Origin of the sequence: Escherichia marmotae (genome assembly GCF_002900365.1) — a bacterium.
Lineage (GTDB): Bacteria > Pseudomonadota > Gammaproteobacteria > Enterobacterales > Enterobacteriaceae > Escherichia > Escherichia marmotae.
Genome location: NZ_CP025979.1, coordinates 2353088 through 2410758, shown reverse-complemented (window position 1 = coordinate 2410758; position 57671 = coordinate 2353088). Strand labels below are relative to the sequence as shown.

45 protein-coding genes and 3 pseudogenes (2 of these 48 running past the window's edge) are annotated in these 57671 nt (G+C 51.0%); 20 read left to right on the top strand and 28 right to left on the bottom strand.

Going from position 1 to position 57671, the window contains the following annotated elements; all coding sequences use genetic code 11:
- From hofC to nadC, 4 genes are all read right to left on the bottom strand, one after another.
- A protein-coding gene (gene hofC / locus C1192_RS12455) for a protein transport protein HofC (RefSeq protein WP_000157279.1) crosses the window boundary here: on the bottom strand, positions 1 to 1144 show its 5' portion. Its footprint begins 59 nt before the window's first position; the window shows 1144 of its 1203 coding nt (coding positions 1-1144); it begins with the start codon at positions 1142 to 1144; its stop codon lies beyond the left edge, outside the window.
- Entirely contained in the window at positions 1134 to 2519 is a 1386-nt protein-coding gene (gene gspE / locus C1192_RS12450) for a type II secretion system protein GspE (protein WP_001027409.1), read from the bottom strand. The genes hofC and gspE overlap by 11 nt, the downstream gene beginning before the upstream one ends.
- A gap of 9 nt (positions 2520 to 2528) precedes the next feature.
- On the bottom strand, positions 2529 to 2969 hold the full coding sequence (ppdD, locus tag C1192_RS12445) for a prepilin peptidase-dependent pilin (RefSeq protein ID WP_000360899.1): 441 nt from the start codon (positions 2967 to 2969) through the stop codon (positions 2529 to 2531).
- 203 nt (positions 2970 to 3172) lie between these two features.
- Positions 3173 to 4066: a carboxylating nicotinate-nucleotide diphosphorylase gene (nadC, locus tag C1192_RS12440; RefSeq protein WP_038354957.1), complete on the bottom strand. Its 894-nt coding sequence runs from the start codon at positions 4064 to 4066 to the stop codon at positions 3173 to 3175.
- An 87-nt stretch (positions 4067 to 4153) separates the two neighbouring features.
- Here nadC and ampD point away from each other — a divergent pair, with 87 nt between their 5' ends.
- Both ampD and ampE read left to right on the top strand, forming a co-directional pair.
- Positions 4154 to 4705 (top strand): 1,6-anhydro-N-acetylmuramyl-L-alanine amidase AmpD, encoded by a 552-nt coding sequence (gene ampD / locus C1192_RS12435; protein ID WP_000923708.1) that lies wholly within the window; start codon positions 4154 to 4156, stop codon positions 4703 to 4705.
- The gene (gene ampE, locus C1192_RS12430) at positions 4702 to 5556 is read left to right on the top strand and encodes a beta-lactamase regulator AmpE (protein WP_038354958.1); all 855 of its coding nucleotides are present in this window, start codon (positions 4702 to 4704) and stop codon (positions 5554 to 5556) included. The genes ampD and ampE overlap by 4 nt, the downstream gene beginning before the upstream one ends.
- A 42-nt stretch (positions 5557 to 5598) precedes the next feature.
- On the opposite strand, the gene aroP is transcribed toward ampE, so the two are convergent.
- Positions 5599 to 6972, bottom strand: a complete 1374-nt coding sequence (gene aroP / locus C1192_RS12425) for an aromatic amino acid transporter AroP (protein ID WP_077784549.1) — start codon at positions 6970 to 6972, stop codon at positions 5599 to 5601.
- Positions 6973 to 7511: 539 nt separating this feature from the next.
- Between aroP and pdhR the strand changes: the two genes are divergently transcribed.
- From pdhR to lpdA, 4 genes are all read left to right on the top strand, one after another.
- On the top strand, positions 7512 to 8276 hold the full coding sequence (gene pdhR / locus C1192_RS12420; RefSeq protein WP_000331776.1) for a pyruvate dehydrogenase complex transcriptional repressor PdhR: 765 nt from the start codon (positions 7512 to 7514) through the stop codon (positions 8274 to 8276).
- Positions 8277 to 8436: 160 nt separating this feature from the next.
- Positions 8437 to 11100, top strand: a complete 2664-nt coding sequence (gene aceE / locus C1192_RS12410) for a pyruvate dehydrogenase (acetyl-transferring), homodimeric type (protein WP_000003835.1) — start codon at positions 8437 to 8439, stop codon at positions 11098 to 11100.
- Between the two features lie 14 nt (positions 11101 to 11114).
- Positions 11115 to 13007, top strand: coding sequence for a pyruvate dehydrogenase complex dihydrolipoyllysine-residue acetyltransferase (gene aceF / locus C1192_RS12405; RefSeq protein ID WP_038354960.1), 1893 nt, complete (start codon positions 11115 to 11117; stop codon positions 13005 to 13007).
- 207 nt (positions 13008 to 13214) lie between these two features.
- Positions 13215 to 14639: a dihydrolipoyl dehydrogenase gene (gene lpdA / locus C1192_RS12400; protein WP_000102487.1), complete on the top strand. Its 1425-nt coding sequence runs from the start codon at positions 13215 to 13217 to the stop codon at positions 14637 to 14639.
- 241 nt (positions 14640 to 14880) lie between these two features.
- On the opposite strand, the gene C1192_RS12395 is transcribed toward lpdA, so the two are convergent.
- Complete coding sequence (locus C1192_RS12395; RefSeq protein WP_038354961.1) at positions 14881 to 16638, bottom strand: DUF3300 domain-containing protein; 1758 nt, start codon at positions 16636 to 16638, stop codon at positions 14881 to 14883.
- A gap of 352 nt (positions 16639 to 16990) precedes the next feature.
- Between C1192_RS12395 and acnB the strand changes: the two genes are divergently transcribed.
- From acnB to yacL, 3 genes are all read left to right on the top strand, one after another.
- Entirely contained in the window at positions 16991 to 19588 is a 2598-nt protein-coding gene (gene acnB, locus C1192_RS12385) for a bifunctional aconitate hydratase 2/2-methylisocitrate dehydratase (RefSeq protein ID WP_052463031.1), read from the top strand.
- A gap of 506 nt (positions 19589 to 20094) precedes the next feature.
- Positions 20095 to 20427 carry a hypothetical protein gene (locus C1192_RS12375; protein WP_000708862.1) on the top strand — a complete coding sequence of 111 codons (333 nt, stop codon included), beginning with the start codon at positions 20095 to 20097 and terminating at the stop codon, positions 20425 to 20427.
- 223 nt (positions 20428 to 20650) lie between these two features.
- Positions 20651 to 21013: a protein YacL gene (gene yacL, locus C1192_RS12370; protein WP_001517750.1), complete on the top strand. Its 363-nt coding sequence runs from the start codon at positions 20651 to 20653 to the stop codon at positions 21011 to 21013.
- A gap of 37 nt (positions 21014 to 21050) precedes the next feature.
- Here the strand turns inward: yacL and speD are convergent, their stop codons facing one another.
- From speD to C1192_RS12355, 3 genes are all read right to left on the bottom strand, one after another.
- Entirely contained in the window at positions 21051 to 21845 is a 795-nt protein-coding gene (gene speD, locus C1192_RS12365; protein ID WP_000734282.1) for an adenosylmethionine decarboxylase, read from the bottom strand.
- 15 nt (positions 21846 to 21860) lie between these two features.
- On the bottom strand, positions 21861 to 22727 hold the full coding sequence (speE, locus tag C1192_RS12360; protein ID WP_000818362.1) for a polyamine aminopropyltransferase: 867 nt from the start codon (positions 22725 to 22727) through the stop codon (positions 21861 to 21863).
- A gap of 105 nt (positions 22728 to 22832) precedes the next feature.
- Positions 22833 to 23180: a YacC family pilotin-like protein gene (locus C1192_RS12355; protein WP_000846616.1), complete on the bottom strand. Its 348-nt coding sequence runs from the start codon at positions 23178 to 23180 to the stop codon at positions 22833 to 22835.
- 165 nt (positions 23181 to 23345) lie between these two features.
- Between C1192_RS12355 and cueO the strand changes: the two genes are divergently transcribed.
- Positions 23346 to 24896 (top strand): multicopper oxidase CueO, encoded by a 1551-nt coding sequence (gene cueO / locus C1192_RS12350; RefSeq protein WP_038354962.1) that lies wholly within the window; start codon positions 23346 to 23348, stop codon positions 24894 to 24896.
- Positions 24897 to 24942: 46 nt separating this feature from the next.
- On the opposite strand, the gene gcd is transcribed toward cueO, so the two are convergent.
- Complete coding sequence (gene gcd / locus C1192_RS12345) at positions 24943 to 27333, bottom strand: quinoprotein glucose dehydrogenase (protein WP_038354963.1); 2391 nt, start codon at positions 27331 to 27333, stop codon at positions 24943 to 24945.
- Positions 27334 to 27538: 205 nt separating this feature from the next.
- On the opposite strand from gcd, the gene hpt reads away from it, so the two are divergent.
- Positions 27539 to 28075 (top strand): hypoxanthine phosphoribosyltransferase, encoded by a 537-nt coding sequence (gene hpt / locus C1192_RS12340; RefSeq protein WP_000683336.1) that lies wholly within the window; start codon positions 27539 to 27541, stop codon positions 28073 to 28075.
- Between the two features lie 40 nt (positions 28076 to 28115).
- Here the strand turns inward: hpt and can are convergent, their stop codons facing one another.
- The gene (gene can / locus C1192_RS12335; protein ID WP_000651596.1) at positions 28116 to 28778 is read right to left on the bottom strand and encodes a carbonate dehydratase; all 663 of its coding nucleotides are present in this window, start codon (positions 28776 to 28778) and stop codon (positions 28116 to 28118) included.
- Positions 28779 to 28886: 108 nt separating this feature from the next.
- Between can and C1192_RS12330 the strand changes: the two genes are divergently transcribed.
- The 4 genes and pseudogenes from C1192_RS12330 to C1192_RS12315 all read left to right on the top strand — a co-directional run bounded on the left by C1192_RS12330 (position 28887) and on the right by C1192_RS12315 (position 32407).
- Entirely contained in the window at positions 28887 to 29813 is a 927-nt protein-coding gene (locus C1192_RS12330; RefSeq protein ID WP_000150640.1) for an ABC transporter ATP-binding protein, read from the top strand.
- On the top strand, positions 29810 to 30580 hold the full coding sequence (locus C1192_RS12325) for an ABC transporter permease (RefSeq protein WP_000972195.1): 771 nt from the start codon (positions 29810 to 29812) through the stop codon (positions 30578 to 30580). Before C1192_RS12330 ends, C1192_RS12325 begins: the two co-directional genes overlap by 4 nt.
- 104 nt (positions 30581 to 30684) lie before the next feature.
- A pseudogene (locus C1192_RS12320) lies at positions 30685 to 31124 on the top strand (PTS sugar transporter subunit IIA).
- A gap of 56 nt (positions 31125 to 31180) precedes the next feature.
- Positions 31181 to 32407, top strand: a complete 1227-nt coding sequence (locus C1192_RS12315) for a polysaccharide deacetylase family protein (RefSeq protein ID WP_038354965.1) — start codon at positions 31181 to 31183, stop codon at positions 32405 to 32407.
- Between the two features lie 3 nt (positions 32408 to 32410).
- Here the strand turns inward: C1192_RS12315 and panD are convergent, their stop codons facing one another.
- Positions 32411 to 32791: an aspartate 1-decarboxylase gene (gene panD, locus C1192_RS12310; protein ID WP_000621515.1), complete on the bottom strand. Its 381-nt coding sequence runs from the start codon at positions 32789 to 32791 to the stop codon at positions 32411 to 32413.
- Between the two features lie 273 nt (positions 32792 to 33064).
- Here panD and rpnC point away from each other — a divergent pair, with 273 nt between their 5' ends.
- Positions 33065 to 33961 (top strand): recombination-promoting nuclease RpnC, encoded by an 897-nt coding sequence (gene rpnC, locus C1192_RS12295; RefSeq protein ID WP_000339936.1) that lies wholly within the window; start codon positions 33065 to 33067, stop codon positions 33959 to 33961.
- 68 nt (positions 33962 to 34029) lie between these two features.
- Complete coding sequence (locus tag C1192_RS12290; protein ID WP_038354966.1) at positions 34030 to 34251, top strand: RpnC/YadD family protein; 222 nt, start codon at positions 34030 to 34032, stop codon at positions 34249 to 34251.
- A 70-nt stretch (positions 34252 to 34321) separates the two neighbouring features.
- Here C1192_RS12290 and panC read toward each other — a convergent pair whose 3' ends face one another.
- The 16 genes and pseudogenes from panC to thpR all read right to left on the bottom strand — a co-directional run bounded on the left by panC (position 34322) and on the right by thpR (position 50076).
- Complete coding sequence (gene panC / locus C1192_RS12285) at positions 34322 to 35173, bottom strand: pantoate--beta-alanine ligase (RefSeq protein WP_000905373.1); 852 nt, start codon at positions 35171 to 35173, stop codon at positions 34322 to 34324.
- An 11-nt stretch (positions 35174 to 35184) separates the two neighbouring features.
- Positions 35185 to 35979, bottom strand: a complete 795-nt coding sequence (gene panB, locus C1192_RS12280) for a 3-methyl-2-oxobutanoate hydroxymethyltransferase (protein ID WP_038354967.1) — start codon at positions 35977 to 35979, stop codon at positions 35185 to 35187.
- Positions 35980 to 36252: 273 nt separating this feature from the next.
- The gene (locus C1192_RS12275) at positions 36253 to 37476 is read right to left on the bottom strand and encodes a fimbrial-like adhesin (protein ID WP_038354968.1); all 1224 of its coding nucleotides are present in this window, start codon (positions 37474 to 37476) and stop codon (positions 36253 to 36255) included.
- 214 nt (positions 37477 to 37690) lie between these two features.
- Complete coding sequence (locus C1192_RS12270) at positions 37691 to 38983, bottom strand: fimbrial protein (RefSeq protein WP_038354969.1); 1293 nt, start codon at positions 38981 to 38983, stop codon at positions 37691 to 37693.
- 9 nt (positions 38984 to 38992) lie between these two features.
- Entirely contained in the window at positions 38993 to 39571 is a 579-nt protein-coding gene (locus tag C1192_RS12265; protein WP_038354970.1) for a fimbrial-like protein, read from the bottom strand.
- 31 nt (positions 39572 to 39602) lie between these two features.
- Positions 39603 to 40172 carry a fimbrial protein gene (locus C1192_RS12260; protein WP_038354971.1) on the bottom strand — a complete coding sequence of 190 codons (570 nt, stop codon included), beginning with the start codon at positions 40170 to 40172 and terminating at the stop codon, positions 39603 to 39605.
- 12 nt (positions 40173 to 40184) lie between these two features.
- Complete coding sequence (locus tag C1192_RS12255) at positions 40185 to 40745, bottom strand: fimbrial protein (protein WP_038354972.1); 561 nt, start codon at positions 40743 to 40745, stop codon at positions 40185 to 40187.
- Between the two features lie 23 nt (positions 40746 to 40768).
- The gene (locus tag C1192_RS12250; protein ID WP_038354973.1) at positions 40769 to 43360 is read right to left on the bottom strand and encodes an outer membrane usher protein; all 2592 of its coding nucleotides are present in this window, start codon (positions 43358 to 43360) and stop codon (positions 40769 to 40771) included.
- A gap of 86 nt (positions 43361 to 43446) precedes the next feature.
- Positions 43447 to 44178, bottom strand: a complete 732-nt coding sequence (locus C1192_RS12245) for a fimbrial chaperone (protein ID WP_052463032.1) — start codon at positions 44176 to 44178, stop codon at positions 43447 to 43449.
- An 82-nt stretch (positions 44179 to 44260) separates the two neighbouring features.
- The gene (locus tag C1192_RS12240; RefSeq protein ID WP_038354974.1) at positions 44261 to 44830 is read right to left on the bottom strand and encodes a fimbrial protein; all 570 of its coding nucleotides are present in this window, start codon (positions 44828 to 44830) and stop codon (positions 44261 to 44263) included.
- A gap of 464 nt (positions 44831 to 45294) precedes the next feature.
- Positions 45295 to 45774: a 2-amino-4-hydroxy-6-hydroxymethyldihydropteridine diphosphokinase gene (gene folK, locus C1192_RS12235; protein WP_000215161.1), complete on the bottom strand. Its 480-nt coding sequence runs from the start codon at positions 45772 to 45774 to the stop codon at positions 45295 to 45297.
- Positions 45771 to 47168: a polynucleotide adenylyltransferase PcnB gene (gene pcnB / locus C1192_RS12230; RefSeq protein ID WP_206196644.1), complete on the bottom strand. Its 1398-nt coding sequence runs from the start codon at positions 47166 to 47168 to the stop codon at positions 45771 to 45773. The genes folK and pcnB overlap by 4 nt, the downstream gene beginning before the upstream one ends.
- 59 nt (positions 47169 to 47227) lie before the next feature.
- Entirely contained in the window at positions 47228 to 48124 is an 897-nt protein-coding gene (gene gluQRS / locus C1192_RS12225; RefSeq protein ID WP_032141541.1) for a tRNA glutamyl-Q(34) synthetase GluQRS, read from the bottom strand.
- Positions 48125 to 48190: 66 nt separating this feature from the next.
- A complete protein-coding gene (gene dksA / locus C1192_RS12220) occupies positions 48191 to 48646 on the bottom strand; it encodes an RNA polymerase-binding protein DksA (protein ID WP_001155227.1) in 456 nt (151 codons plus the stop codon).
- 177 nt (positions 48647 to 48823) lie between these two features.
- Positions 48824 to 49529: pseudogene (gene sfsA, locus C1192_RS12215) on the bottom strand (DNA/RNA nuclease SfsA).
- Between the two features lie 16 nt (positions 49530 to 49545).
- Entirely contained in the window at positions 49546 to 50076 is a 531-nt protein-coding gene (gene thpR / locus C1192_RS12210; RefSeq protein WP_001294671.1) for an RNA 2',3'-cyclic phosphodiesterase, read from the bottom strand.
- Positions 50077 to 50149: 73 nt separating this feature from the next.
- On the opposite strand from thpR, the pseudogene hrpB reads away from it, so the two are divergent.
- The 3 genes and pseudogenes from hrpB to fhuA form a co-directional block, all read left to right on the top strand.
- A pseudogene (gene hrpB, locus C1192_RS12205) lies at positions 50150 to 52579 on the top strand (ATP-dependent helicase HrpB).
- Between the two features lie 148 nt (positions 52580 to 52727).
- Positions 52728 to 55238 (top strand): bifunctional glycosyl transferase/transpeptidase, encoded by a 2511-nt coding sequence (gene mrcB / locus C1192_RS12200; protein WP_016262885.1) that lies wholly within the window; start codon positions 52728 to 52730, stop codon positions 55236 to 55238.
- Positions 55239 to 55463: 225 nt separating this feature from the next.
- On the top strand, positions 55464 to 57671 hold the 5' portion of the coding sequence (gene fhuA / locus C1192_RS12195; protein WP_038354975.1) for a ferrichrome porin FhuA. The gene runs 36 nt beyond the window's last position; the window shows 2208 of its 2244 coding nt (coding positions 1-2208); its start codon is at positions 55464 to 55466; the stop codon falls past the right edge of the window.

Genomic DNA, 57671 nt, shown 5'->3' with positions numbered 1-57671 from the left:
CCAGCGTGCCGATAATTCCTCCGGTAATGACCAGTAAGGCCGGTTCCAGTAAAGCAGCAAGATTATCTGCCAGCGCCAACGTGTTATCCCGATGATGGTGGGCGAGATTCTCCAGCATGAGATCCAGCGACCCGGAGGCTTCTCCCGTTCTCACTAACTGCAAACAGAGCGGGCTAAACTCACCGGCATTTTTTAACGCCAGCCAGATGGGCTGACCGTTGCTGATATCGTGCTGGATTTGTGTCAGAAGTTGTGCCCAGTACGGGCAGCCCATTGTCTCTTTGACGCTCTCTACCCCTTGCAAAAAAGTAATACCTGCACTTTGTGTCAGCGCCAGAATCGTAAAGATCTGCGTGAGCTTTTGTCCCCGCATTAGTGAACCCATAATTGGGATGCGTAACAGCGATTTCTGCCTCACGATAAGCCAGGTCGGGCGGCGCATCAGCAACTTATTGGCTATTGCCAGCAGTAAGCCGAACAACAGCAGCAGCCAGCCCCACTCACCGCTGAAATCTGCCAGCGTCATGATCCCCTGTGTAAGTGTCGGTAGCGGGGTGTTAAAGGTTTTATAGATAGCGGCAAACTCGGGCAGAACAAAATGCAGCATTGCTACAACTACCGTTATCGCCATCGCTAAAATGATAATGGGATAACGCAATGCTGATTTCACTTTGTCGGCTAACTGGCGCTGGGCTTTTTGCTGACGAGCCAGTTCAAAGCAGCATTCATCCAGCTTACCGGTCAGTTCGCCTGTGCGGATCATCGCCTGATAAAGCGGCGGAAAAACCTCTGACCAGGGCAATAAGGCATTGGAAAAGGCAATACCCTGTTCGAGATCGTGTGCCAGCGATTGCAATAACGCCTGCCATTGCCTGCTCGGATGTTGCTCCGCCAATAGGGCTAATCCTTCCGAAAGGGTTAGTCCGGCTTTGAGTAATGTTGCCAGTTGATGAATGACTTCCGCGCTTTTGTCTGCGTGCCACTGGGCTGAATTAATAGATATCCGCTTCAGGTGCAGTGGGGTAACGGCTTGTTGCTGTAGTGCGATAAGTAGCAAAGAACGGCTCTCTGCCCACAGTACTCCATCTTGCGCATTGCCGTCGCCGGTTATGCCATGCCAGCGCCAGAGTTGCTTACTCGCCATGTGGCATCCCCAATACGCGGATTAACTCTTCAAAGGTGGTTAAACCTTGTTCCACGGCTAGGCAGCCGTTTTCAAAAAGCGTGTGCATTCCAGTTTGTCGGGCGTGCGTTTCCAGCGATTCAACGTCGGTATTAGCGGAAATGAGCTGGCGTATGACAGGTGTTATGGGCAACACTTCAAATAAGGCCGTGCGGCCATAAAAACCGTGGTAGCAATGTTTACAACCAGGTGCTTGCCAGCGGGGCAACGAAGATGACCATAAATTGCCTGGAAGGCGGATTGCTTCCCCTTGCTGCAGGCGACAATGCGGGCAAAGTTTGCGAACCAGACGTTGGGCTACCACCAGCGTGAGTGCTGATGAGAGCATCCAGCGGGCAACTCCCATTTGCTGTAAACGCACCAGTGTTTCGCAGGTAGAGTTGGTGTGTAGCGTGGACAACACCAGGTGACCCGTTTGTGCGGCTTTAATGGCAATTTCTGCCGTTTCACCATCACGGATCTCTCCGATCATGATGACATCGGGATCCTGACGTAATAACGCACGCAAAACCCCCTGAAAGGTAAGACCAGCACGCGGATGGATTTGCGTCTGGTTAAGCCCTGCGATGGGGATCTCCACCGGATCTTCGACGCTGCAAATATTAATATCGGCGGTATTCAGCGTTTGCAGAGCGCTATAAAGTGTGACCGTTTTACCGCTACCGGTAGGACCGGTAACCAACACCAGCCCTTGTGGTTGTTGTAGGGCATGAGCAAAGTCCGCCAGTTGTAACTGCTGCATTCCCAGCGTGTTGACATCCAGCGCCTGGTCCACCTGCTGTAACAGCCGCAATACCACTTTTTCACCGCCCCGACATGGCAAGGTAGCAATGCGAAATGAGACTGTGTTACCCGCCAGTTCGACAGTGAATTGCCCATCCTGCGGCAGGCGATGTTCCGCAATATCCAGGCTTCCCAGCACTTTTAATCTGGCGGTTAATGCTATTCCGGCATCCAGTGGAACATCTGGTAAAGGATGCAACACGCCGTCGATGCGTAAGCGGATGCGGTAGCTATTGTCCGCTGGTTCGATATGAATATCAGAAGCGCGTTGTTCGAGTGCAGATTGTAACGTTTGAGTCAGCAATTCTGTTTTGGGCTGATATTTTTCCGGGGCTGCTACGGGCAACCTATGTTGTGACCGGCTGGCGTGGCCTTCCATCTGCTGGCGTGTCCAGCAGGTGATCTCAATGCGTTTGGTAGTAGCGAAATGCAAAGCGTCAAGTAACTCATGTGAGGGCGCATCGACCACCGCAACATGAACCACCTCTTCGCTGGCATCCAGCAAGACGCCCTGGTAACGCAGGCACAGAGCGGTGAGCTGTGAAATATTCATTGCCGCTCCTTAGTTGGCGTCATCAAAGCGGAAGACATCTTCGCAGGCTTGCTGCAACGCGCTGTCACTTTGAATATTGCAGTTGCGCGTCCAGCCGGTGACGCCGTTGGCGTTATCCCAACCTGGTGTCATGATGACGCTTAACCCATTGAGGCTCTCTTGTCCTGTCAGCGACACCACGCCTTTTGCCACACTCATAGCAGAGACATAGCGAGTGGTGGTGGGCGAGGGGATGCCGTTACTGCCGCCGTCGCAGGTATCTAATCCGCCATGCTCCAGTGCGCATAATTCTACGGCGGTGCGGTAAGGCACAAAGGTTTGCAGCATGTCGGTGAGCGCTGCTTTGCGCAGGTAGTTCTGATAAGCGGGAATACCAATGGCGCTTAAAATGGCAATAATGCCAATAACTACCATTAGTTCGATGAGTGTAAAGCCGCGTTGTTTGTCCATCTGTTTCGCTCCTTGATTTCGTTGGCGCTACTTTGGCAAACGCCATCGGCACAGGCGAGGGGCAAAAAACGAAACGGGAAGGCGGGTTCCGAGGTTTTTTATTATGTTGCAGTGAAAGACAAGATATTTGCGAGGCGTTACGAAGAAAGTTGGAGAAGGTAAGATTCATCCGCTCGCTACGGAGCGGATGAATCTGTCAGCAATTAGCGAAAACGCATTGAAAGGTCGAGTGCCTGTACGTGTTTGGTCAGTGCGCCGACAGAGATAAAGTCCACGCCTGTTTCGGCAAATTCGCGCAGAGTTTTGTCGGTGACGTTACCCGAAACTTCCAGCAGCGCCTTACCATTGGTACGTTTGACAGCTTCGCGCATTTGTTCTGTTTCGAAGTTATCCAGCATGATGATATCGGCACCTGATTTCAGGGCTTCATCAAGTTCTTCCAGATCCTCGACTTCGACTTCTACTGGCGCATCCGGGTGCAGCCAGGACGCTTTTTCGACCGCCTGACGTACTGAGCCAGAGGCAATAATATGGTTTTCTTTAATCAGGAAGGCGTCAGAAAGTCCCAGGCGGTGATTCGCTCCGCCGCCGCAAAGTACCGCATATTTCAGAGCCGAACGCAGACCGGGCAAGGTTTTGCGAGTATCCAGCAACTGCGTGTTGGTGCCTTCCAGCAGTTTGACATAGTGGCGAACCTTACTGGCAACCCCAGAAAGGGTTTGTACAAAATTGAGCGCCGTGCGTTCACCCGTTAACAGCACGCGGGAGGGGCCTTCAAGTTCGAAAAGGAGTTGATTGGCGTTGATGACATCACCGTCATCCACATGCCAGATAATGGTGACATCGTCACCAGCCAGTTGAATAAACACCTCTTCAACCCAGCGTTTGCCGCAAAATACGCCATTCTCGCGGGTGATCACTGTTGCATGAGAGCGAGAATTTTCCGGTAAAAGTTTTGCCGTAATATCATTGTTGGCATCGACTGTTCCGCCTAAATCTTCCCGCAGCGCCTGGGCCACCGCGCTGGGTATATCGAGATTAATGCGTTCCAGCAGCTCGTCACGTCGGGTGTCAGGGTTATAGCGGCGAGGCGGCATGTTAAAACTCCAGATAGCTAACGAATCATAAGGTAGAAACATGCTACTCTGAACCAGATATTAGCACCACATATAAGGAGATCCTGCATGTTGTTAGAACAGGGGTGGCTGACCGGCGCGCGCCGCGTTCCCTCGCCTCATTACGATTGTCGCCCGGATGACGAAGTTCCCACCCTGCTGGTGGTGCACAATATTAGCCTGCCGCCAGGTGAGTTTGGCGGCCCGTGGATCGACGCATTATTCACCGGAACTATTGATCCGCAGGCGCATCCCTTCTTTGCTGAGATAGCTCATTTGCGCGTTTCCGCTCACTGTTTGATTCGCCGTGATGGTGAAATTGTCCAGTATGTTCCTTTCGATAAACGCGCCTGGCACGCGGGTGTCTCTCAGTATCAAGGTCGTGAACGCTGTAATGATTTTTCTATTGGGATTGAGCTGGAAGGCACCGATACGCTGGCTTACACCGATGCGCAGTATCAGCAACTGGCGGCGGTCACTCGGGCGCTGATTGATCGCTATCCAGCTATTGCTAATAACATGACGGGGCATTGCGATATTGCGCCGGATCGTAAAACCGATCCTGGTCCTGCATTTGATTGGGCACGGTTTCGCGCGCTGGTCAGCAAGGAGACAACATGACGCTATTCACAACCTTACTGGTGTTAATTTTTGAGCGCCTGTTTAAGTTGGGCGAGCACTGGCAGTTTGATCACCGCCTTGAAGCGTTCTTTCGGCGGGTGAAACATTTTTCACTCGGGCGCACGTTAGGTATGACCATTATTGCGATGGGGGTGACTTTTTTGCTGTTGCGCGCGTTGCATGGGCTATTGTTCAACGTTCCGACGCTGCTGGTGTGGCTGCTGATTGGTTTGCTGTGTATTGGCGCAGGTAAAGTTCGTCTTCATTATCATGCTTATCTGGCAGCCGCTTCACGTAATGATAGCCATGCCCGTTCCACAATGGCTGGCGAACTCACTATGATTCACGGCGTCCCTGCAGGCTGCGATGAACGTGAATACTTGCGGGAACTGCAAAATGCACTGCTGTGGATTAACTTTCGTTTTTACCTGGCACCGCTGTTCTGGTTGATTGTGGGGGGAAGTTGGGGGCCAGTTACGCTGATGGGGTATGCGTTTTTGCGCGCATGGCAATACTGGCTGGCGCGTTACCAGACGCCGCATCATCGTTTACAGTCGGGGATTGATGCAGTGCTTCATGTCGCGGATTGGGTGCCGGTTCGCCTTGCGGGTGTGGTTTATGCCTTGATCGGCCACGGTGAGAAAGCGTTACCTGCCTGGTTTGCTTCGCTGGCCGATTTCTATACTTCGCAATATCAGGTGTTAACGCGTCTGGCGCAGTTCTCTCTGGCGCGTGAACCGCATGTCGATAAGGTGGAGACACCGAAAGCAGCAGTTTCAATGGCGAAGAAAACCTCGTTTGTGGTCGTGGTAGTGATTGCGCTACTGACGATTTACGGGACATTGGTGTAAAGATTGTTGCCCTCACCCAGACAGGGTGAGGGCGGAGAGAGGTTAATGCGCTTTTACTGCTTTTGCGGTTTTCTCTTTAAACAGATAGCCGATGCCTAACACCACCAGCCATACCGGGATCAGGTAAACCGAAATCGCCATCCCCGGCGTCATCAGCATAATTACCAGTACCGTCGCCATAAACAGCAGGCAGATCCAGTTACCCAGCGGATAGAGCAGGGCAGGGAAGCGGGTAGCCACACCTTGTGCTTGTTTGGCACGACGGAATTTCATGTGCGCAAGACTTATCATCGCCCAGTTGATTACCAGAGCGGAAACCACCAGCGCCATTAACAGTCCGAATGCGGACTCTGGGGCAAGGTAGTTAATCAGTACGCACAATGCCGTAACCAGCGCAGATACCAGAATGGTGTTGACCGGTACGCCGCGTTTATCGACGGAAGCGAGCATTTTCGGTGCATTTCCCTGTTGTGCCAGACCAAACAGCATACGGCTGTTGCAGTAGACGCAACTGTTGTACACGGAAAGTGCCGCCGTCAACACCACGATATTCAGGGCGTTAGCCACAAAGGTGTCGCCCAGTTCATGGAAGATCAACACGAATGGACTGGTATCAGCGGTAACGCGCGTCCACGGCATCAGTGAGAGCAGGACGGCTAACGAACCAATGTAGAAAATCAGGATGCGGTAGATAACCTGATTGGTTGCTTTCGGGATGCTTTGCTCCGGGTTATCGGCTTCTGCGGCGGTGATCCCCACTAGCTCCAGACCACCAAACGAGAACATGATAATCGCCATCATCATCACCAGCCCGGTGAAGCCGTGCGGCAGGAATCCGCCCTGTTCCCAGAGGTTACGGACGGTCGCTTGCGGACCGCCGTTGCCACTGAACAGCAGCCAGCCGCCGAAGATGATCATCGCCACCACCGCGATAACTTTGATAATGGCAAACCAGAACTCCATCTCGCCAAACACTTTAACGTTGGTCAGGTTGATGGCGTTGATCACCACAAAGAACACGGCGGCAGAAGCCCAGGTTGGGATATCCGGATACCAGAACTGAATGTATTTGCCGACGGCAGTAAGCTCCGCCATGGCAACTAATACGTACAATACCCAGTAGTTCCAGCCTGAGGCGAAGCCAGCAAAGCTCCCCCAGTATTTATAAGCAAAGTGGCTGAAGGAGCCTGCTACAGGTTCTTCGACCACCATTTCACCTAGCTGACGCATGATCAGAAAGGCGATAAAACCAGCAATGGCGTAACCCAGAATGATCCCTGGCCCTGCGGACTGTATTACGGAGGCGCTTCCCAGGAATAGCCCGGTCCCTATCGCGCCACCCAGCGCGATAAGCTGAATATGGCGGTTTTTAAGGCCGCGCTTTAGCTGCTCGCCGTGCTGTTGACCTTCCATCATGAAACCTCGTGCGGTGATTGTTTTTTTGATCTACGCAGTGATGCGTGTGTAAGTTTGCAATTCCGTTTGTTGTATTAATTTGTTTACAACTTGGAAGTTTGAATTGTTACAAAAAGACTTCCGTCAGATAAAGAATAATGGTATGCGGCAGCGAATGCACCCGCTTTATGCATGGTTGAAGATGGGTTGTCTAAAAAGAAACCATTTGTAAAGACCAGTCTCAAACAATCCCACCCATAACAAAGAATATAAATTCATTTTTATTGAATTAAAAATCGAAAAATTGGTAAGTGAATCGGTTCAATTCGGATTTTTATAGTTTAATAATCGTTAAAAAAACCTTGCTCACGTAAAGCCTACATTTGTGCATAGTTACAACTTTGAAACGCTATATATGTCAAGTTGTTAAAATGTGCACAGTTTCATGATTTCAATCAAAACCTGTATAGACATAAGGTGAATACTTTGTTACTTTAGCGTCACAGACATGAAATTGGTAAGACCAATTGACTTCGGCAAGTGGCTTAAGACAGGAACTCATGGCCTACAGCAAAATCCGCCAACCAAAACTCTCCGATGTGATTGAGCAGCAACTGGAGTTTTTGATCCTCGAGGGCACCCTTCGCCCTGGTGAAAAACTCCCACCGGAACGCGAACTGGCGAAACAGTTCGACGTCTCCCGTCCCTCCTTGCGTGAGGCGATTCAACGTCTCGAAGCGAAGGGCTTGTTGCTTCGTCGCCAGGGTGGCGGCACTTTTGTCCAGAGCAGCCTCTGGCAAAGCTTCAGCGATCCGCTGGTGGAGCTGCTCTCCGACCATCCTGAATCACAATACGACTTGCTCGAAACACGACACGCCCTGGAAGGCATAGCCGCCTATTACGCCGCGTTGCGTAGTACCGATGAAGACAAGGAACGCATTCGTGAACTCCACCACGCCATAGAGCTGGCGCAGCAGTCTGGCGATCTGGACGCGGAATCAAACGCCGTACTCCAGTATCAGATTGCCGTCACCGAAGCGGCCCACAATGTGGTTTTGCTTCATCTGCTAAGGTGTATGGAGCCGATGTTGGCCCAGAATGTCCGTCAAAACTTCGAATTGCTCTATTCGCGTCGAGAGATGCTGCCGCTGGTGAGTAGTCACCGCACTCGCATATTCGAAGCAATTATGGCCGGTAAGCCAGAAGAAGCGCGCGAAGCATCGCATCGCCATCTGGCCTTTATCGAAGAAATCTTGCTCGACAGAAGCCGTGAGGAGAGCCGCCGTGAGCGTTCTCTGCGCCGTCTGGAGCAACGAAAGAATTAGTGATTTTTCTGGTGAAAATTAGCCAGAAGATGTTGTAAATCAAGCGCATATAAAAGCGCAGCAACTAAACGTAGAACCTGTCTTATTGAGCTTTCCAGCGAGAGTTCAATGGGACAGGTTCCAGAAAACTCAACGTTATTAGATAGATAAGGAATAACCCATGTCAGAACGTTTCCCAAATGACGTGGATCCGATCGAAACTCGCGACTGGCTCCAGGCGATCGAATCGGTCATCCGTGAAGAAGGTGTTGAGCGTGCTCAGTATCTGATCGACCAACTGCTTGCTGAAGCCCGCAAAGGCGGAGTCAACGTAGCCGCAGGCACCGGCGTCAGCAACTACATCAACACCATCCCCGTTGAAGAACAGCCGGAGTATCCGGGTAATCTGGAACTGGAACGCCGTATTCGTTCAGCTATCCGCTGGAACGCCATCATGACGGTTCTGCGTGCATCCAAAAAAGATCTGGAACTGGGCGGCCACATGGCGTCTTTCCAGTCTTCCGCAACCATTTATGATGTGTGTTTTAACCACTTCTTCCGTGCACGCAACGAGCAGGATGGCGGCGACCTGGTTTACTTCCAGGGGCACATCTCCCCGGGCGTTTACGCACGAGCTTTCCTGGAAGGTCGTCTGACTCAGGAGCAACTGGATAATTTCCGTCAGGAAGTCCACGGTAATGGCCTCTCTTCCTACCCGCACCCGAAACTGATGCCGGAATTCTGGCAGTTCCCGACCGTATCTATGGGGCTGGGGCCAATCGGTGCTATCTACCAGGCGAAGTTCCTGAAATATCTGGAACACCGTGGCCTGAAAGATACCTCTAAACAGACCGTTTACGCATTCCTTGGTGACGGCGAGATGGACGAACCAGAATCCAAAGGTGCGATCACCATCGCTACCCGTGAAAAACTGGATAACCTGGTCTTCGTTATCAACTGTAACCTGCAGCGTCTTGACGGCCCGGTCACCGGTAACGGCAAGATCATCAACGAACTGGAAGGCATCTTCGAAGGTGCTGGCTGGAACGTGATCAAAGTGATGTGGGGTAGCCGTTGGGATGAGCTGCTGCGTAAAGATACCAGCGGTAAACTGATCCAACTGATGAACGAAACCGTTGACGGCGACTACCAGACCTTCAAATCGAAAGATGGTGCGTACGTTCGTGAACACTTCTTCGGTAAATATCCGGAAACCGCAGCACTGGTTGCAGACTGGACTGACGAGCAGATCTGGGCATTGAACCGTGGCGGTCACGATCCGAAGAAAATCTACGCTGCATTCAAGAAAGCGCAGGAAACCAAAGGCAAAGCGACAGTAATCCTTGCTCATACCATTAAAGGTTACGGCATGGGCGATGCGGCTGAAGGTAAAAACATTGCGCACCAGGTTAAGAAAATGAACATGGACGGCGTGCGCCATATCCGCGACCGTTTCAATGTGCCGGTGTCTGATGCAGATATCGAAAAACTGCCGTACATCACCTTCCCGGAAGGTTCTGAAGAGCATACCTATCTGCACGCTCAGCGTCAGAAACTGCACGGTTATCTGCCAAGCCGCCAGCCGAACTTTACCGAGAAGCTGGAGCTGCCGAGCCTGCAAGACTTCGGTGCGCTGCTGGAAGAACAGAGCAAAGAGATCTCCACCACTATCGCTTTTGTTCGTGCCCTGAACGTGATGCTGAAGAACAAGTCGATCAAAGACCGACTTGTGCCGATCATCGCTGACGAAGCGCGTACTTTCGGTATGGAAGGTCTGTTCCGTCAGATTGGTATCTATAGCCCGAACGGTCAGCAGTACACCCCGCAGGATCGCGAGCAGGTTGCGTACTATAAAGAAGACGAGAAAGGTCAGATTCTGCAGGAAGGGATCAACGAGCTGGGCGCAGGTTGTTCCTGGCTGGCTGCGGCGACCTCTTACAGCACCAACAATCTGCCGATGATTCCGTTCTACATCTATTACTCGATGTTCGGATTCCAGCGTATTGGCGATCTGTGCTGGGCGGCTGGCGACCAGCAGGCGCGTGGCTTCCTGATCGGCGGTACTTCCGGTCGTACCACCCTGAACGGCGAAGGTCTGCAGCACGAAGATGGTCACAGCCACATTCAGTCGCTGACTATCCCGAACTGTATCTCTTACGACCCGGCTTACGCTTACGAAGTTGCTGTCATCATGCATGATGGTCTGGAGCGTATGTACGGTGAAAAACAAGAGAACGTTTACTACTACATCACCACGCTGAACGAAAACTACCACATGCCGGCAATGCCGGAAGGTGCTGAGGAAGGTATCCGTAAAGGTATCTACAAACTCGAAACCATTGAAGGTAGCAAAGGTAAAGTTCAACTGCTGGGCTCCGGTTCTATCCTGCGCCACGTCCGTGAAGCAGCACAGATCCTGGCGAAAGATTACGGCGTAGGTTCTGACGTTTATAGCGTGACCTCCTTCACCGAACTGGCGCGTGATGGTCAGGATTGTGAACGCTGGAACATGCTGCATCCGCTGGAAACTCCGCGCGTTCCGTACATCGCTCAGGTGATGAACGACGCTCCGGCAGTGGCATCTACCGACTATATGAAACTGTTCGCTGAGCAGGTCCGTACTTACGTACCGGCTGACGACTACCGCGTACTGGGTACTGATGGCTTCGGTCGTTCCGACAGCCGTGAGAACCTGCGTCACCACTTCGAAGTTGATGCTTCCTATGTTGTGGTTGCGGCGCTGGGCGAACTGGCTAAACGTGGCGAAATCGATAAGAAAGTGGTTGCTGACGCAATCGCCAAATTCAACATCGATGCAGATAAAGTTAACCCGCGTCTGGCGTAAGAGGTAAAAGAATAATGGCTATCGAAATCAAAGTACCGGACATCGGGGCTGATGAAGTTGAAATCACCGAGATCCTGGTCAAAGTGGGCGACAAAGTTGAAGCCGAACAGTCGCTGATCACCGTAGAAGGCGACAAAGCCTCTATGGAAGTTCCGTCTCCGCAGGCGGGTATCGTTAAAGAGATCAAAGTCTCTGTTGGAGATAAAACCCAGACCGGCGCACTGATTATGATTTTCGATTCCGCCGACGGTGCAGCAGACGCTGCACCTGCTCAGGCAGAAGAGAAGAAAGAAGCAGCTCCGGCAGCAGCACCAGCGGCTGCGGCGGCAAAAGACGTTAACGTTCCGGATATCGGCAGCGACGAAGTTGAAGTGACCGAAATCCTGGTGAAAGTGGGCGACAAAGTTGAAGCTGAACAGTCGCTGATCACCGTAGAAGGCGACAAGGCTTCTATGGAAGTTCCGGCTCCGTTTGCGGGCATCGTGAAAGAGATCAAAGTGAACGTTGGCGACAAAGTGTCTACCGGCTCACTGATTATGGTCTTCGAAGTTGCGGGGGCAGCCGGCGCGGCAGCTCCGGCTCCGGCGGCAAAACAGGAAGCGGCTCCGGCACCTGCGGCAGCGACTGGCGTGAAAGAAGTTAACGTTCCGGATATCGGCGGTGACGAAGTTGAAGTGACCGAAGTGATGGTGAAAGTGGGCGACAAAGTTACCGCTGAGCAGTCACTGATCACCGTAGAAGGCGACAAAGCTTCTATGGAAGTTCCGGCTCCGTTCGCGGGCGTGGTGAAAGAACTGAAAGTGAATGTTGGCGACAAAGTGAAAACTGGCTCGCTGATTATGATCTTCGAAGTTGAAGGCGCAGCGCCTGCGGCAGCTCCGGCGAAACAGGAAGCGGCAGCTCCGGCCCCGGCTGCAAAAGCTGAAGCTCCGGCAGCAGCACCGGCTGCAAAAGCGGAAGGCAAATCTGAATTTGCTGAAAACGACGCTTATGTTCACGCGACTCCGCTGATCCGCCGTCTGGCTCGCGAGTTCGGCGTTAACCTGGCGAAAGTGAAGGGCACAGGCCGTAAAGGTCGTATCCTGCGCGAAGACGTTCAGGCTTATGTGAAAGAAGCCATCAAACGTGCAGAAGCGGCTCCGGCAGCGACTGGCGGCGGTATCCCAGGCATGTTGCCGTGGCCGAAGGTGGACTTCAGCAAGTTTGGTGAAATCGAAGAAGTGGAACTGGGTCGCATTCAGAAAATCTCTGGTGCTAACCTGAGCCGTAACTGGGTGATGATCCCGCACGTTACCCACTTCGACAAGACCGATATCACCGAGCTGGAAGCGTTCCGTAAACAGCAGAACGAAGAAGCTGCGAAACGTAAGCTGGATGTGAAGATCACCCCGGTTGTCTTCATCATGAAAGCCGTTGCTGCGGCACTTGAGCAGATGCCTCGCTTCAACAGTTCGCTGTCGGAAGACGGTCAGCGTCTGACCCTGAAGAAATACATCAACATCGGTGTGGCGGTGGATACTCCGAACGGCCTGGTTGTTCCGGTATTCAAAGACGTCAACAAGAAAGGCATCATCGAGCTGTCTCGCGAGCTGATGACCATTTCCAAGAAAGCGCGTGACGGTAAGCTGACTGCGGGCGAAATGCAGGGTGGTTGCTTCACCATCTCCAGTATCGGCGGCCTGGGTACTACCCACTTCGCGCCGATTGTGAACGCACCGGAAGTGGCTATCCTCGGCGTTTCCAAGTCCGCGATGGAACCTGTGTGGAATGGTAAAGAGTTCGTGCCGCGTCTGATGCTGCCGATTTCTCTCTCCTTTGACCACCGCGTGATCGACGGTGCTGATGGTGCGCGTTTCATTACCATCATTAACAACACGCTGTCTGACATTCGCCGTCTGGTGATGTAAATAAAAGAGCCGGCCCAACGGCCGGCTTTTTTCTGGTAATCTTATGAATATATTGAGGTTATCAGGTAATAGACAAATCGGTTGCCGTTTGTTGTTTAAAAATTGTTAACAATTTTGTAAAATACCGACGGATAGAACGACCCGGTGGATAATGGGCGTCATAAAAAAAACGTCAGACCCGCCGGAGATAAATATATAGAGGTCATGATGAGTACTGAAATCAAAACTCAGGTCGTGGTACTTGGGGCAGGCCCCGCAGGTTACTCCGCTGCCTTCCGCTGCGCTGATTTAGGTCTGGAAACCGTAATCGTAGAACGCTACAACACCCTCGGCGGTGTTTGCCTGAACGTCGGCTGTATCCCTTCTAAAGCACTGCTGCACGTAGCAAAAGTTATCGAAGAAGCCAAAGCACTGGCTGAACACGGTATCGTTTTCGGTGAGCCGAAAACCGATATCGACAAGATTCGTACCTGGAAAGAGAAAGTTATCACTCAACTGACCGGCGGTCTGGCTGGTATGGCGAAAGGCCGTAAAGTGAAAGTGGTCAACGGTCTGGGTAAATTCACCGGGGCGAACACCCTGGAAGTTGAAGGTGAGAACGGTAAGACTGTGATCAACTTCGACAATGCGATCATCGCGGCGGGTTCTCGCCCGATCCAACTGCCGTTTATTCCGCATGAAGATCCGCGTATCTGGGACTCCACTGACGCTCTGGAATTGAAAGAAGTGCCAGAACGCCTGCTGGTTATGGGTGGCGGTATCATCGGTCTGGAAATGGGGACGGTATACCACGCGCTGGGTTCACAGATTGACGTGGTTGAAATGTTCGACCAGGTTATCCCGGCAGCAGATAAAGACATCGTTAAAGTCTTCACCAAGCGTATCAGCAAGAAATTCAACCTGATGCTGGAAACCAAAGTCACTGCCGTTGAAGCAAAAGAAGACGGTATCTACGTGACGATGGAAGGCAAAAAAGCACCGGCTGAACCACAGCGTTACGACGCCGTGCTGGTGGCGATTGGTCGTGTGCCGAACGGTAAAAACCTCGACGCAGGCAAAGCAGGCGTGGAAGTGGACGACCGTGGCTTCATCCGCGTTGACAAACAACTGCGTACCAACGTACCACACATCTTTGCTATCGGTGATATCGTCGGTCAGCCGATGCTGGCACACAAAGGTGTTCACGAAGGTCACGTTGCCGCTGAAGTTATCGCCGGTAAAAAACACTACTTCGATCCGAAAGTTATTCCGTCTATTGCCTATACCGAACCAGAAGTTGCATGGGTGGGTTTGACCGAGAAAGAAGCGAAAGAGAAAGGCATCAGCTACGAAACTGCCACCTTCCCGTGGGCTGCTTCTGGTCGTGCGATCGCTTCTGACTGCGCGGACGGTATGACCAAGCTGATTTTCGACAAAGAGTCTCATCGTGTGATCGGTGGTGCGATTGTCGGTACTAACGGCGGCGAGCTGTTGGGTGAAATCGGTCTGGCAATCGAAATGGGTTGCGACGCTGAAGACATCGCGCTGACCATCCACGCGCACCCGACTCTGCACGAGTCTGTGGGCCTGGCGGCAGAAGTGTTCGAAGGTAGCATTACCGACCTGCCGAACCCGAAAGCGAAGAAGAAGTAATTTTTCTTGTGCCGGGGCATCCGGTAAATTAAGAAGCGGCTATTCTGACGCTTCAGATTGTTGGCAAAGTGCTGGTTGTTTACGCCGGATGCGGCGTAAACGCCTTATCCGGCCTACAAAATCATGCAAATTCAATATATTGCAGGTTCCGTGTAGGCCCGATAAGCTTGCGCATCGGGCAATTCGATGTTTGTCATCAGTCTTAAGCGGCTAACAGCGCCGCTTTTTTTATGCCTGCAATTTACCTTTCCAGTCGTCTTGCTCCACGCTCAGACAACCGTTCGCGTACCGCTGACCGTTGTTCGTTATTCAGTCTGGCCGGACGGTTATTGTCGTTTAAACGCTGCGGGTGACTCTCCTGAATTCTCGCGCGTGCGACCTGCCGCTGTTCTGGTGATGCCGATTGAATACGCTGGCGGGCGTTATCACGCTGTTGTTGGTTCTGCGGGCGCTGCTGTACTTTTTCTTTAAATACTTGGCGCTGTTCGGGAGTAGTGGACTGAATATGCTGACGTGCCGTCTCTCTTCGCTGCTGATTCTGCGGGCTGGTTTGCATTTTCTCGCGGACTGCCTGGCGCTGCTCAGGAGAGGCCGATTGATAACGCTGGCGAGCGGTGTCCTTTTGCTGCCGGGTCAGTGGCTGGTGACGGCTGAACTCGCGGAAGTCGTCATAACTCCCATCGTGTTCCGCCTCATTAAACCGCTGTGCCGCAGCCTGACGTTGGGTGTCGCGCGTAGTGACTGGTGCAGCATGTGTTCGTTGCTGAAACTGACTTGCAGCCGCCTGGCGCTGGTTGTCGCGCGACGGTGCGGGTAGTTGTGTGGCGCTCATACCGCTTTTGATATCGGTTTGATGAAATCGCTTAGTCATATCTTGATCATGATAAGGCACACCATCGCGGTAATTCGGATTGTGCCGCCATGCCATATTCTTATCCGTAAGATGCTCACCGGTGATACGGTTGAAATTGTTGACGTCGATGTTGATGTTGTCGCCGTTGTGTTGCCAGCCGTTGCCGTCACGATGACCACCGTCGTGGTGATGATAATCATCGTTGTCGTGGTGATGGTGGTCATGATCGTCGTCATCCCAGTCGATGCTGCTGAATAACGCGTATGTGGTGGCAACGCCCATGCTGTAGCCGAATCCGCGCACGAAGCTGTCAACAAACGGTTCTCCGGCTGGTGGCGGCAGGTAAACCGGCGGATACGCGGTATTGGCCCAGTTCCCGTAAACCACGGTTGGGTTGTAGTTGGGAATATAAACTACATCCGGATTGGCTGGCTCAATGGTTATTACGGTCGGGGCAGGTTCTGCGACGACGGGGCTGGATGTTGAAACGGTATTGTATTGTGTGACAGGAGCCGTGACAGTCTGTTTTAGCGGTACGGCTTGCTTCGTGGTCGTAATAACTTTCTGTTCAGTTGATGACTTCAGTGACCCGGTTTGTTGCGCCAGTTGCCGCAAACGTTGTACCGAGTCCATCACATCCTGCGGCTGCGCCAGAAACGCATCGCCAAGATTTTGTACCCACTGCGGGTTTTCACCCATCAACGCCATCAATTGCGGAAAAGCCACCAGTGATTTGACGCTGGCATCCCACGGCTGACCGGATACTGCCTGAATAGCCGCATCGCCTTGTTTGAGCGGGTTATCGTGCGACCACTGCACGGCCTGGGCGACATTTGCCGGATAGGTCGATGCCATCAGCACTTGCGAAAGCAGTGCATCGGGGTACAGCGCGACAGGTGCGAGCCATTGATCGATTTGCGCAGTACTGAAGGCAGATTTGACGACGGCAGGCGTTACCGGGGGCATGGAAACTGTTGCAGGAAGCGTAACCGCAGCGACGTCAGGCGCAGACTGTTGTGTTGATTGCGCTACTACGGGGGCTTCCACCGTGCGACTTTTCACATACAACGTACCGGAAGCGGCACATAGCCCGGCGCTGCAAATTAGCGCCAGCACATGGGGTTTAAACGGCAAAGTAATTTTCATAGTCCTGATCTCAAGGAAATCGCAATGGTCGACGAACTGCCACCCGCAGGTGCTGTAGGCACGAGTATAAAGAGGCGGTAGTTTAAATTTTGACTCATGTTGGGATTTGTTGAGAAGGGTGATTATCACAATGCGAATTAACAGGTTTTTCGGAGGGAAACAATCTCTAGACTATCCTTAACGATTCAGCCACTTTTTTATGTTGCTTTTTTGTAAACAGATTAACACATCGTCAAAATCCTGCTATTCTGCCCGTTGCGGTACTGGGCATTTACCCTACAAACTGCTGTCTCACAGGAGCGTGAAGAGAATCGCCTGCCGCACTATGACAATGAGAGCGAGGAGAACCGTCGTGCTAGAAGAATACCGTAAGCACGTAGCTGAGCGTGCCGCTGAGGGGATTGCGCCCAAACCCCTGGATGCAAACCAAATGGCCGCGCTCGTAGAGCTGCTGAAAAACCCGCCCGCGGGCGAAGAAGAATTCCTGTTAGATCTGTTAACCAACCGTGTTCCCCCTGGCGTCGATGAAGCAGCCTATGTAAAAGCAGGCTTCCTGGCCGCCGTCGCAAAAGGTGAAGCCAAATCTCCGCTGCTGACTCCGGAAAAAGCCATTGAACTGCTGGGCACCATGCAGGGTGGTTACAACATTCATCCGCTGATCGACGCGCTGGACGATGCCAAACTGGCACCGATCGCTGCTAAAGCACTGTCCCACACGCTGCTGATGTTCGATAACTTCTATGACGTAGAAGAGAAAGTCAAAGCAGGTAACAAATACGCGAAGCAGGTTATGCAGTCCTGGGCGGATGCTGAATGGTTCCTGAATCGCCCGGCACTGGCTGAAAAACTGACCGTTACCGTCTTCAAGGTCACCGGCGAAACCAACACTGATGACCTCTCTCCGGCACCGGATGCGTGGTCACGCCCGGATATCCCGCTGCACGCGCTGGCGATGCTGAAAAACGCCCGCGAAGGAATCGAGCCAGATCAACCCGGTGTTGTTGGCCCGATCAAGCAGATCGAAGCCCTGCAACAGAAAGGTTTCCCGCTGGCTTATGTGGGTGACGTTGTGGGTACGGGGTCTTCGCGTAAATCCGCCACTAACTCTGTACTGTGGTTTATGGGCGACGATATTCCACATGTGCCGAACAAACGCGGTGGCGGTCTGTGTCTCGGCGGCAAAATTGCGCCAATCTTCTTTAACACAATGGAAGATGCCGGTGCGCTGCCAATTGAAGTGGACGTTTCCAACCTGAATATGGGCGACGTGATTGACGTTTACCCGTATAAAGGTGAAGTGCGTAACCACGAAACCGGTGAACTGCTGGCGACCTTTGAACTAAAAACCGACGTACTGATTGATGAAGTGCGGGCGGGCGGTCGTATTCCGCTGATTATCGGTCGCGGTCTGACCACCAAAGCGCGTGAAGCGCTCGGTCTGCCGCAGAGCGATGTGTTCCGTCAGGCGAAAGATGTCGCTGAAAGCGATCGTGGCTTCTCGCTGGCACAGAAAATGGTGGGTCGCGCCTGTGGCGTGAAAGGCATTCGTCCGGGCGCTTACTGCGAACCGAAAATGACGTCTGTCGGCTCTCAGGACACTACCGGCCCAATGACCCGTGATGAACTGAAAGACCTGGCGTGCCTGGGCTTCTCGGCTGACCTGGTGATGCAGTCTTTCTGTCATACAGCGGCGTATCCGAAGCCGGTTGACGTTAACACGCACCATACGCTGCCTGACTTCATTATGAACCGTGGCGGTGTGTCGCTGCGCCCAGGTGATGGCGTAATCCACTCCTGGTTGAACCGTATGCTGCTGCCGGATACCGTGGGCACCGGTGGTGACTCCCATACCCGTTTCCCGATCGGTATCTCCTTCCCGGCAGGTTCTGGTCTGGTCGCGTTTGCTGCGGCGACTGGCGTCATGCCGCTGGATATGCCGGAGTCCGTTCTGGTGCGCTTCAAAGGCAAAATGCAGCCGGGCATCACCCTGCGCGATCTGGTACACGCGATCCCGCTGTACGCAATCAAGCAAGGTCTGCTGACCGTTGAGAAGAAAGGTAAGAAAAACATCTTCTCTGGTCGCATTCTGGAAATTGAAGGCCTGCCGGATCTGAAAGTTGAGCAGGCATTTGAGTTGACCGATGCTTCCGCTGAACGTTCCGCTGCGGGCTGTACCATCAAGCTGAACAAAGAGCCGATCATCGAATACCTGAACTCCAACATTGTCCTGCTGAAGTGGATGATCGCGGAAGGTTACGGCGATCGTCGTACCCTGGAACGTCGTATTCAGGGCATGGAAAAATGGTTGGCGGATCCTGAGCTGCTGGAAGCCGATGCTGATGCCGAATACGCGGCAGTGATCGACATCGATCTGGCAGATATCAAAGAGCCAATCCTCTGTGCACCGAACGATCCGGACGACGCACGTCCGCTGTCAGCGGTTCAGGGCGAGAAGATCGACGAAGTGTTTATCGGTTCTTGCATGACCAACATCGGTCACTTCCGTGCAGCAGGTAAACTGCTGGATGCGCATAAAGGCCAGTTGCCGACCCGCCTGTGGGTAGCACCGCCAACCCGGATGGACGCCGCGCAACTGACAGAAGAAGGCTACTACAGCGTCTTCGGTAAGAGCGGCGCGCGTATCGAGATCCCGGGCTGTTCACTGTGCATGGGTAACCAGGCGCGTGTGGCGGACGGCGCGACGGTGGTTTCCACCTCTACCCGTAACTTCCCGAACCGTCTGGGTACTGGCGCGAACGTCTTCCTGGCTTCTGCGGAACTGGCAGCCGTTGCAGCGCTTCTTGGCAAACTGCCAACGCCGGAAGAGTACCAGACCTACGTTGCGCAGGTAGATAAAACAGCCGTTGATACTTACCGTTATCTGAACTTCAACCAGCTTTCTCAGTACACCGAAAAAGCGGATGGGGTGATTTTCCAGACTGCGGTTTAAGGTAGTAGCCTGTTGTGAAAAGCCACTTCTTTTGGGAAGTGGCTAAGACTGATGATAAACGCAACATTGCCTGATGCGCTGCGCTTATCAGGCCTACAACGTTTCTGCAATTTATTGAATTTGCACTATTTTGTAGGCCGGATAAGGCGTTTACGCCGCATCCGGCAAGAACAAAGCGCACTTTGTCAGCAATCTGAGCCACTTCTTTTGGGGAGTGGCTTTTTTTTGCCGGAATATCTGACGGGCAACTCAATAACGTTAATTCTCAGAACCCGCACTCTTTTCCTTAATGATAGTGTTTCCCTGCATGTAAGAGAGCGATTATCATAATAATGTCGTTATCATTTTAGTGAATTATATTTTTATGTTTTAAATGAATATGTTCGCTAAAAAATCAATCGATTTCAATTCTGATAGGCGAAATAAGATATTGATAGTGTTTATCTTATTTGGTTTTCTGCTGGTTATTACAGGGTGAAGTTTTTCACTTAATGGAGATAAAGTGAATGAAAAAAGCGTTTATTATAATTATCTTTTTTCTACTATGCGGCAACGCTTTTGCCGCGACAGCAAAATTACAATATTTGTTTGTCGCAAATGGTGGATTAGTGGGTTTTTATGAGGACGGTAATGTCAGGGGATGCGCACAGTGTGAGCCGATGAAAGAAAACCTTTTAACCATGAGCACTGAATCTCCTATATCACACTGGAAGCGAAATGCTGATGTGATAACAACCACCGACGCAGAGGGAAGTAGCGATCTTCAACTTTATGATAATGGCAAGATTACGGATGACTGGTGGATTTTTGATTATAAAACAATTCACCCTCTTTATTAATCTATGTTTTGTGCGCAGAGTAGCACTGGATTGTCTTCTTCCCTGGTAAGAAGATGTCTGTCGAAAATGACAAAAATTCTGGCCATGGTGGCTGGAACGCTTTTTTCACTATTTTTATCTCTAAACCATCGTCGTTCCGCTGTTTTTCTCTGGTAAGGCTGCGATAATTACATCAATGGCGCAATGCGATTTCGGCGCATTGCCGGGAGCAGAGGAACACACTATGGATTACGAATTTCTGCGCGATATTACCGGAGTGGTAAAGGTGCGCATGTCCATGGGGCATGAAGTGGTCGGGCACTGGTTTAATGAAGAGGTGAAAGAAAACCTGGCCTTGCTTGATGAAGTGGAACAAGCCGCGCGCACATTAAAAGGTAGCGAACGTTCCTGGCAGCGGGCAGGGCACGAATACACCCTGTGGATGGATGGCGAGGAGGTGATGATCCGCGCCAATCAACTGGAATTTGCGGGTGACGAAATGGAAGAAGGGATGAACTACTACGACGAAGAAAGCCTGTCGCTGTGCGGCGTTGAGGATTTTCTTCAGGTGGTGGCGGCGTACCGCAATTTCGTACAGCAGAAGTAGGTAAATCTGGCGGAGCCTTCGTGCTCCGCCAGAGCTGTTAAACGGCAGGCATATTACGCCCGTAATAAATTTCGCGCATTTCTTTCCATAGCGCAGCGGTAATCTCTTTGCGCTCGCTGTCGGTTAAATCTTCCGGTTTGGTGTGGAACATGTAGTGCTTAAGGTCGAACTCTTTAAGCAACATCTTGGTATGGAAGATATTTTCCTGATAGACGTTTACATCCACCATGTCATACAGCGCCTTTATATCTTCAGACATAAAGTTCTGAATCGAATTAATCTCATGGTCGATAAAGTGCTTCATACCGTTAATATCGCGGGTAAAACCGCGCACGCGATAATCAATGGTCACGATATCGGATTCAAGCTGGTGGATCAGGTAATTCAACGCCTTCAGCGGGGAAATCACGCCGCAGGTAGAGACTTCTATGTCGGCGCGGAAAGTACATAAACCGCCTTCAGGATGGCTTTCCGGGTAGGTATGTACGCAAATATGACTTTTATCGAGATGCGCAACCACGGCTTCTGGCAGCGGGCCGGGGTGTTCCGTTTTGTCGATAAGTTTCGGGTCGACAGGTTCTTCGCTCACCAGAATAGTGACGCTGGCACCTTGTGGTTCGTAATCCTGGCGGGCGATGTTAAGAATATTGGCCCCGATAATGGAACAAGTTTCTGACAGGATTTCGGTCAGACGGTTGGCATTATAGAGTTCATCGATATAAGCGATATAACCGTCGCGCTCTTCGGCGGTTTTGGCGTAGCAGATATCGTAAATACAAAAACTCAGACTTTTGGTCAGATTATTAAAGCCATGCAGTTTCAGTTTTTTCAATTTCTTATCTTCTCCTTAGGACGCCTGTGAAGCCAGTGCGTCTTGCAGATACTGGGGTAAGGCAAACGCTGCCGTGTGGATTGCCGGGTTGTAATAACGGCATTTCAGGCCAGAGGCGAGAAAACGTGCCTGAATAATTTCGGTAGAGAGATGGCGTAAGGCGTCGTTATCTGTCGCCCATGCAAAGGTCATGATGCCGCCGTAATAGGTCGGGATTGCCGCCTGATAAAAGCCAACATCGCTGAAGTAATGGCTGAGTTTGCGATGGCTGTCGATGGCTTCTTCCTGCTGTAAAAAGCAGACGCCGTTTTGCGCGACAAAAATACCGCCAGGATTCAGGCAGCGTTTGCAGCCTTCATAAAATGCTGAGGTGAACAGGCTTTCGCCGGGACCGATGGGATCGGTGCAGTCGGAGATGATGACATCAAAGGTCTGGCTGGTTTGATTCACGAAATTGACGCCATCGTCGATCACCAGCTTAAAGCGCGGATCGTCGTAGCTACCGGCGTTATGGTTAGGCAGATACTGACGGCAGAAAGACACTACGCCCGCGTCGATTTCCACCATCGTGATTGACTCAACGTTTTTATGTCGGCTTACTTCACGTAACATCGCGCCGTCGCCGCCGCCAATGATTAACACGTGTTTAGCGTGACCGTGAGCCAGCAGCGGAACGTGGGTCATCATCTCATGATAGATAAATTCGTCGCGCTCGGTGGTCTGTACTACGCCATCCAGCGCCATTACGCGACCAAATGCGGCGTTCTCAAAAATGATCAGATCCTGGTGATCGGTCTTTTCATGATACAGAACGTTATCTACAGCAAAGTACTGCCCAAACTGGTCGTGTAGCGTTTCATGCCACAGTTTTTTTTCGGCCATGGGTTGATACCTCCTTTATTAACACCCGTAAAAAAAGGGCGCAACATAATAGCTAACATTGACCGCGGATGCACGGTCAATGTTTCTACAAAAAGGTATCAGGAATTATTTTACGTAGGCAAGCAGGCTTAAGGAATCGCGGGCCAGGGCTTTACATTTTTTAGCGACGGGAATGCCGATACCGCTCAGATCGCGGTAGCTATCTTCACCGAGGGCTTTCATGTCGAAGTTGTCGTAGTTGCTGAGATCCCACTGGTTTTGCTGGGCAAAAAAGACCAGTGCGCGACGAATCTGCCCGTTAGGCAAGTTCTGGTAACCGCAATCGTTCTTCAGAAAAACAAAAACTGCCGTTAAATCGGCCATATCTTCGGCTTCAGACTCGCTGAGCGCGTAACTGTTTGCGCATACAGCCATCAGGCTGCCGAATAATACTGTTCTGAAAAACGTCTTCATTGCTTCTACCAGGGGCTTAAAGAAGATAAACGTTAGCACACTGCGAGCGAGGCGACGACCATTATTGTGGATTAAGTTGTGTCTGTGGCTTGACCTTCCCGTAAGGGGAAGGACTATGCTCAACGTTTGATTTTGTTTCGCCTGCTTGAGAATAAGGAAATATCTATGCAACGTCGTGATTTCTTAAAATATTCCGTCGCGTTGGGCGTGGCTTCTGCTTTACCACTATGGAGCCGCGCGGTTTTTGCTGCTGAACGCCCAACATTACCGATCCCTGATTTGCTCGCTACCGATGCCCGTAATCGCATTCAGTTGACCATTGGCGCAGGCCAGTCCACCTTTGCTGGAAAAACGGCGACCACCTGGGGCTATAACGGCAATTTATTGGGGCCTGCGGTGAAGTTACAGCGTGGAAAAGCCGTGACGGTTGATATCTATAACCAACTGGCGGAAGAGACGACGTTGCACTGGCACGGTCTGGAAGTGCCGGGGGAAGTGGACGGCGGCCCGCAGGGAATTATTCCGCCTGGCGGTAAACGCACAGTGACGCTGAATGTCGATCAGCCTGCCGCTACCTGCTGGTTCCACCCGCATCAACATGGCAAAACCGGGCGTCAGGTGGCGATGGGGCTGGCTGGGCTGGTGGTGATTGAGGACGATGAGATCCTGAAATTAATGCTGCCAAAACAGTGGGGGATCGATGATGTCCCGGTGATTGTTCAGGATAAAAAATTTAACGCCGACGGGCAGATTGATTATCAACTCGATGTGATGACCGCCGCCGTGGGCTGGTTTGGCGATACGTTGCTGACCAACGGCGCTATTTACCCGCAACATGCCGCGCCGCGTGGCTGGTTGCGGCTGCGTTTGCTCAATGGCTGTAACGCCCGCTCGCTCAATTTTGCCACCAGTGACAATCGCCCGCTGTATGTGATCGCCAGCGATGGTGGCCTGTTGCCTGAACCGGTGAAGGTGAGTGAACTTCCGGTGCTGATGGGCGAGCGTTTTGAAGTGCTGGTGGAGGTTAACGACAACAAACCGTTTGATCTGGTGACACTGCCTGTCAGCCAGATGGGAATGGCGATTGCACCGTTTGACAAGCCGCACCCGGTAATGCGTATTCAGCCGATTGCCATTAGTGCCTCTGGTGCTTTGCCGGATACCTTGAGTAGCCTGCCAGCGTTACCTTCGCTGGACGGATTAACGATACGCAAACTGCAACTCTCTATGGATCCGATGCTCGATATGATGGGGATGCAGATGTTAATGGAGAAATATGGCGATCAGGCAATGAGCGGAATGAACCACAGCCAGATGATGGGCCACATGGGCCACGGCAATATGAATCATATGAACCACGGCGGGAAGTTCGATTTCCACCATGCTAATAAAATCAACGGTCAGGCCTTCGATATGAACAAGCCGATGTTTGCGGCGGCGAAAGGGAAGTTCGAACGTTGGGTTATCTCTGGCGTTGGCGACATGATGTTGCATCCGTTCCATATTCACGGCACCCAGTTCCGTATCTTGTCGGAAAATGGCCAACCACCAGCGGTGCATCGCGCGGGCTGGAAAGATACTGTGAAGGTGGAAGGTAATGTCAGTGAGGTGCTGGTGAAGTTTAATCACGATGCACCGAAAGAACATGCTTATATGGCGCACTGCCATCTGCTGGAGCATGAAGATACGGGGATGATGTTAGGGTTTACAGTGTAAAAACAGCGTCTTCGGGAATATGCCCGGATCTCTCCGGGCATTATGGTTACTTCACATCATCCGGTAACGCATAAGCCACAATATAGTCGCCCATCTTCGTACCAAATGAACCGTGACCGCCTGCGGAGATCACCACATATTGCTTACCATTCACTTCATAGGTCATCGGCGTTGCCTGACCACCTGCTGGTAAACGGCCCTGCCACAATTTTTCACCGTTGCTCATGTTGTAAGCGCGCAAGTAGTTATCTGCCGTAGCGGCAATAAACAACACGTTGCCCGCAGTGGAGATTGGCCCGCCGAGCATTGGCATCCCCATATTGAACGGCACCGGAACGGGCATCGGGAACGGCATACTGTCCTGCGGCGTACCAATACGTTTCTTCCATACCACTTCATTGGTTTTCAGATCCAGCGCCGAGATGTATCCCCAGGCAGGCTGTTTACACGGCAGACCAAACGGCGAAAGGAACGGGTTGAGCGTTACGCCATACGGCACGCCATATTGCGGCTGAATGCCGGATTCCGTACCTGTGCCTTTGGCATCTTTTGGCTGTTCCATCGGGTTCCCCGGGCCACGCGGGATCAGTTTCGACACAAACGGTAGCGCCATTGGGTTGGCAATTGCCACTTCACGATTCGGATCAACGGAAATCCCGCCCCATTCGAACATTCCCAGGTTACCCGGGAAGACCAGAGTACCCTGTTCAGATGGTGGGGTGAAAATGCCTTCATAGCGCATTTGGTGGAACATCACGCGGCACACCAGTTGGTCAAACATGGTGGCACCCCACATATCCGCACCGCTCAAATCTTTCGTCGGACGGAAGCTGAGTTCAGAGAACGGTTGGGTAGGAGTAACGTAATCGCCTTTCGCTGCGCCTTGTGGAACCGGTTTTTCCGGAGCCGGAACGACCAGTTCGCCATTACGACGATCGAGTACAAAAATGTTGCCAGTTTTTGCAGGAGCGTAAATGACCGGCACTTTTTCACCGTTAACGGTGATATCCGCCAGCGTTGGTTGTGCCGGAAGATCCATATCCCACAGGTCGTGGTGAACGGTCTGGTAACTCCACGCCAGTTTCCCGGTGGTGGCATTCAGCGCCAGAATCGAGCTGGCATAACGTTCCTGTTCCGGTGTGCGGTTACCGCCCCAGATATCGGGCGTGGTCACGCCCATCAGCAGATACACCAGATCCAGCTTCGCATCATAGGCCGCAGGTGCCCACGAGTTTGGCGAGTTAAAGGTAAAGGTGTGTTCGTCTGATGGGATGGCGTTCGGATCTTTCGCGCCCGGATCAAAAGCCCACAGCAGTTCACCGGTGTTGACATCAAAACCACGGATTACGCCAGACGTTTCGCGGGTTGAGAAGTTATCGGTGACTGAACCGGCCATCACGATGGTTTTATCGGTGATAATCGGCGGCGACGTCGGTTCATACAGACCCGGTTTGGTATCCGGCATGTTGCTTTGCAGGTTGAGCACGCCTTTATTGGCGAAGGTTTCGCACAGCTTGCCGTTTTCAGCGTTAATTGCAATCAGGCGACCATCATTCACAGGAAGAATGATACGACGCGGGCAATCCGCCATCACTTCCGGCGAAGCAGTTTCTGCTTTGGCTTCATGGTAAGAGACGCCACGGCAGGTTACATGCTGGAAAGACTCGTTGGTTTTCAGCTCAGGATCGTAAGGCCATTTCTCTTTGCCGCTGGCGGCATCGAGCGCAAACAGACGCTGGTGAGCGGTACACAGGTAAAGCGTGTCGCCTACTTTAATCGGCGTCACTTCATTGGTGATTTCGCCCGGATCGTTCGGCTGTTTCACATCGCCTGTGCGGAACACCCAGGCTTCTTTCAGCTTGTGGACGTTATCGGCGTTAATCTGCTTCAGTGGTGAATAGCGTTGACCTTCCTGATTGCGGCCATAGGCAGGCCAGTCCTGATCGGCAACGGGGGAGATAGCTTCGGCAGGTGTGGCATCAGCGCTTAAGGTGCCGTTGATTTCCTGCGGATCGTGAAATCCGGCCCAGGTGAGGATACCACCGCTAATCAACAGTGCGACCACCAGTGCGGCAACTGCGCCGCTGGCAGGAATGACCAGGCGATGCCAGACAAACGGCAGGATCAGCCAGATACCGAAGAAGACCAGGATATCGCTGCGCGGAGTGAGTGCCCAGAAATCGAAACCGACCTCCCAGACGCCCCAAATCATGGTGCCGAGCAGCAGAGCGGCGTACAGCCAAAGTGCTGCGCGTTTACTGCGCCACAACATCCAGGCGACGCCAAGCATCACCAGACCAGCGATGGGGTAGTACCAGGAGCCGCCAATCGCGACCAACCAGCCTCCACCAATGAGAAGATATAGCCCGCAGAGTGCTGCAAAAAGGGCGGTTAGCGACACGAGTAAGCGTCGCGAGCCGGTATTGTTAATTGCCATAAAGAAACACCATTTCAATTCATTAATATTTTAGTAGCAATTAATTATAGGTTTTAACATGTGTGATCGTCATCACAATTTGAGCTTTATTAACAGATTCCGCCAATGAATAGTTTTGCTGGTATACTGCGTGTCTTGCGCTTTGTTGCGGCGCTGAAACCCGCCCGTGCGAAGTGATTTGTTTTTAAATCATATGGTTAGAGATATGAAACATACTGTAGAAGTAATGATCCCCGAAGCGGAGATTAAAGCGCGTATCGCTGAACTGGGTCGTCAGATTACTGAGCGTTACAAAGACAGCGGCAGCGATATGGTGCTGGTAGGCCTGCTGCGTGGCTCATTTATGTTTATGGCGGACCTGTGCCGTGAAGTTCAGGTATCTCATGAAGTCGATTTTATGACCGCCTCCAGCTACGGTAGCGGCATGTCCACCACCCGTGATGTGAAAATCCTCAAAGATCTGGATGAAGATATCCGCGGCAAGGATGTGCTGATTGTTGAAGATATCATCGACTCGGGTAATACACTGTCGAAAGTGCGTGAAATCTTAAGCCTGCGCGAACCGAAATCGTTGGCGATTTGTACGCTGCTGGATAAACCGTCTCGCCGTGAAGTGAACGTACCGGTAGAATTTATCGGTTTCTCTATTCCGGATGAGTTTGTGGTTGGCTACGGCATCGATTACGCACAGCGTTACCGTCATCTGCCGTATATCGGCAAAGTGGTGCTGCTGGACGAGTAACTGCGGATGTGCCGGATGTGTTGCATCCGGCATGGCGAATTTATTTGTGGTTGATGTGCTTTAGCTTGAGGTTGGAAATCCCGTGGCGATAACGTTGCTCCAGGGTTTCGCGGTTGGTGGCTGTAACATCCAGATCGCGCAGCAAGCCGTCGTGAATGCCGTAAGCCCAGCCGTGGATGGTCACTTTCTGCCCGCGTTTCCATGCTGACTGCATAATGGTGGAGTGGCCCAGGTTATATACCTGTTCCATTACGTTCAGTTCGCACAGGGTATCCAGACGGCGCTCTGGCGGCATTTCGCCAAGCAATGAGCTATGTTTGAACCAGATATCGCGGATGTGCAGCAGCCAGTTGTTGATCAGCCCCAGTTCCGGGTTTTCAACAGCGGCTTGCACACCACCGCAACCATAGTGGCCACAGATAATAATGTGTTCAACTTCGAGAACATCCACTGCATACTGCACCACGGAGAGGCAGTTGAGATCGGTGTGAATGACCAGGTTGGCAACATTACGGTGAACAAAGAGTTCGCCCGGCTCAAGACCGGTTAAACGTTCTGCAGGAACGCGACTGTCGGAACATCCAATCCATAGAAAGCGCGGTTTTTGCGCTTGTGCCAGTTTCTCAAAAAACCCGGGATCCTCTTCCACCAGCATTTTTGACCATAGTGCATTATTGCTGATGAGTGTATCTATGTCTTTCATGGAGGTTAACGACCTGTAACCAAATAATTACGTTTGGCTAATATAGGGCAACTCCGGGACGATTTAAACCACAGATAAAGTGTAAGAACGTAAGGTAAGTAAAAATTTATGACCATTGCACTGGAACTTCAACAGCTTAAAAAAACCTATCCAGGCGGCGTTCAGGCGCTTCGTGGAATAGATTTACAGGTCGAAGCCGGCGATTTTTATGCGCTTCTGGGGCCGAACGGAGCCGGGAAATCGACCACCATCGGTATTATTAGCTCGCTGGTGAATAAAACCTCCGGGCGGGTCAGCGTATTTGGCTACGATCTTGAAAAAGATGTCGTGAACGCCAAACGCCAGTTAGGACTGGTGCCGCAGGAATTTAACTTCAACCCGTTTGAAACCGTGCAGCAAATTGTGGTGAATCAGGCGGGGTACTACGGTGTAGAGCGCAAAGAAGCGTATATCCGCAGCGAAAAGTATCTTAAGCAGCTTGATTTGTGGGGAAAACGCAACGAACGTGCGCGTATGTTATCTGGTGGGATGAAACGCCGTTTAATGATCGCCCGTGCATTAATGCATGAACCTAAACTGCTGATTCTGGATGAACCAACGGCAGGCGTGGATATCGAACTTCGCCGCTCAATGTGGGGGTTTTTGAAGGATTTAAACGACAAAGGCACCACGATCATTCTCACCACGCACTACCTGGAAGAAGCAGAAATGCTGTGTCGCAATATCGGCATTATTCAGCATGGAGAACTGGTGGAGAACACTTCGATGAAGGCGCTATTGGCGAAGCTGAAATCGGAAACCTTTATTCTCGACCTTGCGCCGAAAAGTCCATTACCGAAGCTCGATGGCTACCAGTATCGGCTGGTGGATACCGCTACGCTTGAAGTTGAAGTGTTGCGCGAGCAGGGGATTAACAGCGTATTCACGCAGCTAAGTGAGCAGGGCGTGCAGGTATTAAGTATGCGTAACAAAGCCAACCGTCTGGAAGAGTTGTTTGTTTCACTGGTTAATGAAAAACAAGGAGATCGCGCATGATGCATCTTTACTGGGTGGCGCTAAAAAGCATCTGGGCGAAAGAGATCCATCGCTTTATGCGTATCTGGATACAAACGCTGGTGCCGCCGGTCATCACCATGACCCTTTATTTTATTATCTTTGGTAACCTGATTGGTTCGCGCATTGGCGATATGCATGGCTTTAGTTATATGCAGTTTATCGTGCCGGGGCTGATCATGATGTCGGTGATCACCAATGCCTACGCTAACGTTGCATCATCATTTTTTGGTGCCAAGTTCCAGCGTAATATTGAAGAATTGCTGGTAGCGCCGGTGCCAACACACGTCATCATTGCCGGATATGTCGGCGGTGGCGTGGCGCGCGGACTGCTTGTTGGCATGCTGGTGACGGCTATTTCGCTATTCTTTGTGCCGTTTCAGGTGCATTCGTGGGTATTTGTTGCTTTAACGCTGGTGCTCACGGCGGTGTTGTTCTCTCTTGCCGGACTGCTGAACGGTGTGTTTGCCAAAACGTTTGATGACATCAGCCTGGTGCCGACCTTTGTGTTAACGCCACTCACTTATTTGGGCGGGGTATTTTACTCCCTGACTTTACTGCCGCCGTTCTGGCAGGGGCTGTCGCACCTGAACCCGATAGTCTATATGATCAGTGGTTTCCGCTACGGCTTCCTCGGCATTAATGATGTGCCGTTGGTTACTACCTTTGGTGTGCTGGTTGTCTTTATTATTGCGTTTTATCTGATCTGCTGGTCGCTGATTCAGCGCGGACGCGGCTTGCGTAGCTAAGTTGATCTCCTCTCCTCCAGATGCGGGGGAGGGGAGTTTTGACGGTTATCACCCTTTATCAACAATGGTCAGGGTAGACTGATTTTCGGCTAAGGAGGAAAGCGATGTTAGGTTGGGTCATTACCTGTCACGACGATCGGGCGCAAGAGATACTGGATGCGCTGGAAAAAAATATGGCGCACTTATCCAGTGCCGGGCAGTGAATTTTTGGCGTGGTCTTAGTGCCAATATGCTTAGCCGAATGTTATGTGATGCCCTGCATGGGACGGATTCCGGCGATGGCGTGATCTTTTTCACGGATATCGCGGGCGCAGCGCCTTATCGCGTTGCGTCTTTATTAAGCCACAAACATTCCTGTTGCGAAGTGATTTCTGGTATCACGCTACCGTTAATTGAACAGATGATTGCTTGTCGTGAAACAATGTCGAGTGCAGAGTTCCGCAATCGCATTGTCGAACTGGGGGCTCCTGAAGTCAGTAGTCTCTGGCATCAGCAACAAAAAAATCCCCCCTTTGTGCTAAAGCACAATTGGTTCGAGTATTAAATCGCATTCCGATTTTGCTACACTAACGACGTTGTTTCTCGCCTGGTTGTTTCCTCATGATTAAAAAGTTTATTTTTCTACTGCTGCTGGTTTCATCTGGTGCCGGCGCAGCGCTTCCCATGCGTTATATGCAAACCACTCAGGATGCGGCTATCTGGGGTAAAATTGGCGACAAAACGGTAACTGTTGGTAACATTCGCGCCGGGCAGATTATTTCGGTCATGCCAACCGCAGCCGATTATTATGAATTCAACTTTGGTTTTGGTACGGGATATATTGATAAAGGTCATCTGGAACCGGTACAAGGGCGGCAAAAAGTTGAAGATGGCCTGGGGGATTTGCATAAGCCACTGAGCAACCAAAATCTTATTACCTGGAAAGATACACCGATATATAACGCGCCTGATGCTGGCAGCGCACCATTTGGCGTGCTGGCCGATAATTTGCGTTATCCCATTATTAATAAATTGAAAGATCGCCTGAATCAAACCTGGTATCAAATTCGTATTGGCAAACGTCTGGCCTATATCAGTGCGTTAGATGCGCAGCAGGATAATGGTATTCCTGTATTGACCTACCATCATATTTTACGCGATGAAGAGAATACCCGTTTTCGCCATACTTCGACCACAACGTCGGTACGTGCATTCAATAACCAGATGACCTGGTTGCGCGACAGGGGATATACCACGTTAACCTTGTATCAACTGGAAGGATATTTGCATAATTCGATAAATCTTCCAGCTCGCGCGGTTGTGCTGACTTTTGATGATGGCTTAAAATCGGTAAGTCGCTATGCGTATCCTGTTCTGAAACAATATGGTATGAAGGCGACGGCATTTATTATTACCTCGCGTATTAAACGTCACCCACAAAAATGGAATCCGCAGTCATTACAGTTTATGAGTATTTCTGAACTACGTGATGTCAGCGATGTTTTTGATTTCCAGTCACATACCCATTTTTTACATCGGGTTGATGGTTATCGACGACCAATATTACTCAGCCGTAGTGAGCACAATATTCTGTTTGATTTCGAACGCTCACGCCGGGCGCTGACGCAATTTAATCCGCATGTATTGTATCTTTCTTACCCGTTTGGCGGATTTAATGATAAAGCGGTTAAAGCGGCAAATGAAGCCGGGTTTCATCTGGCGGTGACCACCATGAAAGGTAAAGTTAAACCGGGGGATAATCCATTGTTGTTAAAACGGCTTTATATCTTAAGAACGGATTCGCTGGAGACAATGTCGCGGCTGGTGAGTAACCAGCCGCAGGGGTAATACTCAGGCAACCTGTACCGGAATGGCTTTTGCGGTACGTTTCATTTCGTTGTCGCCTTCAAAGTAGGCGACGTTTGGCCGCCAGGTACGGGCTTCTTCATCCGGCATGGTGACGAAGCTGGCGATGATCACAATATCACCGACGCTGGCGCAGTGGGCCGCCGCACCGTTGACAGAAATAATTCTCGAACCGCGTTCTGCCGCGATAGCGTAGGTGGAGAAACGCTTGCCGTTGGTGACATTCCAGATATCGATGGCTTCGTTTTCGAGAATACCTGCTGCGTCAAGAAAATCCTGGTCAATGGCGCAAGAACCTTCATAGTGCAGGTCCGCATGAGTCACTTTCACGCGGTGGAGTTTGCCCTGCAGCATCGTGCGAATCATAACTTCTACCTTTCTACCCTGTCGTTAACGAAGCAGGCGATGCCTGCCTTGAGAAAATTCTCACGCAGTATTGCCCGATTTTTGTTTAGTGTCTACTCATCTGAGGCCATTTACAGCGGGAGTTTGCGTGCCGCGCCGAAGCCCGCTATGCAACTCCTGTAACCGATTGAAATTTCTCTGAACGCTGCTCGGTAAACAATAAAGAGACGGCTGACGACGGTATACATTGACTGGATACTGCCTTCACGCAAGCCAACATGGAAGACAGGGAAGATGGACGCACCAAGTACCACTCCGCATGACGCGGTTTTTAAACAATTTTTAATGCATGCGGAAACGGCCCGCGATTTCCTGGAGATACATTTGCCAGCGGAATTACGCGAGCTGTGTGATCTCGACACGCTGCATCTTGAGTCGGGGAGTTTTATCGAAGAAAGCCTGAAAGGGCATAGCACTGACGTACTCTATTCTGTGCAAATGCTGGGTAATCCCGGCTATCTGCATGTTGTGATTGAACATCAAAGCAAGCCGGACAAAAAAATGGCCTTTCGCATGATGCGCTACTCTATTGCCGCCATGCACCGACATCTGGAAGCGGACCACGATAAGCTGCCGCTGGTGGTGCCGATTCTGTTTTATCAGGGCGAGGCCACGCCTTACCCACTCTCGATGTGCTGGTTTGATATGTTTTACTCACCGGAGCTGGCGCGACGTGTCTATAACAATCCTTTCCCGCTGGTGGATATCACCATCACGCCAGATGATGAAATCATGAAACATCGGCGGATTGCGATTCTCGAACTGCTGCAAAAACATATTCGCCAGCGCGACTTAATGTTATTGCTGGAGCAACTGGTCACGCTGATTGACGAAGGGTACACTAGCGGAAGTCAGTTAGTTGCCATGCAAAACTATATGCTGCAACGCGGTCATACTGAACAAGCGGATTTGTTTTACGGTGTGGTGAGAGACAGGGAAACGGGAGGGGAGTCTATGATGACGCTGGCGCAGTGGTTTGAAGAGAAGGGAATTGAGAAGGGGATTCAGCAGGGAAGACAGGAGGAAAGGCAAGAATTCGCCCAGCGTTTTCTGAGTAAAGGGATGTCTCGGGAAGACGTTGCAGAGATGACGAATTTATCTCTTGCTGAGCTTGATAAGCTAATTAACTAAGTTGCCGGCATTATCAGTTATAGCCAGATAATGATTATTATTAACTGACCAGATAATTAAGGGAACCTATGGACATAAAGACACGGAGAGAAACCAGGCAGACGTTGGCGCAGTGGTTTGAAGAGAAGGGATTTCAGAAGGGATATAAAGAGGGACTCCAGAAGGTAAGACAGGAAGTAAGACAGGAATTCGCCCAGCGTCTTCTGAGTAAAGGAATGCTTCGTGAGGATGTTGCAGGGTTGGCAAATTTACCACTTACAGAGATTGATAAGCTAATTAACCTTAACTAAGTTACCTGTGTTATGACAGATTACGTGGCAATTAATAATTGGCGCTATCAGCCGTAGCGCCAGTTAAGTATTACGCCAGTTCGACCATTTTATTGTCGATCAGGCGAGCATCGCCAAGCCAGGCGGCAATCAGAATCACTGCCCGTTTGCTTTTTTCAGTGACTTCCAGCAACGTGTCGGCATCGCGAATCTGAATATCATCGGCGCGGAAGCCTTTTTCATTCAACTCTTGCCCAGCAATGGCGATAATTTCATCGAGATCCCGCTCTCCAGCCTGCAATTTGTCAGCAATCGAACTTAAAACTTTGTACAGACCTGGTGCAATTTTGCGTTGTTCTGCCGTCAGATAACCGTTACGGGAGCTGAGCGCAAGGCCGTCTTTCGCGCGCATAATCGGCACGCCGACAATCTCAATATCAAAGCCCATATCAGCGACCATTTTGCGGATCAGCGCCAGTTGCTGAAAATCCTTTTCTCCGAAGCAGGCGATGTCTGGCTGGACCAGGTTGAACAGCTTGCTGACGATGGTCGACACGCCACGGAAATGTCCCGGGCGGCTGGCGCCTTCCAGCATAGTGGAAAGGCCGGGAACATCAACATAGGTGTGGGTTTCTGTTCCGTTCGGGTAGATCTCTTTTACCGATGGCGCAAAGACCAAATCCACTTTACGCTTGTTTAACTTCTCGCAATCTTCCTGCAAGGTGCGCGGGTAGCGCGCCAGATCTTCCGGGCGGTCGAACTGCATTGGGTTAACGAAAATGCTAACCACCACCACATCGGCGCGGGCTTTGGCTTCGTCGACCAGTTTCATATGGCCATCATGCAGGTTACCCATAGTGGGCACCAGTGCCACGCGCTTGCCTTCCATACGCAGGCGGCGAATTTGCTGACGCAGCAGCGGCAGGGTTTCGATAATTAACACAACGTCACTCCTTAATGGAAACTGTGTTCTTCGCCCGGATAGACGCCGGACTCCACTTCAGCCATATACTGCCGCACCGCAGCACGGATGTCGCCCGTTTCAGCGAGGAAATTTTTGGCGAATTTAGGAATGTGACCACCGGTAATGCCGAATGCGTCGTGCATCACGAGGATCTGTCCGTCAGTGACGTTACCCGCACCAATGCCAATGACGGGGATCGCCAGTGCCTCGGTAATGCGTTTTGCCAGCTCAACGGGTACACACTCCAGTACCAGCAATTGCGCACCTGCGGCTTCTAGTGCTAACGCATCGCTGAGTAATTGGTCGCCAGCCTCATCACCACGCCCCTGCACTTTGTAGCCACCAAAAATATTCACGGACTGTGGCGTTAAGCCTAAGTGACCACATACCGGCACGGCACGTTCTGTCAGCATTTGTACCGTTTCTGCCAGCCATGCACCGCCTTCAATTTTGACCATATTGGCTCCGGCACGCATTACCCTGGCAGCATTTTCAAATGCCTGTTCCGGCGTGGCATAAGCCATAAAGGGGAGATCGGCCAAAAGCAGGCAGTTTGGCGCACCGCGACGCACGGCGGCGGTGTGATAGGCGATATCTTCAACTGTTACGGGAAGGGTGGAATCATGTCCCTGAACGGTCATACCTAGCGAGTCACCTACCAGCATCACGTTAAGGCCTTCGTCAGCAAACAATTTGGCGAAGCTGTAGTCGTAAGCGGTAATGGTCGCGAAGCGTTTTTTTTCCTGCTTGTATTTTTGAAGCTGCGAAATAGTCGTCGGTTTCATAACGTATCCTGATGGCTAAAGTGCAATTATTGGCATTCTAGCAGCCATATCGGGTGGGGCAATCATTTCGGTACGCTCATATCACCAGTTAAGTGATGATATGACTTGAGACTGATGACGAACGCAAAATTGCCTGATGCGCTACGCTTATCAGGCTCATATGGTGTGTCACAATTTATTGAATTTTTTTCACGATTTCATAGGCTGGATAAAGTGTCCGCGTCACATCCGGCGTGTAACAACGAACGCTTTTCCAGCAATCTGGCCTGTCTATCAAGGATAAGTTATCTGGAATCTGCTGGTGGCCTCGAAAGCGCCTCCCTTGATAGCTTCGTTTCCGTCTTGTTGCAATGTTGCCTGAAATTCAAGTACCTGCGTTGTTCCCTGGCCTTTGCCTGGGTAGATGCCACCTGAAGTATCGATTTCATCTTCATATGCTTTATACACAGAGGTTCCCACGTTAGGTTCGAGAACCATTTTTTCACTCACACGGTTTTTTAACCCTTCGATCAGAACACCGACGCCTTCTGCGGCATTGGAACCAGTCAACGTATTAGTGATTAATTTTTTGTTTTGCACCCCAATGTTTCCAGAGGACATTTTGGTTTCAATATTTTGCACACGAATACAGTTTTGTAGGGCTATTTGAAAAGGTACTGGAGTTGCACCATTTTTGATCTGACCGGTTGTATAGCTGCCAAGTTCAACAGTCGTTCCATTGACTGTTTTTCCTGTAATCACTGAGGAAAAACAGGTCGGAAGTGATAAGGTGACATTCGCTAAATTAAAGTTAAAAAAGATATTCCCACTGTACCCTTGAACCGTTCCACCCGCATTCTCGGCCTTAAAACTGTAAAGGTAATCGCTGCTGCTGAGTAATGTTATTTTTTGGCTGGCTGTAGGGTTAAATGTCGTATCTGAATAAAATTCAACAGTAAAGTCTTGAAAAATTCCACCTATTCTAAAAAATTTTGGAGTCCACCTGCCATCCCGTTGCTCACAGGCTCGTTGCAGATCGGCGTCATGGAATCTAAAGTGGAAAGTTTGTGTTGGTGCGTCCCCTATAAATATATCCGGGACGTCAGCGGTTGTATTATAAGCTGTCCATATGGTTGATATTTTTAATGTATAATACAGTCCTGGAACGGATGTTTTGAATAATTTATGTCCCCCGTAAACGAGCCCTGAATCAACCATTTTATTTCTGACAGTGATAGGGCCGCCAGTAGCACTGGAATGTGCTGTACAATATACACTGCCACTGTCATGGGTATCCTGATTAGGCCAGCGTAATTGTACCCCAGTCGGACCGAGTTGAGTTGGGCGGTAAAATACCAGGTTATTATTGCTCCCAGAATACTGGAAGTTTGCACGGCCATCTCTCTCCGGCGGTACGCCGTCAGGTCCTGCGCCAACAATAAAATCGACGGTTGCGTTACAGACACAATTAACAAATAGAAGAATGGTAAAAATAACAAATTGTAGAGTAGTTTTCATACGCACTCCATTGCAAACACTCATTGCATGAGTATTTGATATTTAGTGATAGTAAGATTTAATCAGCATAATGCTGGTTCCCTTTTGCGTAGCTAACATCATTTATTAATATAATAGAAATGATATAGAGTTATGATTTTTTAATTTATCAGTGTAGTTTTGTGGCACAAACCGCTTACTGCCAGACGCAGTGAGCACCTGGCAGTATGTAATATTAGGGATAAGTCATGGAGAATGTGCCCGTGGCTTCAAATGCGCCTGCGGTGATCACCGGGGTGGGTTGATCCTGCACGAAATCGGGAACCAGTTGCGCTTCGAAATCCAGGATATGTTCGACCCCAGGGTGCGTCACATCAATGGCATTAATGTCAATCCAACCGTCGGGGGTTGTCGCCGACTCATATTCCGTATAAACGGAATATGGATTGTTAGGATAAAGCTGTTCCGCTTTACCGGTCACGGCATCGTTCAGGCCGGTAATTTTTACCCCAATTCCTCCGGCTGCATTGTTTATCTGTTGGTTGCCCAATAGCCTGACGCTGTTCCCGGTCTTTGTGGTGGATAGTTTCGTTATTATGCTTCCAATCCCCACACAGTCTTTTAATGCTATCTGGAACTGACGTTTGGAATTACTGGTCCCGTTACTAATATCCGAAGTTAAAACATTGCCAAAATCGACGGTGTTGCCTTTAACATTTGTACCTGCAACGGCATCGGCATAACAGGTTGGGGCCGTAATCATCAGACCAAGGTTTCTAAACTCAACCACTAAATAATACCCTTGTCCCTGGGTACTGCTTCTGATGCTAAAACCGGGGGAATTTGTTGAAGCGAAACCACGGGTATCAAGGGTACTGTTACTGTCAATCTCCGCCTTAAATGAATCGTAGTCGCCAGAAGCGCCGCCACCAGTATATATACGGCTCTGATAGTCGCTGCCGAGGTAATAGGTGGTTCTCACCTGGAAAGTGAGTTGTTGATAGCCTGTACATTGTGATGGGTCGACAACATGGCCCGAGAATTCATCTCTATGGGTTCCATCAGCAAGGAGGCTGTGTTCCGCTCCTATGCCAAATGTAATGCCAGGGCTACTGAAATTAAGGATTTCGACCGACACATAGACGCCTTGTATCGTTGTATTAAATAAGGGCTTGCCATCATACTGTTTGCCTGAGTTAATCAGGTTATGGTAAATCTCCGAATTGGATTGATCTCCGCTGGACGCGTCGCCAAAATAACAGTAAATCATATTGGATGTGGAGTTCGATATCATGGATACGCCTAACGGCTTAATCAATCCTGGTGCGGGCTGCCCAGCAGAAGCGGGTTGTGTTCCATTCGGAAAAATATTGATTATAACATTACCATCATCATTTGGTTCGCCGTAGCTAATACGTGTTCCCGCCCATGTTGAAAATACAGTGCCTGTGCTGATCAATAATACCAGGCTAATTACTGTTTTACTCAGTTTGTTAATGATCATCTGAATCCACTCTTTATCTTTCATTCCATTGAATTAATCGTACCAAGTATCTACCAGTACACTGGTTGCCACTTTCCCGGCAGTGACAGAGGCAATATCATCAATTTTTTGCATTCGGGTATAAAAAGCCCAGGTCGAATTATTCAGACCCTGTGCATTCACCGTGTATGTCGACCGTGAAATACCCGCTGGAGACCAGACGTTAAACATATTGCTGCGATCGTGCGTTGAGAAAATCACCACGCCAACATTTTTGGCACCATTACTTTCCTCATTCGGAAAAATTTGTTGCGAGCCTGCTGCAAAAGCGCCGCTTTTAGGTTTGAAATCCAGATGCAAATTTGTAGTCCCTGTTGGGGCACTCCCGGAACAGTTATACAAATGGATAAAGAATTCCTGACCCCCTGAAAAATATTGCTCCGCTGTAATGCCTCTGGCGAAGTAACCCAGGCTCACCGTACCTAAATCGACCGTCCCGCTGTTGCTAACGGATACCGTGCAGGTGGTGCTCAGCACTTTTGCGTTAAAGTCGACACTCACATCAGCCAATGTACTGGCACTAAATAGCGCAGCAACAATGATAAGAGTGGTAGATAAACCGTGCTTTTTCATAACGTCCCTTTTACACAGGCTGCGCTGTAAATCACTTATAGGTAATATCAAATACTGCCTGGCTGGAAAACTCACCGGCAGTGATGTCCGCGTTAGCCTTACCGCTTTCGAGAACCAGACGTGCGCTGAGCGGCACGGTCACGCTATTGCCGACTATTGTGACCGGGAACGCGTTGGCGGTTTTACACTTCAGTTGTGTGCCGCTTCCAGCATTGGCTGACCCCCAGACTTCAACGGCGACCGCTGCTGCTTTCGGGGTTGCAACGGAGGAGTTGGCAAATGCTTCTCCCCCGTCACAGGTTGAACCACTGGCCGGTTTCAATGTGAACTCAGCTTTGGACGTTGCTGCGCAGTTGTTGAGTATCAGATTGAATGATTTTGCTTTGTTTCCGCTGATCACTTCCGGGATGAAAACATCCTGAAAATCAATGTCGGTAACTGTCTTTGAGTTTTCCTGTAGTTCGGCGCTACAGGTTCCCGCTGTGATTTTTGTCACGACGGTAAGATCCAGGGAATCCGTGGTGGCATTGGCGGTATTCATCCCAATGCTGAAGCATGCCATGGCGCTGACGACGTAGCAGGCTAAAGTTGTTTTTTTCATTGTGCTACCCCGTTATTCATAGGTGAAGTTAAACGTGACTTTGGCGCTGAAATCACCGATTGTGCCCTTATCAGCCTGGGTTTCTCGCATTACGGCAGCCAGTTTTAACCCGTCCTTGGTGATTTCATTGGCAGTCCACGTGATTTTTTCATCGTTCTGGACTTTAAAAAATGTGTCAGTTGACGTACTGGCCCGACGGAAACCGACACCGATATTGTTCGTTAACCCGGCTCCCGTTGCGGGGGGAATCGCCAGATTCACGCTTGCACTGGTTTTTTTCTCTGCCATGATGGTAGAAACGATTTTGCTTGGGCTGCCCGTACAGTTTTCCGTTTTTAAGGTAAATTCGCCTACCGTTTCGGCACTTTTCGCGCGTAACTGGTCGAGCCTGATATCAGGAATGACCAGCTTATAGGCGTCAGTGCCGGTTTTAGACGTACCGGTTCCTTCCAGTTTGATATCACAGGTCGGCTGTATAATATCGGCCCTGAATTTAACGTCGACATCAACGGCCAGTGCCGAGGCTGAGAGCGTCAGCACGGCAAGTGCCAGAGGAATATTTTTCCGTGTCATAGGTTATCCATATCTCGCGGATTTTAGTGAGTTGCAGATACCGTACAGAGTACGTTATCCAGTGACAGGGTCTGGTTGCCGCGCTGGTCAGCAGCGGATGCCGGAACCTGATAGCGCGCGATGCAGTACTGTGAAACGTTGTCCTTATCGGACCAGTTCACCCGCAACACGCCGTTATCTTCGATACCGCGTACAAAGGCCTGGTTGTTCTGGCCGATGTAGCCCAGAGACTGCCCTTGCTCATTGGTGATATTGGCGGCAAATGGCAGAGGTTCGCCATCGCTACGACGCATCGAGATCATCGCTGAGCGGCCCTGATCGGTTTCGAAACTGGTCATGGTAATTGCCCCGTAGCGCGGAACCGTTTGTGAACTGGTGCTCTTAAGCTCTACGTCGTTTTCCAGCTCCTGAATATCGAGCGTGATGTTGTTTTCCCGATACGGAGAGGCGGACGTGGCGACGCCATAACCCCAACGGTCAATGGTGTTACTGCTGTAGTTGATTCGTGCGCCATGCGCTCCAGGGGCTTTCACCAGGACAAGCGTATCGGTATCGCTAAAGCTGTGATTGGTATACGTCAGCCCGCCACCGTGCAGGACAAAGCCGCCATCGGTGCTGAGAGAGAGCTGACGGCTGTGGTCAGTGTCAGCCGATGCTGAGCCAGACCATGTACCCCATTGCGATTCATAGCTGAGATAACCGCCAATATCTGCCAGATTGGAACTCTGCTTATTGGTGGAGTAATTGGTATTCACGCTGTAGTTATATTTTCCATCGCCGCTGCTGCCGTTGGCGCTGGCGCTCAAACGATGGCTGCCGTTAAAGTCAGTGCTCATACGGCTGTCGAGATACTGGAAGCCGCTGTCGCGATGTTTACCGCCCAGTAATTTTTCCAGCGGAATGCTGAAACTCAGATAGAAACTGTCATCCTGATCGCCGTCTTCATTCCAGGTGCGTTGTACTGTGGCACTCCAGGTTCCCCAACTTGTCCCTTTGCTGTAGCCCATGGAGTACGTGCTCTGGCTATGGCTTCCGCTCCAGTAATCCGTCCAACTACCATTAAGATAAAACGAGCCATAATCGACCTCCTCGAACATCAGCGGCTGGTTGAGACTGATAGTGAACTGATTGCGGGTACGCTGATAATTCCCCATTGTGCGTTGCTCGTCTGGTGAGCTGTGTCTGGCATCATCCTGTAACGTCAGGGCATCGTTCAGCCCCAGGTAATTACTGGTGGAATAGCGATAGGCGGCCAGGTTTAGTGAGGTATTGGTGGCACTGAACATTTTGTTCCACGAAATACGATAGCTTTGCCCGGTGTAGGTTTGATCGTTGTAGATATTCGCCTTCGACTGAGTGACGTCCAGCGATACTGCGCCGATGCTGGTGTTTACGCCCAGCCCCAGCAGCACGGCCATAAAGTCAGCATCGGTGAACTGGATACCCGTATAGCCGGTGAAGGTGTTGTTGATACCGTAGTAGAATGACCCTTGCAGCAAGTTATAGTCTTCGCGCAAATCGTCGCGAACGATTTGCCCGCCGCTGAGATCCCAACGCCCGACGCCCGGACGCAGCATCTGCATAACCGAGGAGAACGGTTGTGAGAATGTCCGCCGTGAACCGTCGGCTTCTTCAATGGTGACCACCAGATCATTGCCGTAGCCAGAAGGCATGATGTCATCAATGGCGAATTCGCCAGGCGGTACGGTTCCTTCGTAAATTTTATAGCCGCCCTGGGTGATGGTGACTTTGGCGTTACTGTTTGCCACGCCGCGGATCACCGGGGCAAAACTGGTCATGGAAGGCGGTAACATGCGGTCGTCGCTGTACAGGCGTGCGCCTTTAATGCCGACAGAGTCGAAGGTTTCCCCGGTGGTGTAGGTCTCCCCGACCACAAGTTGAGAACGAATAAATGGCAGCTCGCGCTGCATATAGCTGTTCTGGATATCAAAATTACCGCCAACATCCTGCTGCCAGCTATAGTTACCGTTGCTTCTGAAATGCCAGTTCCCGAGGTTAAGCCCTGCGTTGAGCGCAGTATAGAACGACTGAGTTTCATCACCCCGGCGCGTGTTGCGCCAGCCGTTCATACGGTAGGACAACATGGCGGCACTGATGCCGTCTTCCCATAATGACGGGTCGATATATCCCTGATAATTACTGAGGATCCAGATCTGCGGAACCGTGATATCCAACTTCTGATCGTTAGTATCGAAATAGACTTCTGACTGTGGGATCGCCCGCGCCAGATCGAGACAATCATCAGCTTCCGCTTCGCCTTTGCGTAATACAGCCTCTCCGTCTTTGAGATCCGGCTGTTTAATATGCAACTGATTGAGCATTTTACGAGAAATACAGGCGTCGGCACTTTTCTTGCCGGTATCAATAAGTTCTACGGTCATGCTCGTTGCGGCACTTTCATTGACGTAGACTTTTACGTCATAGCTGCCGGGCATAGCAGGGTTACCGTCGGAATAACGCGACAGGTCAATCCCCTGGGCAGAACTCCCCATCAGGAAGCTGGGATCGTATTCAATACTTTCTGCCGCATTGGCAGCATGGCCATAAATGCAGGCAAAAATAACGGCAATCCGTGTCAGTTTACAATGAGTCATCTGTTTTTTCTTATGCTCGACGCTGTAATCATTCAGTCAATAATTAATTCAAGATATTTACCCTGGCGATAATGTAATTCGTGAGATTACATATTTGCTTCGCCTTTTATTTCACTGCCGTAATCACTAATAGCTGAATAGTGTAATTTAGCGCCGCCAGGGGAGGTATTCAGACCCTGTACTGTAAATTCGGCATCGCTTTTTGGTGCAACCATTGTGGCGTCTACGATATATTTTTTATTTCCCGACTGCACTTCGACAGACGAGAAGGAAACATAATAAGGCGTTGGGTTCGTTACTTTTATTTTATTTCCATTCCAGCGCCAGGTTAATTGCTCTGGCGCTTTGAAATGCTCACCGGCTAATCCATCAGGGCGATAGAACAGTTTGATACGGGTACGGAAAGCCAGTTGCAGGACATTTTTATTTTCAGCTTCTTTTGCCTGCATTTTGGGTGGAACTTCCAGCACGTTAAACCAGTACACACTTTCCCTGTCTTTCGGTAATGCCTGCGTACCGGTATAGGTGATGGTAACGGTTTGGCCTTTTTTCGGGTCTATGCGTGAGACCGGTGGGGTCGCGTTAAACGGGACTTTGATCAAAGCCGGGTCTACATTGTCATCACCGGTATCAAGCCAGGACTGCACCAGCAATGGGCGAGAGCCTTTATTTTCCAGGCGAGCAGTGATCTTTTTGTCGCTTTCTTTATAGATGATGCGCGTACCGTTGATAACGATATCGGCCTGGGTTATGGGGCTGAATGCCGTAAGCGTTGCACCGACAACGATAGCAGCGATAGTCTTGTTATAATTCAACATGTTATCTCTCCCTGAAACATCTCTAAATCCTGAAACAGGGGATGTAACACATCCCCTTGTGATTTTTACAACGGTAACGCTATTACTGATAAGTCAGGGTATAGGTTGCGTTGGTTTTCACCGGGCCGCTGGTGACGGTTGCGGTTGAAGAAGATTTCACATAGGACGCCATATAGCTGAAGGTGGCGATATGGCTGGTTGAATCGATAGGAGAAGAAATTTTGCTTGAAGGATCGTTTACTTTAACCAGTGCCGGGGTGGGGGCGGAGACATCGTGAAGTGCGATGTTGACACCTTTAGCCGGGCCGCTGATGGAGTTGTCATTTTCCAGAGTACCCTGGGTGGAGCTGTGGAAAGTAGAGGTAAAGCTCATTGTTGCCGTTTTATTTGCGGCTGCATTGGAGCAGTTTACTGAGATGCTGATTGCTGCCGGGTATGCACCCAGCGCTTTGTCATTCAGCGCTGCAATATCACTTGGTTTCGCGGTTTTCAGGGTGATGTTAACGTCGTTGCTGCCACCGTTAACGGTTGCCGGGCAGGTTTCATCAGAAACCAGACCGTTGATATTGATTTCACCACCATCCACAGCCATTGCATTACCAGCAGAAAAACAGGACGCTGCCAGAACAACCGCCAGAAGCTTCTTGTTCATTATAATTCTCCATAAAATATTAAATGAGTTAAAAAATGATACGTAAAGTTAATTACGGGATGGGCAATATAATAGTAGTGTGTTTTTTTGTAAAATATTGTTTTTATATTAATAGGCTATTTGCATTTCTATATTAAATATTATTTTTATAATGAATATTATGTGTGGCTTTTTATTTCTGTGATGAATTGTTTGGCGGCAAATCTGGCAGGGTAAGTGGATGAAAGATATATATATCCTTTCTATTTCATTTAAATGGCTCTAAATTGTTTTAAAAGTCAATATTTATCATTGTTAGAATAAATTAAATTACATTTAAGATAAAATCATGTGTAATTGATTAAAGTTTGATGTCAAAGCGAACGGGGGAAATAATATTAAATTAGAGGATGTTTTAATTATTTTTTTGTGCGTATTTTTTGTATTACGCGAAAGCAGGGCTAATTAATACAGGAGAACACGTATTACCAAAGAGAAGGGCGCGGAAATTGTGCATCAGTCAGTAACCGGGCAAGCGTGTGGTTATCCGGGAATACGAGACCTGGCGCAATCTCAAACAGCGGCCAGAGCATAAAACCACGATTCTTCATATCATAGTGCGGAACAGTGAGGCGTTCAGTGTTAATCACCGCATCACCAAACAGCATGATGTCGAGATCTAACGTGCGCGGCCCCCAGCGTTCGGCCTTACGAACGCGACCTTGCTGCAATTCAATACGCTGTGTGTGATTGAGTAACTCTTCAGGTGCGAGAGTTGTTTCCAGCGCCACGGCGGCGTTTAAGTAATCCGGCTGATCTTGTGGCCCCAGCGGAGGGGTACGGTAAAACGAAGAAACGGCAAGAATGCGGCTTTCAGGAATTTCACCGAGTGCTTTCACGGCAGCATTGACCTGCTCCAGCGGAGAGGCCAGATTGCTGCCTATGGCAATATATGCCACTGTCATGTGGTGCCCTCGCGACGCGGTGCGCGTTTGCGCGGACGACGAGTACGACGGCGCTGTGCTGGTTCTTCATCCAGCTCGGTGAGCATCCCTTTTTGATCTGGTGGCGCAGAAACCTGGAATTCACCCCACCATTTCGCCAGACGTTGCAGCTCAGCGTTGCGTTCCACTTCTGCACGCAGTGCCAGCAGGTCGTAAGCGGCGCGGAATTTCGGATGCTCCAGCAGTTTCCATGCACGTTTGCCCTGACGACGGGACATGCGCAACTGCAACTGCCAGATATCGCGAGTTAGCGTAGTCAGACGTTTCGGGATCGCCAGTGAACGGCAGGCTTCGTCCAGCACATCGTTCATCGCCAGCGCGAAAGCATCGTGATAGGTAAGGCCGCTCTCTTGCGCGATTTTTTGTGCCGTCTCCAGCAGTGGATACCAGAACATGGCGGCAAACAGGAACGCCGGGTTAACGCGCATATCATTATGGATACGCGTATCAGTATTTTTCAGTACCTGCTCAATCATCCGCTCCATTGGGCTGTCGCCATTTTCCGTGAAGTAACGGGTAATGGTCGGGAACAGCGGCTGGAACAGATGATATTCACACAGCAATTTATAGGTTTCGTAACCGTAGCCTGCTTGTAGAAGTTTGAGTGATTCTTCAAACAGGCGTGCCGGTGGGATATCGTTCAGCAGGGTAGCCAGGCGTGGGATCGGTTCTGCGGTTTCCGGGCTGATACGCATACCCAACTTGGCGGCAAAACGTACCGCGCGCAGCATACGTACCGGATCTTCACGGTAGCGCGTTTCCGGGTTACCAATCAGGCGAATCACGCCGTCTTTCAGATCTTTCATGCCGCCAACGTAATCACGGACGGTAAAATCCGCGACGCTGTAATACAGGCTGTTGATGGTGAAATCGCGGCGCTGGGCGTCTTCTTCGATGGAGCCGAATATGTTGTCGCGCAGCAACATGCCGTTTTGCCCACGCTGGGAGGTCGTGCGGTCGCTGACGTTGCCTTCGTGGTGCCCACGGAAGGTTGCGACTTCGATAATTTCCGGACCAAACATCACGTGAGCAAGACGGAAACGGCGACCCACCAGACGGCAGTTACGGAATAGTTTGCGTACCTGCTCAGGCGTGGCGTTAGTGGTCACGTCGAAATCTTTCGGCTTTTTGCCAAGTAACAGGTCGCGCACGCCGCCGCCAACCAGCCAGGCTTCGTATCCCGCTTTATTGAGCCTGTACATTACCTTCAGGGCATTTTCACTGATATCTTTGCGGGAAATAGCATGCTGTTCACGCGGGATCACCGTCACCTGTGGACGGGCGACTGCCTGTTCAGCCTCGCTCTCCTCGCGGCTTAGCACCTTGCGGCAAAAATTAGCGACTCGGGTAAAAATAATACACCTCGGTAGTGTCAAACATCATTCAGGACAAAAAAATAGCGGCTAATCATAGCTCAGCATGACGCATTTGAGAATGTTGAATTTACAATTGCCGACTCAGGTACGGCGGTCAGCGTCCAGTTTTTGACGGCTGACTGAAGGATTTGCTCGACGCTGAAATCCTGCCAATGTGTTTCTGCCTGCTGACCAAGAAATTGAAGTGCCGCGATTAGTACCGGGCGCGGGTCGCCTTTTGGTAACGCAGGCGCATGATTCTGCTTGGAAAGTTTAGCGCCTTGTGCGTTAAGCGCCAGCGGCAAATGAATGTAATCTGGCGCTTGCCAGTCAAAAAGCTGGTACAGCGAGATTTGCCGCACTGTGGGTTCAATCAAATCTGCGCCACGGACAATTTCAGTCACGCCCTGAAAGTGATCATCAACCACCACAGCCAGGTTATAGGCAAACAAACCATCACGGCGATGAATAATAAAATCTTCCTGCGCCAGTTTTTCGTCGGCGTGGATAATGCCGCGCAGTTGGTCAGTGAACTGCATAACCGGATGCACCTGCCGAATACGTACAGCCGCGTTGTCCGGGCCATGATGCAATTCACGGCAATGACCGTCGTAGATACCGCCAATACTGTGAATACGTGCGCGCGTACAGGTGCAGTAATAACTTAGTCCTTGCTCACGTAACCAGGCGAGGGCTTCACGATAGGCGTCGTGACGTTGGGATTGCCAGAGAACATCGCCGTCCCAGTGCAGGCCGTAATGTTCCAGTTGGCGCAGGATAGTCTCTGCGGCACCGGGAACTTCACGGGGTGGGTCGATATCTTCAATGCGTACCAGCCAGCGACCTTGCCGGGCGTGTGCTTGCAGATAGCTGCCAAGCGCAGCGATCAGAGAACCAAAATGAAGTTCGCCGGAAGGTGAGGGGGCAAAGCGCCCAATATAGTGTGTGTCTGTCATCTCTTTGAACAAAAAATAAGGCGGGAGCATTTCCCGCCTGTGGTAAACGTGATGGAACAGCTTTAATTAGCCAGCCATCTGTTTTTCGCGAATTTCAGCCAGCGTTTTGCAGTCGATGCACAGATCGGCTGTTGGGCGCGCTTCCAGACGACGAATACCAATTTCAACACCGCAGGATTCGCAGTAGCCGAAATCTTCGTCTTCCACTTTTTTCAGCGTCTTCTCGATCTTTTTGATCAGCTTACGCTCGCGATCGCGGTTACGCAGTTCGAGGCTGAACTCTTCTTCCTGGGCGGCACGGTCTACCGGATCCGGGAAGTTGGCGGCTTCATCCTGCATATGTGTAACGGTGCGATCGACTTCATCCCTGAGTTGATTACGCCATGCTTCCAGAATACGACGGAAGTGCGCCAGCTGGGCTTCGTTCATATACTCTTCGCCCGGCTTCTCCTGATATGGCTCCACCCCAGCGATGGCGAGAATACTCAGGGACGATGTTTTACGGTTTTGCCCTTCTTGCATGTTGCTTCTCCTTAACACGCACTATCGATCCCCATGTTCGGGGGAAAAATGAGGCCGCTATAAATAGCAGATGCTTTTCCGGATAGCAATTATCTAAACGTAACACTTGACAACAGTGTGAGGAAAAGCGTATTTGCGCACGCGACCAGAATGTAAATTAACCAGTTACTTATTCAACTACAGAGTAACGGGCAGTGATTTTTTAAGAGCCATACCTTCAGCAGAAAGTTCCGCCTTATAAGCCAGAATTTCTACCCCCCCTCTGTTGAGCCTCTGACAATAGTTGCGCGTATTTCTCATCGATGTGGCGCGCGGGTGAAAACCGTGTAATGGCTGAATGTAGCACGGCGAAAAAAATCACTGCACGCTGGCCTTCAGCCGCTACGCTCATCAACTCCCGAAGATGTTTCTGACCTCGTTCAGTCACTGCATCGGGAAAGTATCCCTGTTCGTTTTCCGCTAACGTAACCGATTTCACTTCAATATAGCAGTCAGGTCGAAACCTCGCCTGTAACATGAAGTCAACACGGCTGCGTTCGGCACCGTATTTTACTTCGCTTTTCAGCGAGCTATAGCCTGACAGCTCCGAAATATTCCCATTAAGGATAGCCTCTTTCGTCAATCTGTTTGCCCAAAGTGTATTGACGCAAATAAATGCACCGTTTTGGCTTTGGGTCAGTTCCCAGGTGTGCGGATATTTCCGTTTTGTGTTGTCGGAAGTTGAATACCAGACGGTATCTCCAGGTGTTGCACAACCGGTCATCGCGCCAGTATTCGGGCAGTGTAGCGTTAATTCCTGGCCATCTGGTGTGATCACATCGGCTAAAAAACGTTTATAACGTTGAACCAGCGTAGCGCGTTGTAGAGGGGGTGAAAATTCCATTGCGATAAAACCCTTGTTATTGCGTCAGTGTCCAGCGTTTTAGCGGCGTGTAGCGTGTGCGTCCTCGGGCAAACGAGGAAGCGTAAAGGGTGAACTCCGTCACCGCATACGACCAGTTAAAGCCAGGCGGCGGGATTGTCACCGCCTCGCTGGCATCGCGCAATAAGGTGATATGCGGATGAAACGGTCGATTGCTTTGAAAACAACCACTGCGTGCTGCTTGTGAACGAAGCATATTCGCCAGTTGGATTAATCCGCGCGGCGGCTGGCGCATACCAAGCCACACCACGCGAGAACGTAGCCACTGACCGGCGTCATCAAGCGTTAGTGTGAAACCGGGTTGACGAATCCGTCCGGCCAAAAGTGAGAGCGCCTTCTCTTTCTCTGCGCTCACTTCGCCTAAAAACGCCAGCGTCAGATGCAAGTTCTCAGCGGCAACCGGACGCCCCGCTTCTGGTGGAAACTGTGCGGCGCGCCAGTGGATAATCTGTTCGCGGATTTCTGCAGGTAAGTCGATGGCAAAGAACAGCCGTTGCGGTTCAGACATGTCAGGCACTCGGTTATGAATTACCGCGATGCTACAATGCGCCGCGAAGAATGTTAACCCTCAGGAGCGTTTTGTGTCGTTGTTGCCCGTTGCTGCCGTCTTACCTGAATTACTTGCCGCCCTCGATTGTGCACCGCAGGTGTTATTAAGCGCGCCGACCGGAGCCGGGAAATCGACCTGGCTGCCGCTGCAACTGCTGGCGCATCCTGGTATTCGCGGGAAAATCATCCTGCTGGAGCCGCGGCGTCTGGCGGCGCGTAACGTCGCGCAACGGCTGGCGGAGCTGCTTAACGAAAAGCCCGGCGATACCGTTGGCTACCGGATGCGTGCGCAAAATTGCGTCGGGCCGAATACCCGTTTGGAAGTCGTTACTGAAGGGGTGTTGACGCGCATGATCCAACGCGACCCGGAACTAAGCGGCGTCGGTCTGGTGATCCTTGATGAGTTTCATGAACGCAGTCTGCAGGCGGATCTGGCGCTGGCGTTGTTACTCGATGTGCAACAAGGGCTGCGCGATGACCTGAAGCTGCTGATTATGTCAGCCACGCTGGATAACGAGCGCTTACAGCAAATGTTGCCGGAAGCCCCCGTTGTTGTTTCCGCAGGACGTTCGTATCCGGTGGAGCGCCGCTATTTGCCGCTGCCTACACATCAACGTTTTGACGAAGCCGTTGCTGTCGCCACCGCCGAATTGCTACGCCAGGAAGCAGGATCTCTGCTGCTGTTTTTACCTGGCGTCGGGGAAATTCAGCGTGTGCAGGAACAACTGGCTTCGCGTGTAGGCAGTGATGTGTTGCTTTGTCCACTGTATGGCGCATTGTCGTTGAACGATCAGCGAAAAGCGATCCTCCCGGCACCACAAGGGATGCGCAAAGTGGTGCTGGCAACCAATATTGCTGAAACCAGTTTAACTATCGAAGGTATTCGCCTGGTGGTGGATTGCGCCCAGGAAAGGATGGCGCGCTTTGATCCGCGAACGGGTCTTACACGGTTGATTACCCAGCGAGTTAGTCAGGCGTCGATGACGCAGCGTGCCGGGCGCGCCGGGCGACTGGAGCCGGGCATTTGCCTGCATTTGATCGCCAAAGAACAGGCGGAACGCGCCGCTGCACAAAGTGAACCGGAAATCTTACAAAGCGATCTCTCCGGTTTGCTGATGGAATTACTGCAATGGGGATGCAGCGATCCGGCGCAGATGAACTGGTTGGATCAACCACCAACGGTGAATCTACAGGCTGCGAAACGCCTGTTACAGATGCTTGGCGCGCTGGATGGCGAACGACTTAGCGCGAAAGGGCAAAAAATGGCGACGCTGGGTAATGATCCGCGGTTAGCCGCTATGCTGGTGAGCGCGAAGAGTGATGATGAAGCCGCTACCGCCGCAAAAATTGCCGCCATTCTCGAAGAGCCGCCCCGCATGGGGAATAGCGACCTGGAAGTGGCGTTTTCCCGCAATCAACCGGCCTGGCAACAGCGTAGTCAGCAACTGTTAAAGCGCTTAAACGTCCGTGGTGGCGAGGCCGACAGTGCGTTTATTGCGCCGCTACTTGCCCAGGCCTTTGCCGATCGTATTGCTCGTCGCCGTGGCCAGGATGGTCGTTATCAACTGGCGAACGGTATGGGAGCAATGCTGGACGCGGATGATGCCTTAAGCCGCCACGAGTGGTTGATCGCTCCTTTGTTATTGCAGGGCAGCGCCTCGCCGGATGCGCGAATTCTACTGGCGCTACCGGTCGATATTGATGAGTTAGTGCAACGCTGCTCACAGCTATTACAGCAATCTGACACCGTTGAATGGGACGATGCACAAGGCACGCTGAAGGCCTAGCGTCGGTTGCAGATTGGTCAGCTCACAGTAAAAGTACAGCCGCTGGCGAAACCGTCGGAAGATGAATTACATCATGCAATGCTCAACGGTATTCGCGATAAAGGTCTAAACGTTCTTAACTGGACGCCGGAAGCGGAGCAGCTACGCTTGCGTTTGCTGTGTGCTGCAAAGTGGTTACAGGAATATGATTGGCCAGCAATGGATGAGGCGAGCTTGCTGGCGTCGCTGGAAACGTGGCTGCTGCCACATATGGCCGGCGTACATTCGCTGCGTGGCCTGAAATCTCTTGATGTTTATCAGGCGCTGCGCGGATTACTTGATTGGGGAATGCAGCAACGTCTGGATAGTGAATTGCCTGCGCATTACACTGTGCCGACGGGAAGCCGGATCGCCATTCGTTATCATGAAGATAACCCACCCGCGCTGGCGGTGAGAATGCAAGAGATGTTTGGCGAAGCCACTAATCCGACTATCGCTCAGGGGCGCGTGCCGCTGGTGCTGGAATTGCTTTCACCCGCCCAGAGGCCGCTGCAAATCACGCGTGATTTAAGTGCCTTCTGGCAGGGAGCGTATCGCGAGGTGCAAAAAGAGATGAAAGGGCGTTATCCCAAACACGTCTGGCCGGACGACCCGGCGAATACCGCACCGACGCGACGGACGAAAAAGTATTCGTGAGGTTGGTAAACGGGCACGGGCAGTCCCTTCGCCCCGGTTCTCTCCCATAGGGGGAGGGCGAAAAGTACTTTGAGAGATATCTTCTTCTGTCTTGTCACAGAAGAATAGAAAATCGGGCTTTTGCGCCTGAATATTGCGGAGAAAATGTATGGCCGGGAATGACCGCGAGCCAATTGGACGCAAAGGGAAACCGACGCGTCCTGTCAAACAAAAGGTAAGCCGTCGTCGCTACGAAGATGACGACGATTATGATGACTATGAGGATGAAGAACCGATGCCACGCAAAGGTAAGGGCAAAGGGCGTAAGCCTCGTGGTAAACGCGGCTGGCTATGGCTGCTACTGAAACTGGGGATCGTATTTGCGGTGTTAATCGCCGTTTACGGTGTTTATCTCGATCAAAAAATTCGCAGCCGTATTGATGGCAAGGTGTGGCAATTGCCAGCGGCAGTTTATGGTCGGATGGTAAACCTTGAGCCAGACATGACCATCAGCAAGAACGAGATGGTGAAATTGCTGGAGGCCACGCAATATCGTCAGGTGTCGAAGATGACCCGTCCTGGCGAATTTACCGTGCAGGCCAACAGCATTGAGATGATCCGCCGTCCGTTTGATTTCCCGGATAGTAAAGAAGGACAGGTGCGTGCGCGTCTGACTTTTGAGGGCGATCATCTGGCGACTATTGTCAATATGGAGAACAACCGTCAGTTCGGTTTCTTCCGTCTTGATCCGCGTCTGATCACCATGATCTCCTCACCAAACGGCGAACAGCGTCTGTTTGTGCCGCGTAGTGGCTTCCCGGATTTGCTGGTAGATACTTTGCTGGCGACAGAAGACCGTCATTTCTACGAGCATGATGGTATCAGTCTCTACTCCATTGGACGTGCGGTGCTGGCGAACCTGACCGCCGGGCGCACGGTGCAGGGGGCGAGTACGCTGACTCAACAGTTAGTGAAGAACCTGTTCCTCTCTAGCGAACGTTCTTACTGGCGTAAAGCGAACGAAGCCTATATGGCGTTAATCATGGATGCGCGTTACAGCAAAGACCGCATTCTTGAGCTGTATATGAACGAGGTATATCTCGGTCAGAGCGGTGACAACGAAATCCGTGGTTTCCCGCTGGCAAGCCTGTACTACTTTGGTCGTCCGGTAGAAGAGTTGAGCCTTGATCAGCAGGCGCTGTTAGTCGGTATGGTGAAAGGTGCGTCTATCTATAACCCGTGGCGCAACCCGAAACTGGCGCTTGAGCGACGTAACCTGGTACTGCGTCTGCTGCAACAGCAGCAGATTATTGATCAAGAACTCTACGACATGTTGAGCGCACGTCCGCTGGGCGTACAGCCGCGCGGTGGGGTGATCTCTCCGCAGCCTGCCTTTATGCAACTGGTGCGCCAGGAGTTGCAGGCGAAACTGGGCGATAAAGTGAAAGATCTCTCTGGCGTGAAGATCTTCACTACTTTTGACTCGGTGGCTCAGGACGCGGCAGAAAAAGCCGCCGTGGAAGGCATTCCGGCACTGAAGAAACAGCGTAAGTTGAGCGATCTGGAAACAGCGATTGTGGTTGTTGACCGCTTTAGCGGTGAAGTTCGCGCGATGGTCGGTGGCTCCGAACCGCAGTTTGCGGGTTACAACCGTGCGATGCAGGCGCGTCGTTCGATTGGATCACTGGCAAAACCAGCGACCTATCTGACGGCCTTAAGCCAGCCGAAAATCTATCGCCTGAATACGTGGATTGCCGATGCGCCAATCGCGCTGCGTCAGCCTAACGGTCAGGTCTGGTCACCACAGAACGATGACCGCCGTTATAGCGAGAGCGGCAGAGTAATGTTGGTAGATGCGCTGACCCGTTCGATGAACGTGCCAACGGTGAATCTGGGGATGGCGTTAGGGTTACCTGCGGTAACGGACACCTGGATTAAACTGGGCGTGCCGAAAGATCAGTTGAATCCGGTTCCGGCAATGTTGCTTGGGGCGCTGAACTTAACGCCAATCGAAGTGGCGCAGGCATTCCAGACTATCGCCAGCGGTGGTAACCGTGCGCCGCTTTCTGCATTGCGTTCAGTTATTGCCGAAGATGGTAAAGTGCTCTATCAGAGCTTCCCGCAGGCGGAACGCGCAGTTCCGGCACAAGCGGCGTATCTGACGCTATGGACCATGCAGCAAGTGGTGCAACGTGGTACTGGTCGCCAATTGGGAGCGAAATACCCGAATCTGCACCTGGCGGGCAAAACCGGGACTACCAACAACAACGTTGATACCTGGTTTGCGGGCATTGACGGCAGCACGGTGACCATCACCTGGGTTGGCCGCGATAACAACCAGCCGACTAAGTTGTACGGTGCCAGCGGGGCGATGTCGATTTACCAGCGTTATCTGGCTAACCAGACGCCAACGCCGCTGAATCTTGTACCGCCGGAAGATATCGTGGATATGGGCGTCGACTACGACGGCAACTTTGTTTGCAGCGGTGGAATGCGTATCTTGCCGGTCTGGACCAGCGATCCGCAATCGCTGTGTCAACAGAGTGAGATGCAGCAGCAGCCGTCAGGCAATCCGTTTGATCAGTCTTCTCAGCCGCAGCAGCAGCAACCTGCTCAACAAGAGCAGAAAGACAGCGACGGCGTGGCGGGCTGGATTAAGGAAATGTTTGGTAGTAATTAACATTTAACTGTGACCTACCGGATGGCGTGCCGCCATCCGGTAAAATAACATCCTTCCAAAAGCATTAACCCTTTCTTTTCATCTGATTGTTTATTGACCCTTTGGTTGCTTCTCTGATGGGTACTGCTTGCCATCGTCTCGCCGTTTCGAATATTATTTCATATTTATAATAATCATTCTCGTTTACGTTATCATTCACTTTTACTTTACATCAGAGATATACCAATGGCGCGTTACAAAACTGCTCAGCCAAAACACTCGCTGCGTAAAATCGCAGTCGTAGTAGCCACAGCGGTTAGCGGCATGTCTGTTTATGCACAGGCAGCGGTTGAACCGAAAGAAGAGACTATCACCGTTACCGCTGCACCTGCGCCGCAAGAAAGCGCATGGGGGCCGGCAGCCACTATTGCGGCGCGACAGTCAGCCACCGGTACTAAAACAGATACGCCGATTCAAAAAGTACCGCAGTCTATTTCTGTGGTCACAGCCGAAGAGATGGCGCTACACCAGCCGAAGTCAGTAAAAGAAGCGCTTAGCTATACGCCAGGGGTTTCGGTCGGTACACGTGGTGCGTCCAACACTTATGACCACCTGATCATCCGTGGTTTTGCTGCAGAAGGCCAAAGTCAGAATAACTATCTGAACGGCCTGAAGATGCAGGGTAACTTCTATAACGATGCGGTTATCGATCCGTATATGCTTGAGCGCGCTGAAATCATGCGTGGTCCTGTTTCCGTGCTTTACGGGAAAAGCAGCCCAGGTGGCTTGTTGAATATGGTCAGCAAGCGCCCGACTACCGAACCGCTGAAAGAAGTTCAGTTTAAAGCCGGTACTGACAGCCTGTTCCAGACTGGTTTTGATTTCAGCGATGTGCTGGATGATGACGGCGTTTATTCTTATCGTCTGACCGGTCTTGCGCGTTCTGCTAATGCCCAGCAGAAGGGCGCAGAAGAGCAGCGTTATGCTATTGCTCCTGCGTTCACCTGGCGTCCGGACGATAAAACCAATTTCACCTTCCTTTCTTACTTCCAGAACGAGCCGGAAACGGGCTATTACGGCTGGTTGCCGAAAGAGGGAACCGTTGAGCCGCTGCCGAACGGTAAGCGTCTGCCGACCGACTTTAACGAAGGTGCGAAGAACAATACCTATTCTCGTAACGAGAAGATGGTGGGCTATAGCTTCGACCACGAATTTAACGACACCTTTACGGTGCGTCAGAACCTGCGTTTTGCTGAAAACAAAACCTCGCAAAACAGCGTTTATGGCTACGGTGTCTGCTCCGATCCGGCGAATGCTTACAGCCAGCAGTGTGCAGCTATAGCACCTGCGGATAAAGGTCACTACCTGGCGCGGAAATACGTTGTTGATGATGAGAAACTGCAAAACTTCTCTGTTGATACCCAGTTACAAAGCAAATTCGCCACTGGCGATATCGACCATACTCTGCTGACTGGCGTCGACTTTATGCGTATGCGTAATGACATCAACGCCTGGTTTGGTTACGACGACTCTGTGCCGCTGTTGAATCTGTATAATCCGGTGAATACCGATTTCGATTTCAATGCCAAAGACCCGGATAACTCCGGCCCGTACCGCATCCTGAATAAGCAGAAGCAAACAGGCATTTACGTTCAGGATCAGGCGCAGTGGGATAAAGTACTGGTCACTCTGGGCGGTCGTTATGACTGGGCAGATCAAGAATCGCTTAACCGCGTAGCGGGAACGACTGACAAACGTGATGACAAACAGTTCACCTGGCGTGGTGGTGTTAACTATCTGTTTGATAACGGCGTAACACCGTACTTCAGCTATAGCGAATCGTTTGAACCTTCTTCTCAGGTCGGGAAGGATGGTAATATTTTCGCACCGTCTAAAGGTAAGCAGTACGAAGTCGGCGTGAAATACGTACCGGAAGATCGCCCAATCGTGGTGACGGGTGCACTGTATAATCTCACCAAAACTAACAACCTGATGGCAGATCCTGAGGGTTCATTCTTCTCGGTTGAAGGTGGTGAGATCCGCGCGCGTGGCGTAGAAATCGAAGCAAAAGCGGCGCTGTCGGCAAGTGTTAACGTGGTCGGTTCTTATACCTACACCGATGCGGAATACACCACCGATACTACCTACAAAGGTAATACGCCTGCGCAGGTGCCAAAACACATGGCTTCTCTGTGGGCTGACTATACCTTCTTTGACGGCCCACTTTCTGGCCTGACGCTGGGTACTGGCGGTCGTTATACTGGCTCCAGCTACGGTGATCCGGCTAACTCCTTTAAAGTGGGAAGTTATACGGTAGTTGATGCGTTAGTGCGTTATGATCTGGCGCGAGTTGGTATGGCTGGCTCCAACGTGGCGCTGCATGTTAACAACCTGTTCGATCGTGAATACGTCGCCAGTTGCTTTAACACCTATGGCTGCTTCTGGGGCGCAGAA

Coding starts and splice junctions, on each gene's coding strand:
- gspE (WP_001027409.1), bottom strand. CDS start 2,519: ATGAATATTTCACAGCTCACCGCTCTGTGCCTGCGTTACCAGGGCGTC.
- ppdD (WP_000360899.1), bottom strand. CDS start 2,969: ATGGACAAACAACGCGGCTTTACACTCATCGAACTAATGGTAGTTATT.
- nadC (WP_038354957.1), bottom strand. CDS start 4,066: ATGCCGCCTCGCCGCTATAACCCTGACACCCGACGTGACGAGCTGCTG.
- ampD (WP_000923708.1), top strand. CDS start 4,154: ATGTTGTTAGAACAGGGGTGGCTGACCGGCGCGCGCCGCGTTCCCTCG.
- ampE (WP_038354958.1), top strand. CDS start 4,702: ATGACGCTATTCACAACCTTACTGGTGTTAATTTTTGAGCGCCTGTTT.
- aroP (WP_077784549.1), bottom strand. CDS start 6,972: ATGATGGAAGGTCAACAGCACGGCGAGCAGCTAAAGCGCGGCCTTAAA.
- pdhR (WP_000331776.1), top strand. CDS start 7,512: ATGGCCTACAGCAAAATCCGCCAACCAAAACTCTCCGATGTGATTGAG.
- aceE (WP_000003835.1), top strand. CDS start 8,437: ATGTCAGAACGTTTCCCAAATGACGTGGATCCGATCGAAACTCGCGAC.
- aceF (WP_038354960.1), top strand. CDS start 11,115: ATGGCTATCGAAATCAAAGTACCGGACATCGGGGCTGATGAAGTTGAA.
- lpdA (WP_000102487.1), top strand. CDS start 13,215: ATGAGTACTGAAATCAAAACTCAGGTCGTGGTACTTGGGGCAGGCCCC.
- C1192_RS12395 (WP_038354961.1), bottom strand. CDS start 16,638: ATGAAAATTACTTTGCCGTTTAAACCCCATGTGCTGGCGCTAATTTGC.
- C1192_RS12375 (WP_000708862.1), top strand. CDS start 20,095: ATGAAAAAAGCGTTTATTATAATTATCTTTTTTCTACTATGCGGCAAC.
- yacL (WP_001517750.1), top strand. CDS start 20,651: ATGGATTACGAATTTCTGCGCGATATTACCGGAGTGGTAAAGGTGCGC.
- speE (WP_000818362.1), bottom strand. CDS start 22,727: ATGGCCGAAAAAAAACTGTGGCATGAAACGCTACACGACCAGTTTGGG.
- C1192_RS12355 (WP_000846616.1), bottom strand. CDS start 23,180: ATGAAGACGTTTTTCAGAACAGTATTATTCGGCAGCCTGATGGCTGTA.
- cueO (WP_038354962.1), top strand. CDS start 23,346: ATGCAACGTCGTGATTTCTTAAAATATTCCGTCGCGTTGGGCGTGGCT.
- gcd (WP_038354963.1), bottom strand. CDS start 27,333: ATGGCAATTAACAATACCGGCTCGCGACGCTTACTCGTGTCGCTAACC.
- hpt (WP_000683336.1), top strand. CDS start 27,539: ATGAAACATACTGTAGAAGTAATGATCCCCGAAGCGGAGATTAAAGCG.
- can (WP_000651596.1), bottom strand. CDS start 28,778: ATGAAAGACATAGATACACTCATCAGCAATAATGCACTATGGTCAAAA.
- C1192_RS12330 (WP_000150640.1), top strand. CDS start 28,887: ATGACCATTGCACTGGAACTTCAACAGCTTAAAAAAACCTATCCAGGC.
- C1192_RS12325 (WP_000972195.1), top strand. CDS start 29,810: ATGATGCATCTTTACTGGGTGGCGCTAAAAAGCATCTGGGCGAAAGAG.
- C1192_RS12315 (WP_038354965.1), top strand. CDS start 31,181: ATGATTAAAAAGTTTATTTTTCTACTGCTGCTGGTTTCATCTGGTGCC.
- panD (WP_000621515.1), bottom strand. CDS start 32,791: ATGATTCGCACGATGCTGCAGGGCAAACTCCACCGCGTGAAAGTGACT.
- rpnC (WP_000339936.1), top strand. CDS start 33,065: ATGGACGCACCAAGTACCACTCCGCATGACGCGGTTTTTAAACAATTT.
- C1192_RS12290 (WP_038354966.1), top strand. CDS start 34,030: ATGGACATAAAGACACGGAGAGAAACCAGGCAGACGTTGGCGCAGTGG.
- panB (WP_038354967.1), bottom strand. CDS start 35,979: ATGAAACCGACGACTATTTCGCAGCTTCAAAAATACAAGCAGGAAAAA.
- C1192_RS12275 (WP_038354968.1), bottom strand. CDS start 37,476: ATGAAAACTACTCTACAATTTGTTATTTTTACCATTCTTCTATTTGTT.
- C1192_RS12270 (WP_038354969.1), bottom strand. CDS start 38,983: ATGAAAGATAAAGAGTGGATTCAGATGATCATTAACAAACTGAGTAAA.
- C1192_RS12265 (WP_038354970.1), bottom strand. CDS start 39,571: ATGAAAAAGCACGGTTTATCTACCACTCTTATCATTGTTGCTGCGCTA.
- C1192_RS12260 (WP_038354971.1), bottom strand. CDS start 40,172: ATGAAAAAAACAACTTTAGCCTGCTACGTCGTCAGCGCCATGGCATGC.
- C1192_RS12255 (WP_038354972.1), bottom strand. CDS start 40,745: ATGACACGGAAAAATATTCCTCTGGCACTTGCCGTGCTGACGCTCTCA.
- C1192_RS12250 (WP_038354973.1), bottom strand. CDS start 43,360: ATGACTCATTGTAAACTGACACGGATTGCCGTTATTTTTGCCTGCATT.
- C1192_RS12245 (WP_052463032.1), bottom strand. CDS start 44,178: ATGTTGAATTATAACAAGACTATCGCTGCTATCGTTGTCGGTGCAACG.
- C1192_RS12240 (WP_038354974.1), bottom strand. CDS start 44,830: ATGAACAAGAAGCTTCTGGCGGTTGTTCTGGCAGCGTCCTGTTTTTCT.
- folK (WP_000215161.1), bottom strand. CDS start 45,774: ATGACAGTGGCATATATTGCCATAGGCAGCAATCTGGCCTCTCCGCTG.
- gluQRS (WP_032141541.1), bottom strand. CDS start 48,124: ATGACAGACACACACTATATTGGGCGCTTTGCCCCCTCACCTTCCGGC.
- dksA (WP_001155227.1), bottom strand. CDS start 48,646: ATGCAAGAAGGGCAAAACCGTAAAACATCGTCCCTGAGTATTCTCGCC.
- thpR (WP_001294671.1), bottom strand. CDS start 50,076: ATGTCTGAACCGCAACGGCTGTTCTTTGCCATCGACTTACCTGCAGAA.
- mrcB (WP_016262885.1), top strand. CDS start 52,728: ATGGCCGGGAATGACCGCGAGCCAATTGGACGCAAAGGGAAACCGACG.